57 protein-coding genes and 1 riboswitch (2 of these 58 running past the window's edge) are annotated in these 57,671 nt (G+C 31.2%); of the genes, 32 read left to right on the top strand and 25 right to left on the bottom strand.

The genetic code is table 11. The features are described 5' to 3' along the window. A protein-coding gene (locus FUA26_RS11480) for a DUF6503 family protein (protein ID WP_147136033.1) crosses the window boundary here: on the bottom strand, positions 1–139 show its 5' portion. It extends 665 nt beyond the left edge of the window; the window shows 139 of its 804 coding nt (coding positions 1–139); the start codon lies at positions 137–139; its stop codon lies off the left edge, out of view. 78 nt (positions 140–217) lie between these two features. Here FUA26_RS11480 and FUA26_RS11475 point away from each other — a divergent pair, with 78 nt between their 5' ends. Further along, complete coding sequence (locus FUA26_RS11475; protein WP_147136030.1) at positions 218–1,012, top strand: TrmH family RNA methyltransferase; 795 nt, start codon at positions 218–220, stop codon at positions 1,010–1,012. 57 nt (positions 1,013–1,069) lie between these two features. Here the strand turns inward: FUA26_RS11475 and FUA26_RS11470 are convergent, their stop codons facing one another. Further along, positions 1,070–2,254 (bottom strand): T9SS type A sorting domain-containing protein, encoded by a 1,185-nt coding sequence (locus tag FUA26_RS11470; protein ID WP_147136027.1) that lies wholly within the window; start codon positions 2,252–2,254, stop codon positions 1,070–1,072. A gap of 158 nt (positions 2,255–2,412) precedes the next feature. Between FUA26_RS11470 and FUA26_RS11465 the strand changes: the two genes are divergently transcribed. The 3 genes from FUA26_RS11465 (at position 2,413) to FUA26_RS11455 (ending at position 6,728) form a co-directional block, all read left to right on the top strand. Beyond that, positions 2,413–3,648 carry a M48 family metallopeptidase gene (locus tag FUA26_RS11465; RefSeq protein WP_147136024.1) on the top strand — a complete coding sequence of 412 codons (1,236 nt, stop codon included), beginning with the start codon at positions 2,413–2,415 and terminating at the stop codon, positions 3,646–3,648. Positions 3,649–4,004: 356 nt separating this feature from the next. Continuing rightward, a complete protein-coding gene (locus FUA26_RS11460; protein ID WP_147136021.1) occupies positions 4,005–5,753 on the top strand; it encodes a DEAD/DEAH box helicase in 1,749 nt (582 codons plus the stop codon). 198 nt (positions 5,754–5,951) lie between these two features. Further along, complete coding sequence (locus FUA26_RS11455; protein ID WP_147136018.1) at positions 5,952–6,728, top strand: carboxypeptidase-like regulatory domain-containing protein; 777 nt, start codon at positions 5,952–5,954, stop codon at positions 6,726–6,728. Between the two features lie 7 nt (positions 6,729–6,735). Here FUA26_RS11455 and FUA26_RS11450 read toward each other — a convergent pair whose 3' ends face one another. Together FUA26_RS11450 and FUA26_RS11445 are read right to left on the bottom strand one after the other, a co-directional pair. Further along, entirely contained in the window at positions 6,736–7,266 is a 531-nt protein-coding gene (locus tag FUA26_RS11450; protein ID WP_147136015.1) for an SRPBCC family protein, read from the bottom strand. 39 nt (positions 7,267–7,305) lie between these two features. Further along, positions 7,306–7,962, bottom strand: a complete 657-nt coding sequence (locus tag FUA26_RS11445) for a TrmH family RNA methyltransferase (protein ID WP_147136013.1) — start codon at positions 7,960–7,962, stop codon at positions 7,306–7,308. Positions 7,963–8,033: 71 nt separating this feature from the next. Between FUA26_RS11445 and FUA26_RS11440 the strand changes: the two genes are divergently transcribed. Next, positions 8,034–8,708, top strand: a complete 675-nt coding sequence (locus tag FUA26_RS11440; RefSeq protein WP_147136010.1) for an SIR2 family NAD-dependent protein deacylase — start codon at positions 8,034–8,036, stop codon at positions 8,706–8,708. On the opposite strand, the gene FUA26_RS11435 is transcribed toward FUA26_RS11440, so the two are convergent. From FUA26_RS11435 to FUA26_RS11420, 4 genes are all read right to left on the bottom strand, one after another. Further along, a complete protein-coding gene (locus tag FUA26_RS11435) occupies positions 8,705–9,031 on the bottom strand; it encodes a DMT family transporter (protein WP_147136007.1) in 327 nt (108 codons plus the stop codon). The genes FUA26_RS11440 and FUA26_RS11435 overlap by 4 nt on opposite strands. Beyond that, a complete protein-coding gene (locus FUA26_RS11430; RefSeq protein WP_147136005.1) occupies positions 9,031–9,657 on the bottom strand; it encodes an alpha-ketoglutarate-dependent dioxygenase AlkB family protein in 627 nt (208 codons plus the stop codon). The genes FUA26_RS11435 and FUA26_RS11430 overlap by 1 nt, the downstream gene beginning before the upstream one ends. 4 nt (positions 9,658–9,661) lie before the next feature. Beyond that, positions 9,662–10,894 (bottom strand): glycosyltransferase, encoded by a 1,233-nt coding sequence (locus FUA26_RS11425; protein WP_147136002.1) that lies wholly within the window; start codon positions 10,892–10,894, stop codon positions 9,662–9,664. A gap of 95 nt (positions 10,895–10,989) precedes the next feature. Further along, positions 10,990–11,463 (bottom strand): heme-binding domain-containing protein, encoded by a 474-nt coding sequence (locus tag FUA26_RS11420; RefSeq protein ID WP_147135999.1) that lies wholly within the window; start codon positions 11,461–11,463, stop codon positions 10,990–10,992. Positions 11,464–11,502: 39 nt separating this feature from the next. Here FUA26_RS11420 and FUA26_RS11415 point away from each other — a divergent pair, with 39 nt between their 5' ends. From FUA26_RS11415 to FUA26_RS11405, 3 genes are all read left to right on the top strand, one after another. Further along, positions 11,503–12,060 carry an adenylosuccinate lyase gene (locus FUA26_RS11415; protein WP_147135996.1) on the top strand — a complete coding sequence of 186 codons (558 nt, stop codon included), beginning with the start codon at positions 11,503–11,505 and terminating at the stop codon, positions 12,058–12,060. A gap of 142 nt (positions 12,061–12,202) precedes the next feature. Further along, positions 12,203–13,546, top strand: coding sequence for an adenylosuccinate lyase (gene purB / locus FUA26_RS11410; RefSeq protein ID WP_147135994.1), 1,344 nt, complete (start codon positions 12,203–12,205; stop codon positions 13,544–13,546). A 10-nt stretch (positions 13,547–13,556) separates the two neighbouring features. Then, positions 13,557–13,754, top strand: a complete 198-nt coding sequence (locus tag FUA26_RS11405; protein ID WP_147135991.1) for a hypothetical protein — start codon at positions 13,557–13,559, stop codon at positions 13,752–13,754. Between the two features lie 52 nt (positions 13,755–13,806). Here the strand turns inward: FUA26_RS11405 and FUA26_RS11400 are convergent, their stop codons facing one another. Genes FUA26_RS11400 through FUA26_RS11385 form a run of 4 tightly spaced genes read right to left on the bottom strand, consistent with a single transcriptional unit; the run spans position 13,807 to position 15,956 of the window. Next, the gene (locus FUA26_RS11400; RefSeq protein ID WP_147135988.1) at positions 13,807–14,349 is read right to left on the bottom strand and encodes a DUF4252 domain-containing protein; all 543 of its coding nucleotides are present in this window, start codon (positions 14,347–14,349) and stop codon (positions 13,807–13,809) included. Between the two features lie 19 nt (positions 14,350–14,368). Beyond that, on the bottom strand, positions 14,369–14,962 hold the full coding sequence (locus FUA26_RS11395) for a DUF4252 domain-containing protein (RefSeq protein ID WP_246109129.1): 594 nt from the start codon (positions 14,960–14,962) through the stop codon (positions 14,369–14,371). A gap of 12 nt (positions 14,963–14,974) precedes the next feature. Next, positions 14,975–15,460, bottom strand: a complete 486-nt coding sequence (locus FUA26_RS11390; protein WP_147135986.1) for a hypothetical protein — start codon at positions 15,458–15,460, stop codon at positions 14,975–14,977. Next, positions 15,447–15,956: an RNA polymerase sigma factor gene (locus tag FUA26_RS11385; protein WP_147135983.1), complete on the bottom strand. Its 510-nt coding sequence runs from the start codon at positions 15,954–15,956 to the stop codon at positions 15,447–15,449. Before FUA26_RS11385 ends, FUA26_RS11390 begins: the two co-directional genes overlap by 14 nt. 243 nt (positions 15,957–16,199) lie before the next feature. Here FUA26_RS11385 and FUA26_RS11380 point away from each other — a divergent pair, with 243 nt between their 5' ends. The 3 genes from FUA26_RS11380 to FUA26_RS11370 are packed head-to-tail and all read left to right on the top strand — an operon-like array spanning position 16,200 to position 19,914. Further along, on the top strand, positions 16,200–17,732 hold the full coding sequence (locus FUA26_RS11380) for a S41 family peptidase (RefSeq protein WP_147135981.1): 1,533 nt from the start codon (positions 16,200–16,202) through the stop codon (positions 17,730–17,732). 9 nt (positions 17,733–17,741) lie between these two features. Then, positions 17,742–19,181: a S41 family peptidase gene (locus FUA26_RS11375; protein ID WP_147135977.1), complete on the top strand. Its 1,440-nt coding sequence runs from the start codon at positions 17,742–17,744 to the stop codon at positions 19,179–19,181. Between the two features lie 10 nt (positions 19,182–19,191). After that, positions 19,192–19,914: an adenine nucleotide alpha hydrolase gene (locus FUA26_RS11370; RefSeq protein ID WP_147135974.1), complete on the top strand. Its 723-nt coding sequence runs from the start codon at positions 19,192–19,194 to the stop codon at positions 19,912–19,914. 79 nt (positions 19,915–19,993) lie between these two features. Here the strand turns inward: FUA26_RS11370 and FUA26_RS11365 are convergent, their stop codons facing one another. Both FUA26_RS11365 and FUA26_RS11360 read right to left on the bottom strand, forming a co-directional pair. Beyond that, positions 19,994–20,563, bottom strand: coding sequence for a PAS domain-containing protein (locus FUA26_RS11365; protein WP_147135971.1), 570 nt, complete (start codon positions 20,561–20,563; stop codon positions 19,994–19,996). A 92-nt stretch (positions 20,564–20,655) separates the two neighbouring features. After that, positions 20,656–22,527, bottom strand: a complete 1,872-nt coding sequence (locus FUA26_RS11360; RefSeq protein WP_147135968.1) for a TonB-dependent receptor plug domain-containing protein — start codon at positions 22,525–22,527, stop codon at positions 20,656–20,658. 70 nt (positions 22,528–22,597) lie between these two features. Beyond that, a riboswitch (cobalamin riboswitch) is annotated at positions 22,598–22,816 on the bottom strand. A gap of 174 nt (positions 22,817–22,990) precedes the next feature. Here FUA26_RS11360 and FUA26_RS11355 point away from each other — a divergent pair. The 8 genes from FUA26_RS11355 (at position 22,991) to FUA26_RS11320 (ending at position 31,334) form a co-directional block, all read left to right on the top strand. Then, the gene (locus FUA26_RS11355) at positions 22,991–24,166 is read left to right on the top strand and encodes an ABC transporter substrate-binding protein (protein WP_147135966.1); all 1,176 of its coding nucleotides are present in this window, start codon (positions 22,991–22,993) and stop codon (positions 24,164–24,166) included. Next, a complete protein-coding gene (locus tag FUA26_RS11350) occupies positions 24,167–25,198 on the top strand; it encodes a FecCD family ABC transporter permease (protein WP_147135963.1) in 1,032 nt (343 codons plus the stop codon). A gap of 43 nt (positions 25,199–25,241) precedes the next feature. Beyond that, positions 25,242–26,045 (top strand): ABC transporter ATP-binding protein, encoded by an 804-nt coding sequence (locus FUA26_RS11345; RefSeq protein ID WP_147135957.1) that lies wholly within the window; start codon positions 25,242–25,244, stop codon positions 26,043–26,045. 133 nt (positions 26,046–26,178) lie between these two features. Next, positions 26,179–27,909: a tetratricopeptide repeat protein gene (locus FUA26_RS11340; RefSeq protein ID WP_147135954.1), complete on the top strand. Its 1,731-nt coding sequence runs from the start codon at positions 26,179–26,181 to the stop codon at positions 27,907–27,909. Positions 27,910–27,961: 52 nt separating this feature from the next. Then, entirely contained in the window at positions 27,962–29,344 is a 1,383-nt protein-coding gene (gene rmuC, locus FUA26_RS11335) for a DNA recombination protein RmuC (protein ID WP_147135950.1), read from the top strand. Between the two features lie 117 nt (positions 29,345–29,461). Continuing rightward, entirely contained in the window at positions 29,462–30,094 is a 633-nt protein-coding gene (locus tag FUA26_RS11330) for a transcriptional regulator (protein ID WP_246109128.1), read from the top strand. Further along, entirely contained in the window at positions 30,091–30,795 is a 705-nt protein-coding gene (locus FUA26_RS11325; RefSeq protein WP_147135947.1) for a DUF3307 domain-containing protein, read from the top strand. The genes FUA26_RS11330 and FUA26_RS11325 overlap by 4 nt, the downstream gene beginning before the upstream one ends. Before the next feature lie 2 nt (positions 30,796–30,797). Continuing rightward, positions 30,798–31,334 carry an acyl-CoA thioesterase gene (locus tag FUA26_RS11320; RefSeq protein ID WP_147135945.1) on the top strand — a complete coding sequence of 179 codons (537 nt, stop codon included), beginning with the start codon at positions 30,798–30,800 and terminating at the stop codon, positions 31,332–31,334. Positions 31,335–31,489: 155 nt separating this feature from the next. Here the strand turns inward: FUA26_RS11320 and carB are convergent, their stop codons facing one another. Further along, complete coding sequence (carB, locus tag FUA26_RS11315) at positions 31,490–34,342, bottom strand: carbamoyl-phosphate synthase large subunit (protein ID WP_147135942.1); 2,853 nt, start codon at positions 34,340–34,342, stop codon at positions 31,490–31,492. Between the two features lie 113 nt (positions 34,343–34,455). Then, complete coding sequence (gene rpmH / locus FUA26_RS11310; RefSeq protein ID WP_129761309.1) at positions 34,456–34,617, bottom strand: 50S ribosomal protein L34; 162 nt, start codon at positions 34,615–34,617, stop codon at positions 34,456–34,458. 209 nt (positions 34,618–34,826) lie between these two features. Between rpmH and FUA26_RS11305 the strand changes: the two genes are divergently transcribed. Both FUA26_RS11305 and FUA26_RS11300 read left to right on the top strand, forming a co-directional pair. Continuing rightward, positions 34,827–35,405, top strand: coding sequence for a tetratricopeptide repeat protein (locus FUA26_RS11305; protein WP_147135940.1), 579 nt, complete (start codon positions 34,827–34,829; stop codon positions 35,403–35,405). 162 nt (positions 35,406–35,567) lie between these two features. Continuing rightward, entirely contained in the window at positions 35,568–36,692 is a 1,125-nt protein-coding gene (locus FUA26_RS11300) for a PepSY-associated TM helix domain-containing protein (protein ID WP_147135937.1), read from the top strand. Here FUA26_RS11300 and cls read toward each other — a convergent pair. From cls to FUA26_RS11285, 3 genes are read right to left on the bottom strand one after another with little or no spacing between them, the layout of a single operon-like run. Next, on the bottom strand, positions 36,689–38,143 hold the full coding sequence (gene cls / locus FUA26_RS11295; protein ID WP_147135934.1) for a cardiolipin synthase: 1,455 nt from the start codon (positions 38,141–38,143) through the stop codon (positions 36,689–36,691). The genes FUA26_RS11300 and cls overlap by 4 nt on opposite strands. A 1-nt stretch (position 38,144) precedes the next feature. Beyond that, the gene (locus FUA26_RS11290) at positions 38,145–39,065 is read right to left on the bottom strand and encodes a lytic transglycosylase domain-containing protein (RefSeq protein WP_147136335.1); all 921 of its coding nucleotides are present in this window, start codon (positions 39,063–39,065) and stop codon (positions 38,145–38,147) included. Positions 39,066–39,101: 36 nt separating this feature from the next. Beyond that, a complete protein-coding gene (locus tag FUA26_RS11285) occupies positions 39,102–39,767 on the bottom strand; it encodes an alpha/beta hydrolase (protein WP_147135932.1) in 666 nt (221 codons plus the stop codon). Between the two features lie 122 nt (positions 39,768–39,889). Here FUA26_RS11285 and FUA26_RS11280 point away from each other — a divergent pair, with 122 nt between their 5' ends. Next, the gene (locus FUA26_RS11280; protein WP_147135929.1) at positions 39,890–40,186 is read left to right on the top strand and encodes an N-acetyltransferase; all 297 of its coding nucleotides are present in this window, start codon (positions 39,890–39,892) and stop codon (positions 40,184–40,186) included. A gap of 74 nt (positions 40,187–40,260) precedes the next feature. On the opposite strand, the gene FUA26_RS11275 is transcribed toward FUA26_RS11280, so the two are convergent. Together FUA26_RS11275 and mtaB are read right to left on the bottom strand one after the other, a co-directional pair. Further along, positions 40,261–40,644: a hypothetical protein gene (locus FUA26_RS11275; RefSeq protein ID WP_147135926.1), complete on the bottom strand. Its 384-nt coding sequence runs from the start codon at positions 40,642–40,644 to the stop codon at positions 40,261–40,263. A gap of 109 nt (positions 40,645–40,753) precedes the next feature. Further along, the gene (gene mtaB / locus FUA26_RS11270; RefSeq protein ID WP_186826907.1) at positions 40,754–42,076 is read right to left on the bottom strand and encodes a tRNA (N(6)-L-threonylcarbamoyladenosine(37)-C(2))-methylthiotransferase MtaB; all 1,323 of its coding nucleotides are present in this window, start codon (positions 42,074–42,076) and stop codon (positions 40,754–40,756) included. An 86-nt stretch (positions 42,077–42,162) separates the two neighbouring features. Between mtaB and FUA26_RS11265 the strand changes: the two genes are divergently transcribed. Continuing rightward, entirely contained in the window at positions 42,163–43,800 is a 1,638-nt protein-coding gene (locus FUA26_RS11265; RefSeq protein WP_147135919.1) for an ABC transporter substrate-binding protein, read from the top strand. Here FUA26_RS11265 and FUA26_RS11260 read toward each other — a convergent pair. The 3 genes from FUA26_RS11260 to FUA26_RS11250 form a co-directional block, all read right to left on the bottom strand. Next, a complete protein-coding gene (locus FUA26_RS11260) occupies positions 43,797–44,516 on the bottom strand; it encodes a lysoplasmalogenase family protein (protein ID WP_147135916.1) in 720 nt (239 codons plus the stop codon). The genes FUA26_RS11265 and FUA26_RS11260 overlap by 4 nt on opposite strands. A gap of 121 nt (positions 44,517–44,637) precedes the next feature. Then, positions 44,638–45,813: a GlmU family protein gene (locus FUA26_RS11255; RefSeq protein WP_147135914.1), complete on the bottom strand. Its 1,176-nt coding sequence runs from the start codon at positions 45,811–45,813 to the stop codon at positions 44,638–44,640. 133 nt (positions 45,814–45,946) lie between these two features. Continuing rightward, positions 45,947–46,198 (bottom strand): type B 50S ribosomal protein L31, encoded by a 252-nt coding sequence (locus FUA26_RS11250; protein ID WP_147135912.1) that lies wholly within the window; start codon positions 46,196–46,198, stop codon positions 45,947–45,949. Positions 46,199–46,358: 160 nt separating this feature from the next. On the opposite strand from FUA26_RS11250, the gene FUA26_RS11245 reads away from it, so the two are divergent. From FUA26_RS11245 to FUA26_RS11215, 7 genes are all read left to right on the top strand, one after another. Continuing rightward, a complete protein-coding gene (locus FUA26_RS11245) occupies positions 46,359–46,892 on the top strand; it encodes a DUF4199 domain-containing protein (protein WP_147135909.1) in 534 nt (177 codons plus the stop codon). 43 nt (positions 46,893–46,935) lie between these two features. After that, complete coding sequence (locus tag FUA26_RS11240; protein ID WP_147135907.1) at positions 46,936–47,883, top strand: glycosyltransferase family 2 protein; 948 nt, start codon at positions 46,936–46,938, stop codon at positions 47,881–47,883. Positions 47,884–47,952: 69 nt separating this feature from the next. After that, positions 47,953–49,680 (top strand): phospho-sugar mutase, encoded by a 1,728-nt coding sequence (locus tag FUA26_RS11235; RefSeq protein ID WP_186826906.1) that lies wholly within the window; start codon positions 47,953–47,955, stop codon positions 49,678–49,680. A gap of 3 nt (positions 49,681–49,683) precedes the next feature. After that, positions 49,684–51,519 carry an ABC transporter ATP-binding protein gene (locus tag FUA26_RS11230; RefSeq protein ID WP_147135904.1) on the top strand — a complete coding sequence of 612 codons (1,836 nt, stop codon included), beginning with the start codon at positions 49,684–49,686 and terminating at the stop codon, positions 51,517–51,519. A 290-nt stretch (positions 51,520–51,809) separates the two neighbouring features. Continuing rightward, positions 51,810–52,352, top strand: a complete 543-nt coding sequence (locus FUA26_RS11225) for an RNA polymerase sigma factor (RefSeq protein ID WP_147135901.1) — start codon at positions 51,810–51,812, stop codon at positions 52,350–52,352. Between the two features lie 33 nt (positions 52,353–52,385). After that, positions 52,386–52,874, top strand: a complete 489-nt coding sequence (locus FUA26_RS11220) for a hypothetical protein (protein WP_147135898.1) — start codon at positions 52,386–52,388, stop codon at positions 52,872–52,874. A 10-nt stretch (positions 52,875–52,884) separates the two neighbouring features. Further along, a complete protein-coding gene (locus tag FUA26_RS11215; RefSeq protein WP_147135895.1) occupies positions 52,885–53,325 on the top strand; it encodes a sensor of ECF-type sigma factor in 441 nt (146 codons plus the stop codon). 40 nt (positions 53,326–53,365) lie between these two features. Here FUA26_RS11215 and FUA26_RS11210 read toward each other — a convergent pair whose 3' ends face one another. Further along, positions 53,366–54,412, bottom strand: a complete 1,047-nt coding sequence (locus FUA26_RS11210; protein WP_147135894.1) for a WD40/YVTN/BNR-like repeat-containing protein — start codon at positions 54,410–54,412, stop codon at positions 53,366–53,368. 99 nt (positions 54,413–54,511) lie between these two features. Between FUA26_RS11210 and FUA26_RS11205 the strand changes: the two genes are divergently transcribed. Both FUA26_RS11205 and purL read left to right on the top strand, forming a co-directional pair. After that, positions 54,512–55,723, top strand: coding sequence for an RsmB/NOP family class I SAM-dependent RNA methyltransferase (locus FUA26_RS11205; RefSeq protein ID WP_147136329.1), 1,212 nt, complete (start codon positions 54,512–54,514; stop codon positions 55,721–55,723). Between the two features lie 313 nt (positions 55,724–56,036). Then, positions 56,037–57,671, top strand: partial view of a phosphoribosylformylglycinamidine synthase gene (gene purL, locus FUA26_RS11200; RefSeq protein WP_147135891.1) — the beginning only. The gene runs 2,028 nt beyond the window's last position; the window shows 1,635 of its 3,663 coding nt (coding positions 1–1,635); the start codon lies at positions 56,037–56,039; its stop codon lies off the right edge, out of view.

Below are 57,671 nucleotides of genomic sequence, written 5' to 3'. Positions count from 1 at the left end.
TTACAAGGTTTTCAGGATATGTATTTTCTATTTCTATGGTTTCTTGTTTGGGTGCTGTTTCAGTAACACTAACCTCTTTTTTTTGCTCTTTGCATGATGCAAAAAATACTGCTAAGGCTATTAAAAAAAATTTGTTCATTTTCTTAGTAATTTTATGTTTTGTTAAAATTTTTACGGTGCATAATTACACAAAAAGAACTACTTTAGTCGAGACTTTATGAAAGAAATAACAAGCACACAAAATAGTTTTATTAAAAACCTTATTCAGTTAAAAGAAAAATCTAGAAAACGAAAAAGTTCTGGTACATTTTTAATTGAAGGACAACGTGAAATTACCCTAGCTAAAAAAGGTAATTATACTATTGAAACTATTTTATTTTACCCTGAATTGTTTAACAAAACAGCACTTAATGATTTTACAACTAATGAAACTGAATTAATTGAAATTTCAAAAGAAGTATATCAAAAACTAGCTTATAGAGATACAACCGAAGGTGTTTTAGCCGTTGCAAAATCTAAGAAAAATAAGTTAGAGCATTTAAAATTTAGCACACAAAACCCTTTAATTTTAGTTGCCGAAGCGCCCGAAAAACCAGGGAATATTGGTGCACTTTTAAGAACCGCCGATGCCGCCAATGCTGATGCTGTTATTATAGCTAACCCAAAAACCGATTTGTATAACCCAAACATTATTAGGTCTAGCGTTGGTTGTGTATTTACAAATCAAATAGCAATGGGCACAACCACTGAAATTATTACATTTTTAAAAACAAACAACATCAATATTTTTTGCGCTATTTTACAAGAATCGGTTGCTTATCATACGCAAAATTTCACAAAGCCAACCGCTATAGTTGTTGGTACAGAAGCAACAGGTTTAAGTGAACAATGGCGTGTAAACGCAACGCAAAATATTATTATACCAATGCAAGGTAGTATAGATTCTATGAACGTGTCAGTTGCTGCCGGAATTCTTATTTTTGAAGCTAAAAGGCAACGGAATTTTGAATAAAAAAAAGCACGTATAATTTATTTATACGTGCTTTTTACTTATGTTTATTATATCTATTTATTTCTTAATAAATTTATAAACTCCTTCTTCAATTGAAAGAAAATATAAACCTTGGTTAAGACTCTCTACATTTATACTATTAGAAAATTTTCCTGATTTAACTTCTACTCCCGTTAAGTTAAAAATTCTATAATCTCCACTAGTTGTCAAATCTATTCTATTAGTTACAGGATTTGAAGATGTAATTAAATTTGAAATACTATTTTTTGAAAAATCTTCAGTACTTAAAGATGGGTTTTCTAAAATACCAAAAAACTTTCTTGAAGGTAAACTTGCTGGAGCCCATTCAGGATCTACTGAAGTTGATAATGGATTTAAAAAGTAATACACATTAGTTCTATTTGCAAGTCCCCATGGATTGGCATCATAAAGTTGGCTTGGGATTGCGTTAGAAGGATTTGATGGATCTTTAGACGCTAATAAAACACCATTTATTGAACCTCCTACAGAAAAATTTGAAGGAAAATTATTCATTGTAATAGTTGCTGAAGCTCCTCCTGGAGCTGCTGGCAATATTGATGTATTTGAATATGTTCCAACTGTTATCTCAGCACCTGGTTCATAAGGATTTTTAGCTCCTACTAAGGTGAATTCTATAGCTCCAATTTGCACGGGCTCATCAGACACATAATTTATAGCTATATCAACGCTTGTGTTTTGAACTAAATCTCCTGAAAAATCAAAAGAATATTCATCTAAACTTGCTGGGGCTGATTCTATTACTGAAACAACTCTATTTGATGCTATAGCTCCAGGAAAAGCTGTTCCTCCATAATTAATTTGGGCGTCATAATCTGGTTGGTTACCAAAAGCATTTAAATTATCAAAACTAACAGTATAATTAAAAGTACCATCTCCATTAGCTTGAGAACTATTAACTGTAGCAACCCCAGTAATGTCTATAGTTCCTCCGTTATTAGTAGCAGTAATTGTTCTTCCTCCTCCAACAGCAGTACCTGTGGCATCAGTACCTGTAACCCATCCTGAAAAAAACTGAGAGTTTTCACCATCTGCAATAGGAATATTAACAAAATCTACAATGTATTTTGTAACCATAGCTCCTGTTGCTGCAGGCATTGATGTGTTTCTAGCAACAATATCAGGCACACTAGTAACCGTAATAGTTTGTGAAAACGTTAAACAAGTTACCATTAAACTTAGTAAAAAAGTAATTTTTTTCATATTAAAATATTTTAGTTTGTTATACTATAAAACTAAGTGTAAACTATAATTACCTATGCATCAAATATCTAAATCAATACCTCATATGTTCAAATTCTATGTTTTATTTAAAAATTATTTCTTTTTATTTTAGCCATCAATTCAAATTGAATGTCTAAATGAATTCTAATATTATTTTTTATATTATAATAACCATAATAATAGTCAATTTTATAATTGATAAAATACTTGATGCATTAAATGCAAAACACTTTAATGACGCATTACCGCATGAATTACAAGATGTTTATGATGCCGAGGCTTATAAAAAATCGCAAAATTATAAAGCCACCAAATACAAGTTTGGGTTATTAACCTCTACATTTTCAATTGTTTTAATCTTAGGCTTTTTATTTTTTGATGGTTTTGAATTTGTTGATAACATTGCCAGAAGTTATAGTTCAAACCCAATTACAGTTGCGCTTATTTTTTTTGGTATTATAATGATTGCTAGTGATGTTTTAACCACACCATTTGCATATTACAGCACCTTTGTAATTGAAGAAAAATTTGGATTTAATAAAACCACTAAAAAAACATTTATTTTAGATAAAATAAAAGGCTGGCTAATGAGTGCTATTATAGGTGGTGGTATATTGGCTGTAATTATTTGGTTTTACAATACCACGGGGCAACATTTTTGGTTGTATGCTTGGGCATTGGTTACTTTTTTTACGGTGTTTATGAATATGTTTTACTCTAAACTTATTGTACCGCTTTTTAATAAACAAACTCCTTTAGAAGCTGGTGAATTACGAGATAAAATTTCGGCATATGCTAAAACAGTTGGTTTTAAGCTTGATAAAATTTTTGTAATTGATGGGTCTAAACGTAGCACAAAAGCGAATGCTTATTTTTCGGGTTTTGGTAGTGAAAAGCGCGTAACGCTTTACGATACTTTAATTAATGATTTAGATGATGATGAAATTGTAGCAGTTTTAGCCCACGAAGTTGGACATTACAAAAAGAAACACATTATTTTTAATTTAGTAACTTCTATTTTACTAACTGGTTTAACACTTTACATTTTATCATTATTTATTGCAAACCCGTTACTATCGCAAGCATTGGGTGTTGAAACTGCTAGTTTTCATGTAGGACTTATTGCGTTTATGATGCTCTACGCTCCTATTTCAGAAATTACAGGTTTAATTATGAATGTGTTTTCTAGAAAATTTGAATATCAAGCTGATGATTATGCTAAAAACACATATAAAGGTGAACCACTTATTACTAGCCTAAAAAAACTTTCTAAAAATAGTTTGAGTAATTTAACGCCACACCCAGCGTATGTGTTTATGCATTACTCGCACCCTACACTATTACAACGTATAAAGAATTTGAGAAAACAGTAAAAGTAACGTAACTAAAAACAGCCTTAACAAACCCACGCGTTAACGATTGAACGGTTTGTTTAAAATCCTTTTTGCCTAAGCAAAAAGATTGAGTAGTGAAAGCGTGTTAAAACGCCCAAAAAATTATTAATAATTATAAAACGTGTTATTTACACGGTAATGATAAATAATTACCTATATTTGCCGGCTGAAACATATTTATAACAACGTGTAAATTACATATTTACATTGTTTTAATTAAGGTTTCATTAAAAATGCCTCAGGGAGAGGCTGTGTTACTAGAAGGTTTAGTTTTAAGTATGTCGGTTCACTTCTTTATGTAACACTACAAAGAATAATCGATTACTTATATTAAAATGAGCACATTCCAAGACTTAGGTTTGCAGGATAACCTTTTGCAAGCTATTACAGATTTAGGCTTTGAAACACCAAGTGAGGTGCAAAAAAAAGCCATTCCAATTTTATTAGACGAAGAAACAGATTTAGTTGCCTTAGCCCAAACAGGTACTGGTAAAACAGCTGCTTTTGGCTTTCCTATGTTACAAAAAATTAATGTAGATAGCCGTACTACGCAAGGTTTAATTTTATCGCCCACGCGCGAGCTTTGTTTACAAATTGCTAATGAACTAAAACTTTATGGTAAATATTGCAAAGGCTTAAACGTAACCGCTATTTATGGTGGCGCAAGCATTACAGAACAAGCCAAACAGGTTAAACGTGGCGCGCAAATTATTGTGGCTACTCCTGGTAGAATGAAAGATATGATTAGCCGTAGAATGGTTGATATATCTAAAATTGAATATAGCGTTTTAGATGAAGCTGATGAAATGTTAAACATGGGGTTTTATGAAGATATTACCAGCATTTTATCGCACACACCAAATGATAAAAGCACGTGGTTATTTTCGGCAACAATGCCAAAAGAGGTAGCTACTATTGCTAAAGAGTTTATGTACAACCCAAAAGAAATTACGGTTGGCCATAAAAATGAAGGTAGTAAAAACGTATCACATGAGTATTATTTGGTAAACTCACGAGACCGCTACCAAGCTTTAAAACGTTTAGCCGATGCTAATCCTGATATATTTTCGGTAGTATTTTGTAGAACAAAACGTGATACACAAAAGGTTGCTGAACAACTAATTGAAGATGGTTATAACGCAGGTGCTTTACACGGAGATTTAAGTCAGAATCAGCGTGATTTAGTAATGAAAGCCTTTAGAAACAACCAAATACAAATGCTTGTTGCTACCGATGTTGCTGCACGTGGTATTGATGTTGATGATGTTACACACGTAATAAACTACCAACTACCCGATGAAATTGAAACCTACACACACCGCTCTGGGCGTACAGGACGCGCCGGAAAAACAGGTGTTTCCATGGTTATAATTTCTAAAAGTGAAGTTAGAAAAATTAAAAGTATTGAGCGCATTATAAAAAAGCAATTTGAAAAGAAAAGTATACCTGACGGTTCTGTAATTTGCGAAATTCAGCTTATGGCACTTGCCAATAAAATTCATAATACCGAGGTTAACCACGCCATAGATAAGCACCTTGATAGTATTAATGAATTGTTTGAAGATACAAGTAAAGATGAATTGATTAAAAAATTCTTTTCAGTTGAATTTACACGTTTTTATAACTACTACCAAAAGGCTAGAGATTTAAACGTATCTGATAATGGAAGAGCTGAAAGTACTGGTGGAGATTCTACACGTTATTTTATTAACGTTGGAAGAAAAGATGGCTTTGATTGGATGAGCTTAAAAGACTTTTTAAAAGAAGTTTTAGAGCTTGGAAGAGACGATGTTTTTAAAGTTGAAACTAAAGACAGTTTTTCATTTTTTAATACCGAAAGCGAACACCAACAAAAGATTTTAGACTTTTTTACAGATTACAAATACAACGGACGCTATGTAAATGTTGAAGTTTCTGAAAACAGAAGTCGTGGTAGAAAACGAGATCGTAAAGGCGGTAGCGGCGGTAAAAAACGTAATTTTTCAGGAAATAAAAATAACGATAACAAACGCTCTGGTAAAAAACGTAACAGCTCTAATGGCGGAAACTTTGGTGCATCTCGCCCAAGACGTTCAAGACGATAACTAATAGTTAGTTACTTAAAATAAAAAGCAAAGTGTTTGAATTGTTGTATTTAAACACTTTGCTTTTTTTTATACAACATCATAAAAAATCTACACAATGTAATGGGTTTTGTTAATTTTTAGTCAAAAAACCAAACAAAACCAATTGTTAATGTTTTGTTTAGTACTTTTATGCTAAAATTGTTATATTTTAATTACATGCAAAAATACTTACTCCTTATAATATGCTTACTATTTTCATCAGCAATACTACTTGCCCAAGATGGAAAACGCGCTATTGGGGTAGTTTTAAGTTCATCAAACAATAAACCTTTAGAAAGTGTAAATATTGTTAACCTTAACCAAGTTACGGGTACTATAACCAATAACAAAGGTGAATTTAGTATTGCTGCCCAAGTTAATGACACCTTACACTTTTCGTATTTAGGTTATAAATCTATAAAAGTTAGAGTTACAAACGATTGGTTAAAGTTTGGAAGCTCTGAAATTAAACTTACAGAATTAGCTGAAGCCTTAGAAGAAGTAGTTGTTAACCAATTAAGACTAACTGGTTATTTAGAGGTTGACATTAAACAAGTACCAGAACCTAACAGCAATTACCGTTACCAAATATCTGGTTTACACACAGGGTATGAAGCATCAAGACCAACAGCTATTAATAAAATAATTGGTTCTATTTTTAATCCGGCCGATTTTTTACACCGCATGTTTGGCAAAAAACCAAATGAGTTACGAAAACTAAAAAAGATGAAGCAAGATGATGAAATTAGAAACTTATTAGCTTCAAAATTTGATAGAGAAATGCTTACAGCTTTACTAAAAGTTGAAAAGGTTGATTTAGATGAAATTGTAACCCAATGCAATTACTCAAAAAGCTTTATACAAACAGCTAACGATTTGCAAATACTTGATGCCATAAGCGAATGTTATGAAGAATACAAAGTACTTAGCAGAGGCAGAAATGAACGTTTATAATTTTTTTTTAAGAAGCCTCTAAAATAGTTTTAAGTTCTGTTAGGCCTTCTTCAAAATCTTTTCCAACAGCTTTGTCTATGTTAAAAAACAACATAAAAATACTGAACGGAAATTTATTTTTACCTGAAAAGCCCCATACCACTTTTGTTTTATTATCTGTTAAATATTCAACTTTTAAATAAGCATCAGATTCTGATTTCCATGGCCTAAAAAAGCGCAGTTCAGACTCTACAATATTATCCTTAACAATACGCTTTATTTCCTGTTCACCAGAACCTACATCTTTATTACCATTCCATCTAGAAATAAAACCTACCTCACCATCAACACCTTCAAAATCCTGATCCATATCCGGATCTTTTTTCTTCCATGGAGACCACGCATCTTGGTTTTTTATAAACTTTAAATAATTAAAAACATCTGTTAATGGTTTTTCAATTTCAATACTTCTAAAAACATGATATTTTTTTGGTGCTATTAGCGCTAAAATTGTAAAAATAACAACCAACGCTAATAAAATGTAAAGGAGAATATACATAATTTTTGGTTTTAGTTAGTTTACTAAATTTACAAAAATTTATGATTTATTATAAAAACGCGTTACAATTTCATCATAACTCTTAATGGTTTTGGCTATCCAGTCTAATTTTTTTGCATTTATTTCTTCTTGTGTAAGTTGCCAATTCACATTGGTTTTTCTCAATTTAGTGGTAACGTGTTGCAAAATAATTGCTGCAGAAACCGATATGTTTAAACTCTCTGTAAAACCAAACATTGGTATTTTCAAATAGCAATCGGCAGCATCAATAACCGCTTCTGATAGGCCTTCGGTTTCTCTCCCAAAGAAAAAACACGCTTTTTTAGTTACATCAAAATCATGCAACTCACAATCATTAGCATGAGGTGTTGTTGCAACAATTTGATAGCCTTCTTGTTTTAAATTATCAATGCAACTTTTTACAGAATTATAACGATGCAAATCTACCCACTTTTGTGCGCCCATGGCTATTTCCCTATCAATGCGTTTTGTATTTTGTTCTTCAACAATATGTACTTCTTGTATACCAAAAACATCGCAACTTCTAATTACTGCGCTTGTGTTGTGTAGTTGATAAACATCTTCGGTAGCTACCGTAAAATGCTTGGTGCGTTGCGGTAAAACTTGGTTAAACCTACTACGCCTATTTTCAGTTAAAAAAGTTTCTAAATGTTTTAAAAGTTCTAAATCTATCATAATTCAAAAGTAATAAACTTAATACTATTCATGGCTTTGTTATAGAAAACAGAATACGTATTTTTATAACTATGAAAAAACATTTAGTAGTGCTTACAGGTGCTGGTATTAGTGCAGAAAGTGGTGTGAAAACTTTTAGAGATGCTGGCGGACTTTGGGAAGGGCATGATGTTATGGAAGTGGCATCGCCCCAAGGATATGCCGCTAACCCTGAACTAGTTTTAGATTTTTACAACCAAAGGCGCAGGCAATTATTTGAAGTGAAACCCAATAGTGCCCACAGAGATTTAGCTGCTCTTGAAAACCAATATAAAGTAACCATTATAACCCAAAATGTTGATGATTTACATGAGCGTGGTGGCAGTACAAATGTTGTTCATTTACATGGCGAATTATTAAAAGTAAGAAGCGCTGTTGATGACACCGATGTGCAAGAATGGAAAACCGATTTAGTATTGGGTGACTTGTGCAAAAAAGGTCATCAATTACGGCCGCATATAGTTTGGTTTGGCGAAGATGTACCCATGATAGAGAAAGCTATTGCTATTTGTGAAACCGCCGATATTTTAGTAATAATTGGCACATCAATGCAAGTGTATCCTGCTGCTAGTTTAATACATTATGTTAAAAACAATACACCTATTTATTTTATAGACCCCAACCCTGCAATAAAACAACACAAAAACTTAACCGTAATTGCGGATACAGCTACTAACGGCGTAAAAAAATTACTTACTAAACTTTAATTTGCAACAAATTTTAAACCAACAATTGATATTATTAAGGTAGTTATAAAAAATAAACGCCAAAATGTAGCGGGCTCTTTAAATACAAAAATACCAACTAGTACAGTTCCTACGGCACCAATACCCGTCCAAACAGCATAGGCAGTGCCAATAGGTAATGTTTTTGTAACTTTTACTAATAACATCATGCTAATTGCTAAACACACTAAAAACCCCAAAAACCAATAAGTTGCTTGGATACCTGTTGTTTCTTTTACTTTGCCCAAACAAGCTGCAAATGCTACCTCAAACAAGCCTGCTATTATTAACAAAATCCAGTTCATTAGTTTTGGTTTTTTATAACTCTAAAAGTAAGGTTTATTCTTGAACTAATTTGCTTTTTAGTTTTGGGTATTTTGTGTTTCCAGAAATGCTGTGTGCTACCTTGCATTAATAAAAAACTACCATGTTGTAATGGTATATCAACACGTTTTAAATTGGTTTTAGTTATATGTTTTAGTTGAAAGGTGCGTGTTTCACCAAAAGTAACCGACGCTATTATAGGGTTTTCACCTAGCTCCTTTTCATTATCTTGGTGCCAATTCATGCTATCATTTCCGTTGCGGTAATAGTTTAGTAAACAGGTAGTAAATTTAACGTTTGCAATAGTTTCAATTTTATTTTTAATACAATTTAAATCATGCGTCCATTGGTGCGGATGCATATGAATACCCGAATATGAATAACGTTTATCTTCATCACCATAAAGCGCTGTAAGTCTGGGAATAATAAATTCTTTTCCGTAGAACTTAATTTTATCTTGCTGCCATTTTATGGATGTTTTTAAACTATTAAATAGCAAGTTTGACTCGTTTGCAGAGAAAAAATTATTATACAATACAACATCAGCATCTGGTAGATTGAAGTCTATTTTTTCAGGTAATTGATTAAACAAACTGTTTTGAAACATGTTATTAATTATTTTTAGCTTCAATCCATTTACTCATAAACTTAGTGCTTTGTAATGCATGGTGTTGAAGCATTTGCCCTGTAAAGTTTTCAAATCTGTGTGATTGTAAGTTTTGCAATAAAAAATCAATCTTTTCAATGCAAGTAGTTTGAAAGTGCTTTTTATTGAATCTGTTATTAACTATTTTAAATCCGTTTTGTTGTTTTTCTTTCCAAAGAGCTTCATTTTTATATAGTTCAACCGCTTTTTGGGCAAACTTATCAACTGAATTTTCAATAAAACCATTAGGAGCTAAATTTCCAAACATACCTTCTGCCCCAATATTTGTAGTAACACACGGTGTACCGTTTTGCATAGCATCTACAAGTTTGCCTTTTAAACCAGCGCCAAACTGCAAAGGTGCTAAACACACTCTAGCTTGTTGCATAACGGTATTAACGTTTGGAGCAAAGCCTTTAATTAAAAAACCATTTTTATCATTGTGCAACTGGTTAACTTTTTCACTAGCGTAAGCGCCATAAATATGCATTTTGGCTTTAGGTAACTGCTTTTTTATTAGTGGCCAAATATTTTGCTTTAAATGCAAAACACCATTATAATTGGGCGCATGTAAAAAATTACCAATGGTTATAAAGTGTGCTCTCTCTGCAAATGGCTTTAATTGTGTTATATCATTTTCAGGAATGCGCTTTAATAAAAAAGGTAAGTAGCACAGTAGCGCTTCATCTACCTTAAAATCGGTTTTCAGTATATGCATTTCAACTTCAGAAATCATAATAGTTAAATCGCAACGATAAATGCTTGCTATTTCGCGTTTAGCAATGGCATTAAACAAATATGTTTTGTTAAAAAGTGCTCCTTCTTTAAAGGCTTGGTGCCTTCCTTTACGTAAACAATGTAAATCTTCGGTGTCTAAAATTTTAAGCGCATTAGGGCATTGTTCTGTAACACGCCACCCAAACTGTTCTTCGGTCATAAACCTATCAAACATAACAACTTTAGGGTTTAATTGTTTTACAAAATCATCAAAACTACTGTGGTTTAATTTAATAGAAACTTGAGAAACCCCAATACTTTCCAGGTTAAATGCGTTATTTGTTTTTGCACAAGCACTTGCAAAGGTTATTTTGTAATTAGCTAATTGAAATATTTCAATTAGTTGCAACATTCTACTACCTGCTGCCGAACTTTTGGGCTCGGGCCAAACAAAACCAATAATTAACAAGGTGTTACTCATAAGGCTATATTCACAATATAAAAAATTAAATTCCAAAACCCAAAGCGCTTCTGTACTTGGATTTTGGAATTTTTAGTTTTGAAAATTTTAAAGGTTTACTCTGGTTTTTGTTTCAAATCATATGAAGTACGCACTTGTTTAGCCCACGTAATTAAAGCATTTACTTGTTCTGGCGTTAATTTAGCATCGGCATGCGTCCATGTATATGAATTTAAAGGCATTTTACCTTCTTCAACCTCTTCTATGAGCTCTTCAAATTTATGGTCTTTACGTTTTATTGAATTGCCTTCCCAATTTGATACATTAAAATGTTCTTTACCTTCTTCAATATGATGATTTAACCAATAATTAAGTGGTGTTATACTGTTGTACCATGGGTAGCGGGTAACATTGCTGTGGCAATCAAAACAAGCATTTTTCAAAATTAACTTTACATCTTCTGGCGGATTAGTTTCTGCATAAAACGCATCTATAGACGCTATATCTCCATTGTTTTTTTCCGGCCCTAAAAATTGTGCAATTATTAATAAAACAACAAGTGCTAATAATACCTTTTTTATAATTTTCATTTTTAATACTTTTAGGTTATAAAAATATGAAATTAGATTTTGACAGCCACCGAACTTTATAACGAATTAAATTATGTAAACCACTCGCGCGAAAAACGTAACTACTACGCTAATTTAATGATTAACAACCCCAATTTAATACCAAAACTACTTGATATTTTATTTAAGGTTGATGATAAAATTTCGCCAAGAGCCGCTTGGGTTTTTGAGTTTATGTGCAGTAAAAACATTGATTTTGTGGTACCACATTTAAGCACATTTACACAAAACATAAAGTATGTGCACATTGATGCCGCTGTAAGACCCGTTGCTAAAGTTTGCGAGCTTATTGCTATGGCCTACAAAAACAATCATAAAAAAATAACAAACGCCTTAACCCAAACCCATAAAGAGCTTATAATTGAAACGTGTTTTGATTATTTAATTAATGACGAAAAAGTAGCCCCAAAAGCTTACAGCATGACAACACTTTACATTTTTGGAAAAGAATATGATTGGATTTACCCCGAACTTATTACCATTTTAGAACGCGATTTTACCCTACAAAGTGCTGCCTTTAAAGCGCGTGCAAAACAAGTACTAAAAAAAATTAAATAGTATTATTATTAAAAAATTAAAACGTTAAAACGTTTTAAAAAGTTTAATGCTGTTTTATTTTTTTAGGTTTTGAAATTCATATTTCAACCGCTAATCCATTAAAAAAACTATCTTTGCAACTTGTTAAAAATCAAATTACACTATGTCATTATCTGTATTAAATGCCATTTCACCAATTGATGGTCGTTATAGAAACAAAGCAAACGCTTTAGCACCTTTTTTTTCTGAAGAAGCACTTATTAAATACCGCGTTTTAGTTGAAATTGAATATTTTATTGCCTTATGCGAAATTCCGTTACCGCAATTAAAAAACGTAAACACCGCTGTTTTTAACGATTTAAGAGCCATTTATAAAACATTTTCTGCTGAAGACGCTTTAGCTATAAAAGATATTGAAAGTGTAACAAACCACGATGTTAAAGCTGTTGAGTATTTTATTAAAGAAAAATTTGATGCCTTAGGCTTATCACAATATAAAGAATTTATTCACTTTGGATTAACATCACAAGACATAAACAACACTGCAATACCATTAAGCATTAAAGAAGCTATGAATGCGGTTTATGTACCTGAATATTTTACCATTTTAGATAAGCTTAAAGCCTTAGCCGAAGAATGGCAAGCCGTACCAATGTTAGCACGAACACACGGGCAACCAGCATCACCAACACGCTTAGGTAAAGAAATACAGGTTTTTGTAACCCGCCTAGAAGAACAATTTAACTTATTAAATGATATACCGAGCGCCGCTAAATTTGGTGGAGCTACTGGTAATTTTAATGCACATAACGTTGCTTACCCAGATATAAATTGGAAAACTTTTGGCACTAGTTTTGTACAAGAAAAATTAGGCTTACACCACTCATTTCCTACTACTCAAATTGAGCATTATGACCACATGGCTGCTTTATTTGATTGCCTAAAACGCATTAACACCATTTTAATTGATTTAGATAGAGATGTATGGACGTACGTTTCAATGGATTATTTTAAACAAAAAATTAAAAAAGGTGAAGTTGGTAGTTCTGCAATGCCACACAAAGTAAACCCTATTGATTTTGAAAATAGTGAAGGAAACTTAGGTATTGCCAATGCTATTTTTGAACATTTATCGGCTAAACTACCAATATCTAGATTACAACGTGATTTAACTGATAGTACTGTTTTACGTAATGTTGGTGTTCCTTTTGGGCATACAATTATTGGTTTTAAATCTACATTAAAAGGCTTAAACAAATTGCTTTTAAACGAAGGTAAATTTGCCCAAGACCTTGAAAACAATTGGGCTGTAGTAGCTGAGGCTATTCAAACTATTTTACGAAGAGAAGGCTACCCAAACCCTTATGAAGCTTTAAAAGGTTTAACAAGAACAAATGAAGCTATAAATAAAGACTCTATTTCAAATTTTATTGATACTTTAGAGGTAAACAATACAATAAAAGACGAATTAAAACGTATTACACCAAGTAACTATACGGGAATTTAATATTTAATTTATGCTAAGCGACAAACAATCAATACTACTATGCGGATTTATTGCTGTAGTTTTTTTTGTTGCTGGCATGCTAGATGCGCTTAATAATTTTATTGTTTTAACTTTATTAACCTTAGCATTTTTAGCCATTGTACTTAATTTAATAACCGCAAAATCTTTTGTTAAAAAAGACGATGAACAATTACATAAAAAAGAATAAAAAAAGGTTTACCTAATTTGGTAAACCTTTTTTGTTTTTCAAGCTAGATTACCTACTTGAAAAAATTCATAATATTTTCAATTTGTGCACCATCAAAATCTGCATTTTGTAAACTATTAATTAGCACACCTATTTTTTCAGGATTCATATCATTACCTAAAACACGTACTATACCAAACCCCATATTTTTGTCTGTTGCAAAAACAACCACCTCATCGGCTGCGTCATCTTCACCAATATATTTCACCATTATTTTTCGGCCTTTATCACTCACTTCCATTAGGTCGTTATACTTTTCATGGCTTAAAATACTTTTAACTTTGGTAATTTCTGCAGTATAATTTTCAATATTATCTTTGGAAGCATTAAACCCCAAAAAATTAAGTTTTTGCACAGAATTGTATGCTTCTTGCTGAGCATCTGTAAAACTTGATTTATCAATTTTTAGCATTGATATTGGAAAATCTTGCGATATAAAATTAGCGTTTTCTTGGTTTTCAACGTAATAACGTTGCAGGCTTACACCATCACCACAGCTTATAAATAAAACTGTGGTTAAAATGGTTAAGCATAAATATTTAAAAGTTCGTTGCATGATTGATGATGTGTGCTTGTTATTTTTTATCGTTAAGGTGTTGGCCTCCAGGAATATTCATTTTACTTGTAAGTTTTGATATTTCGTTTAAATTAATATCACCTGTAAGAGACACCACAACAGTTTCAATTTTACGTTCTTTACCGTTAATTTCAATTTTGTCATCCATAACTTTATCTATACCATTAACAAAAATTAAAAGCTCTTTAACGTGGTCTGCATCTTTACCTTCTTTTACATAAAATTTAACTTCGGTGCCATCATCTTTTACTTCCATTAACTCATCTAAAGCGCTTGAGCGTGATTTTACCCATTTTGAAATATCACCAGATATAACTTTATTATCTGTTACTATGGTTTTAAAGCTTGTTATACTTTTAACCATATCAATGTAAGCTTTGGCTTCTGGGTCTTCAACATCAATACCCATTTTTGCTATCATTTGAAACATTTTTGGTTTTATTGATACGTATGTTACATCGGCATTATCACTATATTTATCAAAAATATTGCTTTGTGCTACGGCTGTTAATGGCAACAACATTATGGCCATTATTGCTATTATTACTCTATTTTTCATTGCTATTGTTCTTAAATTTATTGTTGATTTCATTTTTCTAATATTTTACTTTTTAAAAATAATATTGGTTGTGTTCTCTACTTCGTTTAAGTAACCAAGAGTTGCTGCGCCTTTTTCAAACGTATTTAAATAATTTACACTTTGTGTACCTTTATTAAAATGGTTTGAAATCATTGCTAATTGCTTTGATACTTCGTTTAGAGCTTGTTCGGGTTCGCAATAAGTACCTAACTCATTACAATCATTTGTATTTAATACATTTGAATTTAAATAAAACCCTAGCATAAGAACCGCCACTGCTGCAACAGAAATCCATTTATAATTAAATGTTTTTTTAGTTTTTAATGGAACGTTTTTAGTAAACTGCTCTTGCTTATTTAACAAAAAATAGTTGAACATGGGTTTATACATTTCTAAATGTGGTGCTACAGTTTCTTGCGAAAAATAGTGTTTTAACTGTGCTTCTTCATTTAACGTGGTTTCACCGTTCTCGTACTTTTCTATTAATTTTTCTATATTATTTAATACCATAATTATGTGTATTAGTTAATTTTTCTCTTATTGTTTTTCTGGCTCTAGATAAGGCAACACGTACTGCAGTGTTATTCATATCTAGTATTTTTGCTATTTCATCAAAATCGTATTCTTCAATATCTCTTAATTGAATAATCATACGTTGTTGTTCTGGTAAATCTTCAATAATTTTGGCTACCCAATTTACACTATCATTTAGTTCAACTTGTTTTTGTAATGATGTGTTTCCATCTTCATAATTACTATGCACAATTTTTAAATTTTGTGCTTGTTTAGATTTCAACTTATCAAAACAAAAGTTTTTTGTCATGGTCATTGAAAAGGCTTCAACATTTTTGTACTCTTGCATTTTGGTTTTATTATTCCAAAGTTTTAATAGTACTTCTTGTGTGGCATCTTCTGCCTCTTCTGTAGATACTAGTAAGCGTTTTGCTAAACGAAATACTTTATCTTTAAAAGGCATTACAATATTTAAAAACTCGGTTTGAGTCATTACTATGTTGGTTTGGTTTGTTAGCTTTTTTTGCTATTTGTATTTACGACGAGTCATTTACTTTTTTGTTACACAGCTTTTATTTTTTTTCAAAAAAAGGTAATTTTAAATACCCCTGAACTAGAGTTTAAAACCATTAAAAACTTATTATTTTTAGTTGTATTGCAGGCTTTTATTTTTAGTTATACAATTTTGTGTGTAATTTTAAGTTTTTAAATACTACTAAAAGTAGAAAATTGTACTATGAAAAACATACATTATAAAGTTTACTATTTTATTATTTTTTTAAGTTTCTCATTACTTTTTGTTAATTGTAGCAAAAATGATGATGATAATAACAATCAGGAAATTCCAGAAACTCCTGAAACTCCTGAACCAATAACTCTTAATAACCAAGTACATGATTTTGTTTGGAGCGGCCTAAATGAAATTTATCTTTGGCAACAAGATGTGCCCAACTTAGCAAGCAGTAAAAAAAATAATCAAGATGATTATTTTACTTTTTTAAACAGTTACAACGCCCCTGAAGACCTTTTTGACGACATGCTTTACCAACCAGGTATTGTAGATAAATTTAGTTTCTTGGTTAATGATTATATTGCGCTAGAAAATTCATTCCAAGGTATATCTCTATCTAATGGTTTAGATTTTAGACTTGTAAGATTTTCTGGTTCTGATAATATTTTTGGTTACGTAAGGTATGTTGCTAATAATTCTGATGCCTCTAGTAAAAACATAAAAAGAGGCGATTTGTTTTTAGAAGTAAATAACCAACAACTTACCATTAACAACTATAGAAATTTATTATTTGGAGATAATAACACTTACACATTAAATCTAGCTGAAATTTCTAATAATTCTGTAACATTAACAGGTGAAACTGTAGAGCTCACAAAATCTGAATTTACTGAAAACCCCATTTTAATTAATAAAGTACTAGAAATAAATGGTAGTAAAATAGGCTATTTAATGTACAATAGCTTTATAGCTAATTTTGACAACCAATTAAACGATGCTATAACAAGTTTAAAAAACCAAGGCATTACAGACTTAGTTTTAGATTTAAGATACAACCCTGGTGGCAGAGTAAGTTCAGCCATTATTTTATCAAGTATGATAACGGGGCAATTCCATCAACAAGTTTTTTCTAAAGAAATATGGAATAATAAATACCAAGCATACTTTGAAGCTAATACCCCAGAAAGTTTAGTTAATAGATTTACAAATACACTTTTAGACAATACACCTATTACATCTTTAAACCTAAACAAAGTATACATATTAACAACAGAAGCTTCAGCCTCAGCCAGCGAGCTAGTTATTAATGGTTTATCTCCTTATATAGATGTAGTCCAAATTGGTACAGCTACTACTGGTAAATACACGGCATCTGTAACTTTATATGATTCAGAAGATTTTTCAAAAGACAATGTTAATCCAAATCATACTTATGCGCTACAACCTTTAGTATTAAAATCTGCTAATGCTGATGGTATTACAGACTACAACAATGGCCTTCAACCTGATTATACAATTACATACACCACCAGTAATGGTGAAGCACAAGGAGAAGACATTGCTAACTTGGGTGTTTTAGGTAATGAAAACGAACCTTTTTTAGCTAAGGCCATAGAATTAATTACAGGAACCACAACTAAATTAACCAAAAAATCTAAAGATCAATTATTAATGCCTATTAAGCATGTTAAAAACTCAAAAGACTTTGCACCATTGGGAAATGAAATGTACATTGATGGTTTAAATTTAATTAAGTAATACTAGTAAATGACTTTTAATAAACTTACATTTTTAATACTACTATTAACTCTATTCACAAGCTGCTTTGAAGATAATGATGATACAACAGTTAGCGCAAGCCAAATAAACGATTTTGTTTACAAAGGCATGCACAGGTTTTATTTGTACAAGGATAATGTTACAGATTTAGATAACAATAGATTTTCAAGCAATGCTGAATATGCCAACTACTTAAACAGTTTTGATGCACCTGAAACCTTATTTGAAAATTTAATTTTCGATAGGCAAAACGTAGACAAGTTTAGTTGGATTGTTGATGACTACTTTGAGTTAGAACGCCAGTTTCAAGGCATTAGAGGCACAAATGGTATGGAATTCAGATTGTTTTTTCAGCCTAATAGCAACTCACAATTATACGGCGTTGTTAGATTAGTTTTACCTAATAGTGATGCCGATAATAAAGGCTTAAAACGTGGTGATATTTTTAATGCTGTTAATGGAGAAGCTCTTTTTTATAACTCTGAAACAGATAATAATTTAAATCTATTTAACCCTGAAACCTATACCCTAAATTTGGCTAATTACAATAATAATGGTACAACCAATACTACCGATGACACCATTGAAAGCAGTAACGAAACTATTACGCTTACTAAGGATGAATATGTTGAAAACCCAATTTATACCACCAACATTTTTGAAGTAAATGGGCAAAACGTTGGATATTTAATGTTTAATGGGTTTACATCAGATTACGAAAACGAACTAAATAACGTTTTTGGTAATTTTAAAACCAACAACATACAACATTTGGTGGTAGATTTACGCTATAACCCTGGCGGAAATGTTTTAATTGAAACCTATTTAGCCAGTTTAATAACTGGACAATTTACAGGACAATTATTTACAAAACTTATTTACAACAGTAATTTTACCGATACCAATTTTAATTTCACAAATGAAATAAATAACGGCAACGCTTTAAATAGCTTAGGTTTAAATCAAGTATATGTTTTAACTACAAGTACATCAGCTTCAGCCAGTGAAGGTTTAATTAACGGATTAAACCCGTACATTGATGTTGTACAAATAGGCACAAATACCACCGGAAAAACACAAGCCTCTAGAACCATTTACGATTCTCCTAATAATGATTACAAACGCGAAGGCGCTAACCCCAACCACACTTACGCAATGCAACCCCTAATTGCTGATGGTGTAAATAAAGACGGTATTAAAGTACCGCCAACAGGTTTAACACCCGATATTGAGTTTGAAGAAAACAACTTAAATTATGGTATTATTGGTGATAAAAACGAACCCTTTTTAGCATTTGCATTAGCCCAAATTGAAGGTTCTACAACTAAAATAAACACACTTAAAAAACAATCTGAAAGTTTTAATTTTAAACTTGTAAAAGATAGCAATGATTTTTCGCCACGTGAAGGCGGTATGATTGCCGAATAAATTTTTTTTCTTGAAAAAATACAAAACCTATTTTAACTGGAGTACTGGTAAAGATTCTGCTTTGGCGCTTTATTACTTGTTGAAAGATGAAAACTTTACAGTTGATGAATTAATTACAACCGTAAATAGCCATTACAACCGGGTTTCTATGCACGGGCTTAGAAATGAGTTACTAAAAGCGCAAACAAATGCTATTGGTATAAAAGCCAGCTGTATTGAATTGCCCGAAATGCCTGATATGGAAACCTACGAAACAGTAATAAACCAAACCGTTTTAAGACTAAAAACGGAAGGGTTTACCCATAGTGCTTTTGGTGATATTTTTTTAGAAGATTTACGCACTTACCGTGAAGACCAATTAGCAAAACAAGGCTTTAAAGCTATTTTTCCTATTTGGAAACACAACACTAAAGAACTACTTAAAAACTTTTTAAGCTTAGGCTTTAAAACCATTGTGGTATGTGCAAACTCTAAATTTTTTAATGAAGATTTTGTGGGTACAATTATAGATAATGACTTTATAAACAATCTTCCGGAAGGAGTTGATGCTTGTGGAGAAAATGGCGAATTCCATACCTTTTGTTTTGACGGACCAATTTTTAAACAACCTGTAAATTTTACTGTAGGCGAGAAAGTATATCGTGAATATAAAAATCCCAATACCAATAATTCTATTTGTAACAGTGATGCCAACACATATGGTGTTTGGTATTGCGATTTATTACCAAAATAAAAATGCCACCCAAAAAGGTGGCATGCTACGTTTAGCTTTATCTCTCACTTAAAACTAAACCATAGAAGTACTTTTGTAATTAACTCACTTGCTGTTCTAGGGCAATAAAATGTGTTTTACTAGTGTAATTAAACAACGGAAAAATTTTCACTTCGCAATTATACTTAGTCCCATTTTTTTTATAGTTTATCACTTGAGTTTTAAAAGGAATGTTTTGTTTTAAATTATTTTTAATTTGTGTTTTTGTGTTAACATTAGTTTCTGGCCCTTGCAAAAACCGAGGTGTTTTGTTTAATGCTTCAACCTTAGCATAACCGGTCATTTTTGTAAAACCTTTGTTTACCCAAACAATATTTTGATGTAAATCTGTAACTACTAAAGCTTCAAAATTGGCATTATTAAAAATAGTATCTATATTGTTTTTCCAATGTAGTTTTTTTGCTAATGTTTTAATACAATTAATATCGCGTTGGCGTTCGGCTTTTTCAAATAAACTCAGTCTAGCTTCTTTAATAACATCCCAACTTTGTAATGGCATTCTACCCTTATTATCGGGCTCTAAAGTATTAACAACAGTTTTGTAATCGGCATTATTTAAAGCAGATAAATATACATCTAAAGCCATCATTTTATTTAAACTGTATTTCATTTTAAAAGTTTATTTATAACTATTTAATAAATAAAAACACCACATAATAGCAAACAATATGTGGTGCTTTAAATAAACAACCTTACCTCTCACTATAAGGTTATGTTTAAACCAAGGTTTACGTTTCGTCCTCTTGTTGTGTAATCTAAAATTTCAAAATAATCTTCGTTGAAAATATTCGTTACGTTTACAAAAAGTTTCACTTTATTTTTAACTAATTTTTGGCTGAAATACACATCAATTAGTGAAAACGGATCTAAATCTACATTTGAAAATGTTCCAAAATCTGTATCTGTACGTGTTCCTACATATTGATAATTAATTGATGCAAATGTTTTTTCATTAAAACTATACCCTAAACCTGCATTTGCTTTATGTTTTGGCACTCTTAAACGCACACCATCTTTAAGTTCAGTAAATGTATAATTTGCATTAAAATTTAAATTTTCAATAAGCTTTACATTTGCTTCAACCTCAAACCCATGTACAGTAGCATCTGTACTTGCATTTTCATAGGCACTTGTATAAATTATGGTGTTTTCTTCTTTTCTGTTAAAATATAAAGCGCTAAGCAGTAATCCTTTTTTAGTGTTATACTCTAAACCACCTTCAATAGTAGCATTTTCTTCAGGCTCTAAATCTGGGTTTGCACCAAAAAAGCCAAATAGCTGCGATAAGTTTGGTGCTATAAATGATGTTGCATAAGAACCAAAAACTTTAGCATAACCTTCGTTTACATTTATTTTATAAGATGGATTTATGTTATAAACAAAGTGTGAACCATACTCACTGTGGTTGTTTAACCTTCCTCCAAGGTTTAAATTAAATCCGTAATCTGAAACATAAACAACATTTAAGTAAGGATCATGAGTTGTATAATCTTTTTCATCAGCAAATATTGTTTGAAATTTACCGTAATTAAAGCCAACTATAGTGTAAAACTTATCATTAAAATTGTACTTATTAAAAGCATCAACCACATAACTTTCAGCTTCAAAAGCAGCACTAAATTCTGAAATAGTTTCTCTATCAATTTTAGTGTAAGCTGCATTTATGTTAAAACTACCGTTATTATATGTAAACTTAGGTGCTAAACCTACTCTTGTTTGTTCAGATTTATAGGCATCATTAGTATCTGCAAAGGTGTATGTTGGCGCCGGAAAACCATCAATATCTGTTTTAAAATTATCATGTGTAGCATACGCCTTAATTTCAAAACTATCAGAAAATTGATACCCTAGTTTAACATTCATATTATATCTTGAAAAAGGATCTTTTTCTGCATTTTCAGAATTTGCTGCCGATAAACCATCAACATAACTATTACCAAAACCAGCAACATAGCTAAATTTATTGGCTGTACCATTAACACTTACATTGTTAGTGAAATTTGCTGCATTAAATTTTTGATTATCTTGATTTTGGTTAGTACCAACTACAGTTAAAAAGCTACCAGAAATTGTGTTTTTTGAAGCTTTTTTAGTGGTTATATTTATAACAGCTGTGGCTGCAGCATTACCGTACAGTGTACTGGCAGCACCTTTTATTATTTCAATAGATTCAATGGTGTTTAAATCTAAATATCTTAAATCAAAATCGTTAGCAACACCAGATGGGTCATTAACCTGCACACCATCTATTAGCACTAAAACTTGGCGGTTATTACCACCTCGTACAAACGTACTTATGTTTTGTCCGGCCACACTACGGCTACCGTTAACCTCAATACCACTTTTAGTATTAATAAGTTGTGCTACGGTTTTACCTTGGTTTTTTTCAATCTCTGCTCTAGAAATTTTAATAACAGTTTTACCAGAGTTTTCACGTTTTAACGCAAATCTAGAATCTGTTACAACCACTTCATCTAATTGTTCAACAACTGCTGAGTCTTCATTTTGTTGTGCAAAGCCAACCCATGATATGCCTAAGCATAACAATGCAAAAACATGTGTTTTTTTGTTCATTTTAATAACTAATTAATCGAGAATCGCATGGATCATCATACGCAAACTTTTATCCCGAAAGTTTAACTTATTTCTTTTTTTGAAATTGGCAGGTCTCCTGACTTGTTTACTATTATTTATACCTTCCCAGTAAAAACCAGTGGTATTGCAGTAAATAACATCCTCATTTAAGGCGCTAGAAGTATCTAGCATAAACTTTACAGTTGCGGGAACAGTTCTGGATTTTCACCAGATTCCCTTTTAATCTACTCAGCAGAAACTGAGCAAAACCAAATTTCGGCACAAAAATACTTTTAAAAATTGTTTTAATTACATTAAAACCTACTTTTTCTTATTCATTTTGTAAATAAGAAATATAAAACCAATAAGAAAATGAACAATAATTACACCGGCTACTACATATATTGTTAAATTTGAACCATCTCTCATGATTATATTTTTTTCAAAATTAGAAATATTTCATATGAAAAAACGTGATAAAAATCACATTAAAACATTAAGAACAAGCCTAATAACACTAATTGTTTTTACTTTATTGTGTTGTAAAAATGAGCCTAAACAACAATTAAAAGAAACATTAACAGGTACAAAACTGCAATTAAAATACGCCTCAGGGTTTTCTTGCAAAAATTATGGTTCTTATAAAGTTTTACAAATAACCAAATCTTGGCCAAATGCATCAAAAACTTATAAATACATTATAATAAGTAAAGAAAATGCTGCAAAAACCAGTTTTTTAAAAGATGAATATGATGGTATAATACTAACACCAATTGAAAAACTAGTAGCTACATCTACCACGCACATACCTGCTTTAGAACTTTTGAATGTTGAAAATTCACTTGTTGGATTTCCGCAAACAAATTTTATTTCTTCGGAAAAAATACGTCATAGAATTGATGAAGGTTTTGTTAAAGACATTGGTAAAAACGAAAGTATTAATACCGAAATTCTTTTAGAACTCAACCCTAACTTGATAATTAGTTTTGGTATTGAAGGCGGTAACAAAACTATTGAAGCTATAAAAAAAACTGGAATTCCTGTGATTTATAATGGTGATTGGGCTGAAAATTCGCCACTAGCTAAAGCTGAATGGATTAAGTTTTTTGGCGTATTATTTAACAAAGTAGCCAAAGCCGATTCTATTTTTAACACCATTGAAACCAATTACATAGAAGCTAAAAACATAGCCGCTAAAGCTGAAACCAAACCTACAATTTTAAGCGGTGCTATGCATAGTGATATTTGGTATTTGCCCAATGGCACAAGTACCGAAGCTCAACTTTTAAAAGATGCCAATGTAAATTATTTATGGGCAAACACCACAGGATCTGGTAGTTTAAAACTTAATTTTGAGGCCGTTTTTAATAAAGCACAACAAGCCGATATTTGGTTAAACCCATCAAATTATACCAGTTTGCAAAACCTTGAAAACGGAAGTTTGCACCATACTAAGTTTAAAGCCTTTCAAAATAAAAGTATTTATACAGTAGCTAACACAACAGGAGCTACTGGTGGTGTTTTATATTATGAACTTGGCTTTACAAGACCAGACTGGGTTTTAAAAGATATTATTAAAATTTGCCATCCTGAATTATTAACAAATTACACACCACATTTTTTAAAAAAACTACCATAATTGCCAAACAAGAAAAAACATAACATAGTATTTGTAGCACTTATTTTAGTGTTATGCATTTGTTTTTTTACTAACATTAGTTTTGGGTCTGTAGCCATTCCTTTTAAATCTATTTTTAATAGTTTAATTGGTAATACATTAGAAAACACAGCTTGGAATCATATTATATTACAATACAGGCTCCCAAAAGCAGTAACAGCAATAATTGTTGGGTCTGGTTTAGGTATTTCGGGCTTATTAATGCAAACACTATTTAGAAATCCGTTAGCAGGCCCGTTTGTTTTAGGTATTAGTTCTGGTGCTAGCTTAGGTGTTGCCCTTGTTATATTAGGCTCTAGTGTTTTTGGTGGTTTTTTCGCTATACTTTTTGCTTCAAAATGGGGCATAGTTTTAGCCGCCAGTTTGGGTAGTTTTTTAGTACTTTTAGCCGTTACACTTGTATCTATTAAAGTTAGAGATACTATGGCCATACTTATAATTGGCCTTATGTTTTCTAGTATAACTTCGGCTATTGTTAGTGTGCTTTCTTATTTTGGTTCTGCAGAACAATTACAGCAATATATTTTTTGGGGCTTTGGTAGTTTGGGCAATTTATCATGGCAAGAAATTGTTATTTTAAGTATAATTTATCTGTTAGGTTTACTAATTAGCATAACTACCATAAAATCTTTAAACAGTTTATTATTAGGCGAAAATTATGCTAAAAGCTTAGGTGTTAACATAAAAAAAAGTAGGTTATTGTTAATTACAGCCACCAGTTTACTTGCAGGAACAATAACCGCATTTGCAGGCCCAATTGCGTTTATTGGTTTAGCAATTCCGCATATAACCAGACAAATTTTTAACACCACTAACCACAAAACTTTAGTACCAGCTGTATTTTTAATTGGTGCCATTGTTATGCTAGTTTGCGATAGCATTTCGCAACTACCAAACACACAATTTACATTGCCTATAAATGCTATTACATCATTAGTTGGAGCTCCTGTAGTTATTTGGCTTTTGGTAAAAAAACGAAACATGCTATTTTAGCACTAATTATAGAAACTAATATACATAACACTGTACATTTAGTATGTTAACACAAGAAGCGCATAACGTTGTTTTAAAAACTAAAAACCTATCTATTGGTTATTCTTCAAAAAAAGAGGAAATTGTAGTGGCTTCAAACATTAATATTGCACTTAAAAAAGGCGAACTTATTGGTTTAATTGGCACTAATGGCATTGGCAAATCTACCTTTTTGCGTACACTAACTAAAGTACAACCTCCCATTAGCGGCCATGTTTTTATAAATAATAAATCTTTAAACACCTACTCTGGCTTAAACTTAGCCAAAACACTAAGTTTAGTGTTAACAGAGCCATTAGCCTCAAAAAATTTCACCGTTTTTGAGTTGGTTGCTTTAGGTAGACAACCTTACACTAATTGGATTGGTAATTTAACAGCTACCGATATTAACGCTGTAAACAATGCGCTTACCGAAATTAATATTGAACACCTAAAGCATAAAAAGTGTTTTGAACTTAGCGATGGGCAGTTACAAAAAGTATTAATTGCCCGCGCATTAGCACAAGATACAGATATTATTATTCTAGATGAGCCAACCACACATTTAGATATGTACCACAAAGCACGTACATTAAAACTGTTAAAAGAACTGGCTAAAAACACTAATAAAACCATACTATTTTCGTCGCACGAAATAGATTTAGCCATTCAATTATGCGATGAAATGATTGTTATGACAAAAAATGATGTTGTTATAAACACACCTTGTAACCTCATTTCTAGTGGTATTTTTAACGCTCTTTTTCCTGAAGATTTAATTGCTTTTGATGAAACATCGGGTAGTTTCAAAATAAATAAAAATATTTAAACAATTTTTACTACCTTACAAAATATTTATAATCAAACAGTTAAACACTCAACCTTCCTTCTTATTAATAGCTTTAATATTAATTATTGGTTATAAGTATTAATAACTCACTATTTATTTAAAGCTTAAAAAAATGAAATCTAAACTTCTTATAATAGCTAGTAGTATCTTAATTTTAGTTATTGTGTATTTTGAACTAAACAACTTAATAAACCCTCACAATACCAAAACGGCAAAATTAGTTACCAGTTCTATTTCGTGTACACCAGCCAAATTCTTGTTAAAAAATCAAGATAGTACCAAACAAATATCACCTTTATTTAATAACTTAGGGAAGCTTCATTTTCCTGTTACAACAAAAAACAAAAGAGCCCAAGCTTTTTTTAATCAAGGTTTAAAACTGGCTTACGCATTTAACCATGCCGAATCTCACAGATCATTCATGGAAGCTGCTAGGTTAGACCCAAACATGGCTATGGCCTATTGGGGACAAGCTTTTGCTTTAGGCCCAAATATTAATGATCCGCAACCAGCTAACGAACGAAAAATACAAATTAATAAAGCTATAGCTAAAGCAACAACACTCTTACCTAAAACTAACTTATTAGAAAAAGCACTAATAAATGCTCTAACTAAAAGGTACAGTAAAGATTTAGCTACAGATATTGTAGCGTTAAATAAAAATTATATGTATGCCATGGAAACCGTTGCCAATTCGTTTCCAAACAATGCAAATGTTCTCATTTTATATGCTGCATCTGTAATGAATACCGTACCATGGAATTACTGGGATAAAAATGGCAAGCCTTCACCTAACATAAATAAAGCAAAAATAGCTTTAGAAAAAGCTATTGCCTTAAAGCCTGAAAATCCTGGAGCTCATCATTATTATATTCATTTAGTAGAACTACCATTTCCAGACATGGGTATAAAAAGTGCCGATAAATTAGCCTCTTTAATGCCTGGAGCCGGCCATATAGTTCATATGCCCTCTCATATTTACATTAGAGTAGGAAGATACAAAGACGCAGTAATTGTAAATAAAAAGGCCATTGAAGCAGATGAAGATTACATATCGCAATGTTTTTCTCAAGGATTATACCCTTTAGCATATTATCCGCATAATATTCACTTCCTGTGGTCTTCTTCTAGTTTACTTGGTGATAGCAAATTAGCTATTACTGCCGCTAAAAAAACAGCAGAAAAAGTACCTGTGGGTGAATATTTAGAAATGCCATTTTTACAAGACTTTGCCTCTACACCCCTATTAGCATATTTAAGATTTGGCAAATGGAATGATATTTTAACATTTCCAACTCCCAAAGAAGAAATAAAACACTTAAATCTTATAAGACACTATGCCAGAGGTATAGCATTTATAAAAAAAGAAAATCTAGAAAAAGCAAAAATTGAATTATCAGCTATTGAAACCTTAAAAAACGATCCAGAGTTAGACACATTGTTTGCTGTGCCTAATAATAAATCTTCAGATCTGGCTGCCATTGCTTTTCATATTGTTGCTGGCGAATTAGCCGCCGCAAAAAACAACTATAACGAGGCTATTAAAAATTATAAAAGCGCTGTTATTATAGAAGATAATTTAGTCTACACAGAGCCCGCTCCATGGCATATACCAACTCGTCAATATTTAGGAAATGCGCTTATAAAAACTAAAAATTATGAAGCTGCAGAAATTATTTATAATGAAGATCTTGATATTAATAGACAAAATGGTTGGTCTTTAATAGGGCTTTATAACTGCCTAAATGCTCAAAAAAAATACCAAGAAGCAAAAAAAATAAAGCTAGAATTTAACGAAGCTTGGAAACATGCAGATATAGAAATAAATAGTTCTGTTTTTTAAACATGACTTTCAAGTTAAAAAATTATCTTTGATTTTAAACTTAATTTTTTAAATGAACGACAGCCTAATTCTTATCATTTCAATACTCGTTTCTGCCAGTATTGGCGGTTATATTGGTTTAACTATTGCCAAATTAAAAAGTAAAACCGAAAAAAGCACGCTAGAAGAACGCAACAATAATTTACAGCAACAAATTACTGAGCTTAAAACCTTTCATAATACTGAAAACGAAAAACAAAACACCCTTTTTAACCGTCAAATAAACGAGTTAAAAGAAACTGTTTCAAAAATTGAAAATGAGCGTGAAACTATTAGAAGGGAAAAAGAGTTTTTAAATGCTGAACTAACCAGAAAAAACACTGAGTTTGAAAATCTTCAGCATAAAAATAACGAACAAAAAGAAGAGGTTGAAAAACTACAAGAAAAGTTTACCAAAGAGTTTGAAAACTTAGCCAATAAAATACTTGATGAAAAATCGAGCAAATTCACCGAGCAGAATAAAGAAAACATCAAGAATATTTTAAATCCGTTACAAGAGAAAATAAAAACCTTTGAAGAAAAAGTTGATTTAACCCAAAAGGAAAGCATTAGCATGCATTCGGCTTTAAAAGAGCAACTGCTTGGTTTAAAAGACTTAAATCAGCAAATGACCAAAGAAGCTACCAACCTAACGCGTGCCCTAAAAGGCGATAGCAAAATGCAAGGTAATTGGGGCGAATTGGTTTTAGAACGCGTGCTAGAAAAATCGGGGTTAGAAAAAGATAGAGAGTATTTTGTACAACAAAGTTTTACCAGAGACAATAACTCGCGCGTTATGCCCGATGTGGTTTTACATTTACCAGACGGCAAAAAAATGATTATTGATAGTAAAGTATCTTTAACCGATTACGAGCGTTTAGTAAATGCCGACGACGATGAAAAATTACCATTTTTAAAGGCGCATGTAAATTCTGTAAAACGCCATGTAGATCAACTTTCAGAAAAAAATTATCAAGATTTATATGATATTGAATCGCCCGATTTTGTATTAATGTTTATTCCTATAGAGCCTGCATTTGCCGTTGTTGTAAACGAAGACAATACCATATACAATAAAGCATTTGAAAAAAATATTGTTATTGTAACACCGTCTACCCTTTTAGCTACGTTACGTACCATTGATAGCATGTGGACAAACGAAAAACAACAACAAAATGCCTTAGAAATTGCAAGACAAGCCGGTGCACTTTACGATAAGTTTGAAGGTTTAGTAAAAGATTTAACCGGTGTTGGCAAAAAAATTGACGCTGCTAAAACCGATTATTCTGCGGCTATGAATAAATTGGTTGAAGGTAGAGGAAACTTGATAACCAGCGTAGAAAAACTAAAGAAAATGGGAGCTAAAGCAAAAAAATCACTACCTGAAGCCATTATTAAACGCGCTGATGAAGAGTAATGTGTCTTTAATATATTTTAATATCATATAAAATTGTAATACATTTGAATATTCCCTTAAAATGGAATATTTTTAATTATTCCTTAAATATGGAATATTTTTAATTATTCCTTAAACATGGAATTAAAACAACTGTTGTTTATGACAAGTGTAATTACAGGTGATATTATAAAATCTAGAGGCACAAATCCTGATATTTGGATGGGCATTTTAAAAGAAGCATTGCTTAAATTAAATCCAGATAAAACATATTGGGATATTTATCGTGGTGATAGTTTTCAAATTGAAATTCCTAAAATTGAAGACAGCTTTCTGGCTGCTATTTACATAAAAGCCTGTGTAAAAACCTTAAAAAACCTTGATGTTAGAATTGCAATTGGTATAGGCAAAAAAACATTTAACGGCAAAATAGTAACAGAATCTAATGGCGAAGCTTTTATTTTTTCGGGTGAAACTTTAGAACTCCTTAAAAAAGAGAAACAAAATCTTCTTATTAAAACTAATAACAAAACTTTAAATGCAGAGTTAAATTTATATTTTAAATTGGCTTTAACCACTATGGATAATTGGACTTCAAATTCTGCCGAAATAGTAAAACTTTCTATTGAAAACCCTAACGCTTTACAAAAAGAACTAGCCGAAAAAATAGGTACCAAACAAGATGCAATAAGTAAACGCCAAAAAAGAGCTGCTTTAGATAATATTTTAGAACTAAACCAAATGTTTAAACAAAAAATTGCTACGCTATGATGCTTTTAGTAAAACTAATTTTAGCACACCTTATTGCCGATTTTTTTATGCAACCAACAACATGGGTTGCAGAAAAAGAACAAAAAAAACTAAAATCTGGTAAGCTTTACTTACATGTTTTAATTCACATTATAGTTACAGCAATACTATTATGGAATATTAATTTATGGCATATACTAATTTTAGTTGGGGTATCGCATTTTATAATTGATGCATTAAAACTCATACTTCAAAATGAAAAAAACAAACGCATTTTATTTTTTATAGATCAATTTTGCCATATAATAGTAATTGTTTTTGCATACTTAATAGCTACAAAAAAAGCTATAAATACCGCTATTATTTTTAATGAAACAAACCTTTTACTTTTAACCTGTTTGTTATTTTTAACAATTCCGGCATCAGTAATTATGAAAACTATTTTTTTAAAGTGGAATATTTCAGAACTTTTTAAAAGTGATGATTCTTTAGAAGATGCTGGTAAATATATTGGTATTTTAGAACGCTTGTTGGTGTTTATTTTTATAATATCAAACCATTGGGAAGCTGTTGGCTTTTTAATTACTGCCAAATCTGTATTTAGATTTAAAGATTTAAGAGACTCAAAAGACAGACAGTTAACTGAATACGTTTTAATTGGCACACTAATAAGCTTTGGCATAGCCATAATAACAGGAATACTATATAATTTAATAGCTTAAACATGTTTAAACACCCAAAAGAATCGCAAGTTACTATTACAGAGCTTATGCTACCATCGCACTCTAATTTTAGTGGAAAAATTCACGGTGGTCATATTTTAAATTTAATGGACCAAATTGCCTTTGCTTGTGCATCAAAACATTCAAGACATTATTGTGTTACAGCATCAGTAAATAGAGTAGATTTTTTAAATCCTATTGAAGTAGGCGAACTAGTAACCCTAAAAGCATCAGTAAATTACACCGGAAGAACATCAATGGTTGTGGGTTTAAGGGTTGAAGCAGAAAATATTCAAACAGGCGTAGTAAAGCATTGTAATTCATCATATTTTACAATGGTAGCAAAAGATGACAACGGAAAAAATGCCAAAGTACCAGGACTTATTATTGATAGTGTAGAAAGCGTAAGACGTTTTGCCCGAAGCATTGCCAGACAAGAACAGGCTAAAAAGAGAAGCTCAAAATTTAAAGCTTCAGAGTTTGAACTTGATGATTATTTAGATATTTTAAAATCGCAAAATGCAAAAGTTACACTTTAAAAAAGTGTAAAAACGTTAACTTACAAAAACTAAAATATAACTTTTAGCTTGCTATTTCAAGCCCGTTTTTTAGTAACTAAGAAATCATTTTTCAATAAACAAAAAGCCGCTAAAATTAAAATTTAGCGGCTTTTTGTAATTAAATGGTTTTATTATTACTTACTTAAGTACATTTTTCGTCTTGAGTACAAATCATAAAACGCATCGTCTTTTAAGCTATCAATAAACAATATACTTTCGCCTGTACTTTTCATTTCAGGGCCTAATGTTTTATCTACATTAGGGAATTTATTAAACGAGAATACTGGTTGTTTTATAGCGTAACCTTCTAACTGTGGGTTAAACGTAAAGTCTTTTACTTTCTTATCGCCTAACATAATTTTAGTAGCATAATTTACGTAAGGTTCACCATATGCTTTTGCAATAAACGGTACCGTTCTTGATGCTCTTGGGTTAGCTTCAATAATGTAAACCACATCATCTTTAACAGCAAACTGAATGTTGATTAAGCCAACAGTATTTAGTGCTAAAGCTATTTTTTTAGTGTGATCTTTTATTTGTTGCATTACAAATTCACCTAAGTTAAACGGTGGCAACGTAGAGTTACTATCACCTGAGTGAATTCCACAAGGCTCAATATGCTCCATGATACCAATTATGTAAACATCTTCACCATCACAAATAGCATCAGCTTCAGCTTCAATAGCTCCTTCTAAATAATGATCTAACAATAGTTTGTTATTAGGAATACTTTGCAATAAGCTTACAACGTGTTTTTCTAATTCTTTTTCGTTAATAACTATTTTCATGCCTTGACCACCTAATACATACGATGGCCTTACAAGAATTGGAAAATCTAGTTCTTTTGCTACAGCTAAAGCTTCATCGGCAGTTTCAGCAGTATCAAATTTAGGGTAAGGAATATTGTTTTCCTTTAGCAATGTTGAAAAGCTTCCTCTGTCTTCAGCTAAATCTAAAGACTCAAAACTAGTACCAATAATTTTAACGCCGTATCTATCAAGTTTTTCGGCAAGTTTTAAGGCCGTTTGCCCACCTAATTGCACAATAACACCTTCTGGTTTTTCATGCTTAATTATGTCATAAATATGCTCCCAAAAAACAGGTTCAAAATATAACTTATCGGCTGTATCAAAATCTGTAGAAACTGTTTCAGGATTACAGTTAATCATTATAGTTTCATAACCACATTCAGCAGCTGCTAAAACCCCATGTACACAACAATAATCAAATTCAATACCTTGCCCAATACGGTTTGGTCCTGAGCCTAAAACTATTATTTTCTTTTTATCAGTTACAACACTTTCGTTATGCGAAAAACGCTCGCCATTGGCTGTTTGCATATCACTTTCAAATGTAGAATAGTAATATGGTGTTTTGGCTTCAAACTCAGCGGCACACGTATCAACAAGTTTATAAACTCTGTTTATATTTAGTGCTTCTCTTTTGCTATAAACTTCGCTTTCTAAACATCCAAGCATATGTGCTATTTGCCTATCGCCGTAACCTTTTTGCTTTGCTTCTAATAAAAGTGGTTTTTCAATGGTATTAATATTGAAGGTTGAAATTTCTTTTTCTAAGAAATACAACTCTTCATATTGTTTTAAGAACCACATATCAATTCTGGTAATTTCGTGAATTCTACTTAACGGAATACCCATTTTGATGGCATCATAAATTATGAAAACTCGATCCCAAGAAGCGTGTGTTAATTTTTCAATTATTTGTTCGTAATTGGTATTTTCTTTACCATCGGCACCTAAACCATTACGTTTAATTTCTAAAGATTGTGTTGCTTTGTGAAGCGCTTCTTGGAAAGAACGCCCAATGCCCATTACCTCTCCAACAGCTTTCATTTGTAGGCCTAAAGTACGGTCTGATCCTTCAAACTTATCAAAATTCCAACGTGGTATTTTTACAATTACATAATCTAGAGTAGGCTCAAATAAAGCCGATGTAGATTTTGTAATTTGATTACTCAATTCATCTAAACTATACCCTAACGCCAATTTAGCCGCAATTTTAGCAATTGGATATCCGGTTGCTTTACTTGCTAAGGCAGATGAGCGTGAAACACGTGGGTTAATTTCAATAGCAATAATATCTTCGTTTTCATCTGGAGAAACTGCAAATTGTACGTTACAACCACCTGCAAAATCGCCAATACTACGCATCATGTGTATGGCCATATCACGCATTTTTTGGTACGTTCTATCACTTAAAGTCATTGCAGGCGCTACTGTAATAGAATCTCCTGTATGAATTCCCATTGGGTCCATGTTTTCAATAGAACAAATAATAACTACATTACCATTTGAATCTCTTAACAACTCAAGCTCGTACTCTTTCCAGCCTAATAAGGCTTTATCAATCATTACTTCGTGAATAGGCGAAATTTCTAAACCGTTACGTAGTAATTTATCAAAATCTTTTTCTTCATACACAATTGCAGCACCGGCGCCACCTAAAGTGAATGATGAACGGATACATAAAGGAAACCCAAACTCTTGCGCTATTTCTTTACCTTTTAAGAACGATGTTGCTGTGGCTTGTGGCGCCATTGGAACTCCAATTTTACCCATAAGCTCTCTAAACTGTTCTCTGTCTTCCGTTATATTAATGGCATCAATATTAACGCCTATTAATTCTACCCCAAAGTCTTCCCAAATACCTTTTTCATCGGCTTCAATTGCAAGGTTTAATGCTGTTTGCCCGCCCATAGTTGGCAAAACGGCATCAATTTGAGGGTGTTCTTTTAGAATCTTAATTATAGATTTGGTGTTAAGCGGCAATAAATACACATGATCAGCCATTGAAGGATCTGTCATTATTGTTGCTGGGTTTGAATTAATTAAGATGGTTTCAATACCGTCTTCTCTTAAAGATCTTAATGCCTGTGAACCAGAATAATCAAACTCACACGCTTGCCCAATAATGATGGGACCCGAACCAATAATTAGTATAGATTTTAAATTTGGATTTTTTGGCATTTTTATAAAGTATTCTTGTTAAAATAAGTTAGTTACAAAATTAGTAATTAGAAAACATAAAAAAAGGCGTTACACTTAAGCAACACCTTTAATTTATAAACAATTGTTAATCATTATTTTTTATGTCTAGACTCAGATGAAACAGACAATTTCTTTCTACCCTTAGCTCTTCTACGGGCAAGTACTTTTCTACCATTAGCAGTAGCCATTCTTTCTCTGAAACCGTGTTTGTTTCTTCTCTTTCTTTTTGATGGTTGAAACGTTCTTTTACTCATTGTCTTATATCTTTAAATATCTGAAATGTAAATTTTAAACTATGGTTTTTACCTGTCCGCAAAACCGAGTGCAAATATACAACAGTTTTTTATTTCACAAACTTATTTTAATAATATTTTTTATAGAAAATTTTAGTTTCTTTGCATTTTAAAACAAAACCCTAGTAAATATGGGCAAATATACCCATAATTAAATATTTAAAATAAACATGTACAACAAAATTATAAAGCTAATTATAGCAGCAGGAATTATAGCATACGCCATTTATCAATTTATTGAAGGTTACATTGGTAACGGTATAGCACTTATTTTACTATCGGGTATTTTTATTTTCTTATACTTTAAAAACGAATTTATATTATTATCATTTTTAAGATTGCGCAAACAAGATTTTGATGGTGCAAAAAAATGGCTTGATAAAATTAAAAACCCAGAAGCTGCCCTAGTAAAAAAACAGCAAGGTTATTACAATTATTTACATGGTTTAATGACCATGCAGGACAACATGAACGAGTCTGAAAAATATTTTAAAAAAGCGGTATCTTTAGGTTTATCAATGAAACATGATTTAGCCATGGCTAAATTAAACCTAGCTGGTATTGCTTTTTCTAAACGCAGAAAACAAGAAGCGCAAAAGCTACTAAGTGAAGCTCAAACACTTGACAAACACGGTATGTTAACCGATCAAATTAAAATGATGAAACAAAATATGAAACGTGCCGTTGGACCCAGCCAACACTATGGTGCTGGCGGATCTTTAAGATCACAAAAAAGACGTAGCAGATAACAACATACTACATATTTAATAAAAAGGTAAAGCATTTAGCTTTACCTTTTTTTTGGTATAAACTTAAAATTAAAACATATTATTTATAATTAGTCTAAATAAATTTTGTGGATTTATTTTTTAAATTTAGATTTGCCAACGAATTAAAGCACGTTAATAATCATGAAAAAAAACACCTATACTTTTAGAAAACTAATAAACGATATACACCTTTGGTTAGGTATTGGTAGTGGTATTATTATATTTTTAGTTTGCTTTAGCGGTACTATTTTAGCTTTTGAACATGAAATAAAAGATATCTTTTCAAGTGAAACTAAAATTAACGAAACCGAAAACAAAAAAAGTGTTACAGATTTAATTGACATTGTAAAAAATAGTAATAAAGGTTTTGTAACGGGCTTAAGTATTCCCAATAGTACAGATAAAGCTTATACATTTTCTGTAAAAAAAAGCATGAAGGAAAGGCGCGGTAGCTCAGTACTAGTAAACCCCTACTCTGGCGCATTACAAACTGTTGAAAAAACAAGCGCAGACGCCTTTTTATTTAGTATGTTTAAGCTACACCGCTGGCTACTATTAGACTCTAAAATAGGAAGACCAATTGTAGGCATTGCAACAATTATATTTTTAATATTATCAATTACAGGCATCATTTTATGGTTTCCAAGGAAATTAAAATGGAAAAATTTAAAACCTGGTTTAAAAATTAAAACAGATGCTAATTGGAAACGCATTAACCATGATTTGCATAATACATTAGGTTTTTATGCATGTATTTTTATTGTTATTATGGGAATTACTGGTTTATGTTGGTCTTTTGAAGGTTACCGTAACGGTTTAGGTAATTTAATAGGCACTAAAATTTTTAATAGATCTACTCCAAAAATTAAGCCTAGTAACACACAAAAAGACAGCATTTCAGTTGATGAAGTTATAAAAATTGCTAACAAAACACTAAACTACAACGGTACCCTTAGCGTAACGCTACCCAACAAAAAAAACAATTATTATTCTTTTAGAAAAACGAATACCAACAATTGGTCTCCAGTAACAACTGATAAGGTTTACATAGACACATCTGGACAGCTACTAGCTGTTGATATTTTTAACAACAAGCCTTTAAATGTTAAAATAGCTGCATTGATTAAACCTATTCATACTGGTGAAATTTTTGGAACAACCTCTAAAATTCTATATTTTATTGCTTGCTTAATAGGCACAAGTTTACCTATTACTGGTACAATTATTTGGATTAATAAACTTAAGAAAAAAAAGAAGCGTAATTAAATTAAAGGCGACCACAGCCTGCAATATGATTCTTTTAATTTTTCAAATTTTGAGCGGTTTAAATGTGTTTGGTAATCTACGGGATTGCTTTGTTTTAAATCTTCTAAAAAATGACTTTTTAAAACTTTGCTTTTATCAACATTATAAATAAGCGAATTTATTTCAAAATTAATATTGAAGCTTCTGTAATCCATATTTGAAGTACCAACCATGGCAAAAATATCATCAATAACAATTGTTTTTGCATGAACAAACCCTTTGTGATATTTATACACTTTTACATTAGCTTTTAAAAGTGCTTCTAAAAATGAGTTTGATGCATGTTTAACCACCCATGAATCTGATTTTTCAGGAATAATTAAACGCACATCAACACCACTTTTAGCCGCTATTTGTATGGCAGCAATCATTTCGTCATTAGGCACAAAATAGGGTGTTGTAATATATACATATTGTTTAGCTGTAATTATTGCAGTAATTGCTAACTCCATAATATTTGCCCAATCAGTATCAGGGCCGCTACCAGCTATTTGTAATGCTATTTTTGTTTGTAATGCTTTTATTTCAGGAAAAAAGGGTTTGTAGTGTGTTATAATTTCATTTGAAACAAATTTCCAAGTTGATAAAAAATGAATTTGTAATGATTTTACAGCATCACCAAAAATTCTTAAATGTGTATCACGCCAATAGCCAGTTCCGTTATCATTTATATATTCATCGCCTACATTAATACCACCAACATAGCCTATATTACCATCAATAACAGCTATTTTTCTGTGGTTTCGGTAGTTCATTTTACCAGTTAATGCAGAAAATAATACAGGCATAAAAGGATGATGATAAACGCCAGCATTTGTTAGTTTTTGCTTCATTTGCTTTGAAATTTTGCTTCCTACATCATCATAACTTAACCTAACTGTTATGCCTGCTTTAGCTTTTTCACACAATAAATTTAGTAACTTGGTGCCTATGGTATCATCTTTAATTATATAATACTCTAGATGGATATGATCTTTTGCTTGATTAATATCAGCTAATAATTTTTCAAATTTATCATTACCATTTATTATAATTTCAATATCATTATTTAAGGTTAAAAGTTCATTTTCATTGCTATGCAACAACTTAACTAATTTTACTTTTTCATCTAAATAATTTTCTATTTTATTAAATTGATTTTGGCTTAACTCTAATTCTTTATTTACTGTTTTTATTACATTTTTATTTACTATACCTTTTTTACTAAATATTTTGTTTTTACGGTATTCTTGCCCAAATAAATAATAAACAATAAGACCCAAAAAAGGAAAAAACACTAAAACTACAATGTAGGATAGTGTTTTTGTTGGGTTTAAATTTTTAAGTATTACAGTAATTACAGCTGATGCCGCAACTAAATAATTAAATATAATTAGAATACTCCACCAGTTGTGTTTTATGTATTCTAACATATTATTGGTAGTAACCTTCTTTTGGAATATCTATATGATAAAGCTTTCTAGATTTATTATTTAAATGCTTTTCGCGAAGCCAAGGGTTATGCAACTTTAAAATTTTATAGTTTATGCCAAACTTTTCGGCAAACTTTGAAAAATCTGTTACAGCTGTATCAACTTCTACTTTATAGGTTGGAATGTTGGTATATAAATCTTTTTCTCTAAAATTGAAACCGTATTTACCAGGATTAGATAAAATTTCTTTTAAAGCTACAATTCTAAACAAGTATCGGCCTGTTTCTTCACCAAGTAATAAATCGTAATAATCTGTTACATTTTGCTCTTTTAACCTGCGAGAAACACCTGCAGTACCTGCATTATAGGCAGCAGCAGCAAGCGTCCATGAACCTAAATTTTCTTTAGCTCTAATTAAATATTTACAAGCTACTTCGGTTGCTTTTTCTAAATGATATCGTTCATCAACGTTGGTATTAACTTCAAGGCCGTTTTCTCTACCTGTGGTTTTCATTATTTGCCATACACCTCTTGCACCAGCAGGCGAAACGGCGTTAGTTAGCCCACTTTCAATAACTGCTAAATATTTAAAATCATCTGGCACGCCATGTTTAGCTAAAATAGGCTCAATTATTGGAAAGTATTTTTTGGCACGTTTAAACATTAATAATCCGTTAGATTGCCAATAGGTATTAACTAGAAGCTCTCTATCCATGCGCTCTAAAATATCTGGATTACTAAGTGGCATTGCTTCACCTGCAAAATTTAAATTTTCAGGCACTTGTAATGCGTAAACATTATAATCGTTAATTAATTTTTTTTCAAAATTTTCATCGGTAGGTGCGTCTTGTAGGGCATTAATAAATATAAAACATAAACTTAACAATCCTACACACGCTAAAATGCGTTCTGCTGTCTTCATCATTTAAAAGTTTTGCTTAAAATTACTAAAAAAGCATTAATCTTTTAAAATAATATTTGGTAAATGTGTATTAAACCAACGGTATTTATTTATAATCATAATATGCGTACCATTTTGTATTGTTATACAATGATTTACATTTTTTATAGGAAAAACAGCATCATTATTACCATGAATATGAATGATATTTTTTAGTGGTTTTTCTTGAGACCAACTAACCATTTCTTTTATGGCCCAATCTAAATACGTATAATCACTTACAGATAAGTATTTTTTATAAAGTTTTAAACGTTTGGTAAAACCTTTACCAAAGGCGTATTTTTCTAAAACATCAATTTTACTAGCTAAATGTGTAGGCAATAGTTTATAAACTCCTGTAGTTTTTGCTAATTGCATGTGTATGGGTATTTCTTGCCTGCATTTAACACTAGATATTATTATTACTTTTTTAGCTTTAATATGTTTACTCATTTCTTGCACCAGTACACCACCAAAAGATACACCAATTAAAACAGGCTGTTTGTGTACAATTTTTTTTGTCATTCGTGAGGCGTAACTAACTAAAGATTCGTTGGTTAAGGGAATTTCCCATTCTAAATAATGTAATTTAAACGTATCTTGGGGCAAATCTATATACTCAAAAATTAATGGACTAGCGGCCATACCTGGCATTAAGTACACATGTATTAACTCTTGACTCATAGGCGATTAACTTTGTTTTATCTTTATTATGTGGTTTTTTTTTAGTACTTTTGCATTGCAAAGTAAACGTAGTAAATCGTTTACATACTTTATTCCTCGCTTAAATTAAAAAAAATATACAAATGGTTGATGCTGCTGAACTAATAGACAATGATTTTTTACGCCAATTTGAATTAAAAGTTGATGACAAATTAGCTAAAATTGAATATTCTTTACAAGAGCGTAAAATATTTTTAACAAAACTTATTATTCCTGAAACAATTACCGATGACAATTTTAAAAAAGAATTTTTAGAAGCTGTTTTTGAGTTAATCCAGGAAAGAAACTTAAGTCTTGTACCAACAAGCCCTGAAATTGCAAAATTTGTAAGAAGTAACAGAAAGTACAAACGTATGTTACCTGTTGGTGTACGAATTTAAGTTTTAAATTAAGAATTTATTAAAACCGCTATATTAAAGAACTGTTTTTTTAATATTAGCGGATTTTTTTTTAGCTATTTATCACCCTCTAACAAGGTATAGTCATTTGAAATTTTATTTAAAACAAAACTGTTTTGGTTATTTGCTTCCAATTGACCTTGTGCGTTTAATTTATAAGTTTCAGTTTCACCACTGGCAAGCTCAATTTCAATAATACCGTTATTATTTTTCCAACTTTTATTCCCTTGAAAATTAGAAATAATATGCCCTTGGGCATCTTCAATTGTATTAATTTTTGCAGATAGCCCACCTTTACCAAAAATTAAATTTAAAGTATGCGTACTTTGGTTTATAAGTGATATATTTTGCCAAGTACCATAAATAGATGTGTTTTCATCTACAGTGTCTTTAGAGCAAGACACCATTAAAACAAAGCCAATTAGTATTATTTTAGGCAAACATTTCATCTTTTTTTTGAAACTTAACATTATTATCTCAAATGTAGCATGAAGTATTTAATGTATACAAACAAATCGGGTTAAGCGTAAAAAATTAAGTTGAAAATATTTACGCTAAAACTTTGGTAAAATTAAAACGTACTAAACCATCTTCATCAATTTCGGTTAATTCAACTTGGTGTAAAGTATTTACCAAAGCAGGATTCCATGGTGTTTTCACTTTCACATAGTTTTCTGTAAATCCGTGAATATATCCTTCTTTATTTTCGCTTTCAAAAAGCACTGTTCTGTTAGTACCTATTTGACTTTCATAAAATGCTCTGCGTTTTTTAACCGATAAACCACGCAACATTTTACTACGCTTACTGCGTATGTTATTTGGCACAACGCCATCCATAGTAGCAGCTTCAGTATTATCACGTTCAGAATAGGTAAACACGTGTAAGTATGAAATATCTAATGCATTTAAAAAATTATATGTCTCTAAAAAATGGTCATCTGTTTCACCCGGAAAACCTACAATAACATCTACACCAATACAGGCATGGGGCATAACTTCTTTTATTTTTGCAACCCTATCTACATATAATTCGCGCATGTACCTTCGCTTCATTTTTTTTAATATGTGATTACTTCCGCTTTGTAATGGTACATGAAAATGCGGAACAAATGCTCTGGACTTTGCAACTAAATCAATAGTTTCATTTTTTAACAAATTAGGTTCAATTGATGATATGCGTAAACGTTCAATACCTTCAACTTCATCAAGTTTAGTTACTAAATCTAAAAAAGTGTGTTCGTGTTTTTTATTACCAAATTCACCTTTACCATAATCGCCAATATTTACACCTGTTAGCACAATTTCTTTAATATTTTTAGCAGAAATTTCTCGTGCATTTTTAAGTACATTTTCCATAGTATCACTTCGTGAAATACCACGTGCTAACGGAATTGTACAATAGGTACACTTATAATCGCATCCATCTTGCACTTTTAAAAAAGCACGTGTTCTATCGCCTATAGAATATGAACCAACGTAAAAATCGGCTTCTTCAATTTCACATGAATGTACTTCGCCAAAATCGTTTTTACTCAAATCATTTAAGTAATCTGTAATTTTAAATTTTTCAGTAGCACCAAGTACCAAATCTACTCCATTAACATCGGCTAGCGCTTGTGGTTTTAACTGTGCATAACAACCAACAGCTGCTATAAACGCCTTATCATTAGCTTTTTGAGCTTGTTTTACAATGGTTTTAAAACGTTTATCAGCATTTTCGGTAACAGAACACGTATTAATTACATAAATATCTGCTTTTTCAGAAAAATCTACCCTTTCAAAACCTTCATTATTAAAACTTCTAGCAATGGTTGATGTTTCAGAAAAATTAAGCTTACAGCCTAAGGTATAAAATGCAACTTTTTTGTTCATTATATTTGTGCCCTTAACTTGTGTTAGGTTTTATTTAAAATTATCTTTACAATTAAAAGACTGCAAATTTACAACTAATAAGTTATATGATAAAACCTATAACAAATCAATTAACAAACTATTTTTCAATTAGTTGTATTATTATTTTTTTATTTTCTTGTGCTAACAACAAAAAAACAAATAAAGATCACCTTGTTTTTAGGTACAATGAATATGCTAATATTAATACTTTAGATCCTGCTTTTTCTAGAACGCTGCAAGATAACTCTATAAATAACCAACTATATAATGGCTTGGTTCAGTTAGATGATGAACTTAATATAAAACCCTGTATAGCAAAAAGCTGGACAGTATCTAATGATGCTAAAACCTACACATTTAACTTAAGAACTGATGTTTATTTTCATAAACACATGCTGTTTGGCAAAGATTCTACCAGAACCGTAAAAGCGTTAGATTTTGAGTACAGCTTAAACCGTTTAAGAGATGAAAAAATAGCAGCTCCCGGCAGTTGGGTTTTAAATAAAGTAGAAAATTTTAAAGCCATAAACGACACCATTTTTCAAATACAATTAAAACAACCTTTTCCTGCATTTATTGGTTTACTTACCATGAAATACTGCTCTGTAGTACCTAAAGAAATTGTAGAACATTATGGCACAAATTTTAGAGCAAACCCTATTGGCACGGGCCCTTTTAAATTTAAACGCTGGGAAGAAAACATAAAATTAGTATTACGAAAGAACAATTTATATTTTGAAACCGATAGTATTGGAAATAAATTACCATACTTAGAAGCTGTTGCACTTACGTTTTTACCTGATAAGCAAAGTGAATTTTTACAATTTGCACAAGGTAATATTGATTTTGTTTCGGGTTTAGATGCATCATATAAAGACGAACTTTTAACCAGCAATGGCACTTTAAGAAAGAAATACGAAACAACGGTAAACATGATTCGTGGCCCGTATTTAAACACCGAATATTTAGGGTTTTATTTAGATTCTGAAACTCCAGAAATTCAATCTAAACACATTAGAAAAGCCATCAATTATGGTTTTGACCGCAAAAAAATGATGCTTTATTTAAATAACGGCGTGGGCAATCCTGCAAATGGTGGTTTTATTCCTTTGGGTTTAGTAGGCCACAGTAAACTATCAGGCTACGCATACAAACCTAAAAAAGCTAAACAATTAATTACGCAATTTAAAAAAGAAACAGGAATTGAAAATCCTGAAATTACATTAGTAACAACAAGCAATTATTTAAGTTTTTGCGAATTTATTCAACGTGAACTTGAAAAAGCTGGTTTAACAATTAATGTTGATGTAATGCCTGAAGCCGCATTACGTAGTGCCCGCTCAAACGGAAAAGTAGATATGTTTAGAAGCTCATGGATTGCCGATTATTTAGATGCTGAAAACTATTTATCTATTTTTTACAGTAAAAATTTTGCTCCAAACGGCTCAAACTATTTTCACTTTAAAAACAAAACTGTTGATAGCTTATACAACAAAGCCTTTACCATTAATAACATAAACGAACGTAAACAACTTTACACAACCATAGACTCTATTGCCATGGATAACGCTATTATGGTACCGCTTTATTATGACGAAGTAATACGCTTTACAAGAAAAAACGTTGAAGGCTTGGGCATAAACCCAATTAATATGATTGATTTACGTTTTGTGAAAAAACAAAAAAATAAAAACAGTAATTAAAATTTACTTTCAAAAAGCGTTTTTGAGTACTTCCTCTTACCTTCTTCTACCAAACCTATAACAATAAACAACTGTGATACACCATAAAAAAACATCATAGCTAAAGTACCAAAAGGAATATTTAGTGTTGAAAAGGACATTAAAGACACTATACTATCAGAAATAATTGAAGCAATCACACCATAAAGCACCCACAAATAACTAGCTTTATTAACTGCATTTTTTCTTAATAACGTGAATAAAAACACGTTTAAACCTACAAACAAATAAGTTAAGGCCAAATAAAACCAATGATCTTTAAAGTTATTATACATTAAAGAGAATACAAAAACCATGTAAACAAATAGCACAGACAGGTAAGGCAATACTTTAGATAATTTAAAATCTGTGTTTGTAATTAATCTAAAAATGTAAAATATTTTAGCAATTATAAAACATATTACCGCAGCATCATACAAATAAGGTGTTTTGTAAAATAGCATTAAAATATCTCCAATCCAAAATAACGCTAAAGCTGTTATAACATATATAAAATGGCGTTTTTTTTGATATTTTGTATTAGCAAAACAATAAAAAACTAAAGTAAGTATTAAAACAGATTTAGTAAACACCCTTAATAATGAGGTTTCTTCAATAGATTTAATAACAATATCTATTATAAGAACAATAAAAAATATAAAAAAAACATTTTTTTTATACGTAAAGAGAGACAACATTAATTAGTTTTTAATAGCTAACTAAATTAAATAATTAACACAAAAAAATTAATATTATTTTAAAACAATTCGTTTAACTGCATATAAATGAGGGCATCATAAACGTAAAAATTAACACAAACTAATTTCTACGGAACTTTTTAGTTTCTTCAAAAACATGTTCTAATATTTGTTTATCTTGGTCTGTAAAGTCTATTTTTCGTCTTTCCATAACAACTTTTGCAACCTCAAAAGCCTTTTTAGTTAAATACGTTGTAAACCCGCTACTACCTCCCCAACTAAAGCTTGGCACAAAGTTTCTAGGAAAACCACTACCAAAAATATTAGCACTTACACCAACTACAGTGCCTGTATTAAACATAGTGTTAATACCACATTTACTGTGGTCTCCCATCATTAAACCACAAAACTGTAATCCGGTTTTTGCAAACCCTTCAGTTTTATAATCCCACAGTCTAACCTCAGCATAATTATTTTTTAGGTTTGAGTTATTAGTATCTGCACCTAAATTACACCATTCTCCTAGAACAGAATTTCCTAAAAAACCGTCATGCCCCTTGTTTGAATATCCAAAAATAACTGAATTATTAACTTCACCGCCTACTTTACTATGTGGCCCAACAGTAGTTGCACCGTAAATTTTGGTGGCCAATTTTAGCGTAGCACTTTCACACAAGGCTAATGGGCCTCTAACTACCGTACCCTCCATTATTTCGGCATTTTTACCAATATAAATTGGTCCAGAACTAGCGTTTAAGGTTACAAAATTTAATTTTGCACCTTTTTCAATAAAAATATTTTCTGTATTTAATGTGTTAACTGTTGCAGGAATTGGCTGCGATTTTCTGTTTTTTGTTATAAGATTAAAATCTTCTTGAATAGCATCGGCATTTTTTGAAAAAATATCCCAAGTATTTTCAATTTTCAAGCAATCATCTTCAAACTCAATGGCCTCAAATGTGTTAAAATCTATATTATCTTGTGCTTCTTTTGTATAAAACGCTATAACGTCTTCATCTTTAAAAATGGCCTGATTGTTTTGTAAGTTTAGCACCATTTCAACCAATTCTAAATTTGGTAAAAAAGAGGCGTTAATCATAATATTTTCATCCATTTCTACCATTGGATATTTATCAGACAAATAATCTTCAGTAACCGTTGTTGTAGTGGTATTTAAAAAGGTTTCCCATTTTTCTCTAATAGTTAAAATTCCAACTCTAATATCGGCTACAGGGCGCGTGTAAGTAAATGGTAGTAAATTATTTCTAAAAGGCCCATCAAAAAGAATATAGTTCATTTTTTGTTTGAAGTTTACTGTTTAAAGCTTTTGCTTAAACTTAGTTTTATAATATCAAATGTAATTTAAAAGTAGAAAACAAAAAAGCCTTTCTTGTTCAGAAAGGCTCACAAATATTATTATATCGTTAAGTTTATTTTTTAAACTTAGCGTATTTAGTTTTGAATTTATCAATACGTCCTGCTGTATCTACTAATTTAGATTTACCAGTGTAGTATGGGTGCGATGTTCTTGAAATTTCCATTTTTATTAGTGGATACTCAACACCATCAACCTCTAGAGTTTCATTTGTATCAGCAGTAGATTTTGTTAAAAAAACATCATCATTAGACATATCTTTAAACGCTACTATTCTATAATTTTCTGGATGTATACCTTTTTTCATCGCTTTAAACTTTTAAAGTCCTTAATTTTTCGAGGTGCAAATTTAAGCATTTTTTATAATTGCGCAATATTTTTGTAAACTTTATTTAAACTTTTTTTGTAACTAATTACTACTTTTACATACTAACGCTTAAAACCAACATTAAAATTACTAAAATATAATGGAAAAATCATTCAAATCTGTAGCAGTAAACTTTGGGCTTTATTTAGGCATTATTTTAACAGCACTTACTTGTGGTGCCTATTTAATTAACGTAGAGCTGTTTTTAAACACATTATTTGGCGTATCATTTTACTTAGTTGCCATTGCTTTAGCCATAATAGCTATTGTTAACGCTAAAAAACTATTACATGGCTTTATTAGTTTTAAAGACGCTTTTACTACCTATTTTATTACAACTTTAATAGGTTTTGGCATTGTTACTTTGGTATCATTTATACTATTTAATTTTGTTGATGTTGAAGCGGCTGCTTTATTAAAAGAAAAATCACTTGAAAAAATAGCTTTGGTATACAAAAGCATGAATTTTGCGCCTGAAAAAATTGCTGAAATGGTTGAGAAAATAGAATCAGACAACATGTTTTCTTTAAAAAATTCAATGATATCATTATTTGTAAACTACCTATTACCTTTAAGCATTATAGGTTTACTTGTTGCTGCGGTTATGAAAAAAAATAATCCAGAGGCCAGATAATTTCACTATTTTTGAGGCTATCTTAAGTTTTCAAATTTTTTAAATGAATATATCTGTAGTTATACCACTACTTAACGAACAAGAATCTTTAAACGAATTACATGATTGGATTGTACAAGTTATGCAATCCAATCATTTTTCATATGAAATCATTTTTATTGATGATGGTAGCACAGACAATTCTTGGCAAGTAATTAAACGTTTATCAATAGAAAACCCTTATGTTAAAGCTATTCGATTTTTAAAAAACTTCGGAAAATCGCAAGCGTTACACGCTGGTTTTGAAAAAAGCCAAGGTGATGTTGTTATTACCATGGATGCCGATTTACAAGATAGCCCAGACGAAATACCAGAACTTTACAACATGATTGTTAATGACGGTTACGATCTAGTATCTGGCTGGAAAAAGAAACGTTTCGACTCTATTTTAGCAAAAAATCTACCATCAAAACTATTTAATTGGGCTGCCAGAAAAACATCAGGAGTAAAACTAAACGATTTTAACTGTGGCCTTAAAGCCTACAAACAAACCGTTGTTAAAAATATTGATGTTAATGGCGAAATGCATCGTTACATTCCCGTATTATCAAAAAATGCAGGTTTTGCTAACATTGGCGAAAAAATAGTAATTCACCAAGCTAGAAAATATGGCGAAACCAAATTTGGAATGAATCGCTTTATAAATGGTTTTTTAGATTTAATTACCATTTGGTTTATTTCTAGGTTTGGCAAACAACCCATGCATTTATTTGGTGCCCTTGGTGTTATTATGTTTATAATTGGTCTAGGTTTTTCAATGTATTTAGGTATTGATAAATTGTTTTTAAACCCAACCGGCCGTTTAATAACAGATCGTCCTCAATTTTACATTGCCCTTTCAACCATGATAATTGGTACACAATTTTTTGTTGCTGGCTTTTTAGGCGAAATTGTATTACGCTCAACACAAGACAAAAAACGCTACTTAATAAAAGATAAATTAAATTTATAACAACCTCATATTTATGGGGTATTTTTTAATCATTTAACTATTTTTGTACCATAAAAATTTATTCACGCCATGATTCATATTGAACCAAAAATTTTAGACAGAATAAACGCTTGGTTAACACCAACTTTTGATGAAGATACACAACAATTCATAAAAGATAGTATTGCCAACAACCCTAAAGATATTCAAGAAAGCTTTTACAAAGATTTAGAATTTGGTACCGGAGGCATGCGTGGTGTTATGGGCATTGGTACAAACAGAATAAACAAATACACACTAGGTAAAAGCACACAAGGTTTAAGCAACTACTTAAAAGAAGCTTTTCCTAATGAAAACATAAAAACTGTTATTGCCTATGATTGTAGAAATAACAGTAAAACATTAGCAAAAGTTGTTGCCGATGTTTTTTCTGCAAACGGTATTGAAGTATTTTTATTTGAAGATTTACGCCCTACACCAGAGCTTTCATTTACAGTAAAACACCTAAACTGCCATTGTGGTATTGTTTTAACAGCATCGCACAACCCGCCAGAATACAACGGATACAAAGTATATTGGCAAGATGGTGGCCAATTAGTACCTCCGCAAGATGGCGCTGTAATAAACGAAATAAACGCTTTAAATTATGCCGACATTAAGTTTGAAGCCAATGAAAACCTAATAAACTACATAGGTAAAGATATTGATGATGTTTTTATTGATGCTTCAGTAAAAAACGGTAGTTTAAACCTAACACAACAAGCAAAAGACAATTTAACTATTGTTTTCACATCACTTCACGGTACATCAATTACAGCTGTTCCTGAAACTTTAAAACGTGCCGGTTATAAAAATGTACATATTGTTGAGGAACAAAGAGAACCTAACGGAAACTTTCCTACAGTAAAATCACCAAACCCTGAAGAACCTGCAGCTTTAAAAATGGCTTTAGAATTAGCTGATAAAGTAAATGCAGATATTGTAATTGGTACAGACCCTGATTGTGACAGGCTTGGTGTAGCCGTTAGAAACACTGATAATGAATTAGTGCTTTTAAACGGAAACCAAACCATGGTAATGATGACCGATTTTCTTTTGAAACTATGGAAAAACGAAAACAAAATTAAAGGTAAAGAATTTATTGCAACCACCATTGTATCTACCCCAATGCTTTCAACCATAGCTAAAAGCTATAACGTTGAAAACAAAATTGTTTTAACAGGTTTTAAATGGATTGCTAAACTTATAAAAGACTTCCCTGAATTAGATTTTATTGGAGGAGGCGAAGAAAGTTTTGGCTTTATGGTTGGTGATTTTGTACGTGATAAAGACGCCGTAACCTCTACCCTTTTGGCTGTAGAAATTGCTGCACATGCAAAAGCAAACGGTAGTTCATTTTTTCAAGATCTAATTAAACTATACCTAGAACACGGTTTTTACAAAGAAAAACTAGTATCATTAACAAAAAAAGGTATTGAAGGCGCTGAAGAAATTAAACAAATGATGGTTGATGCCAGAAACAACCCTTTAAAAGAAATTAACGGTGAAAAAGTTGTACTTATTGAAGATTACCAAACATCAAAAGCAAAACACATACTTACCGGAAAAGAAACTAATATTGACGTACCAAAATCTAATGTATTAATTTACTACACTGAAAACGGTACACAAATAGCTTTAAGACCTAGTGGCACAGAGCCTAAAATTAAATTTTATATAAGTGTTAATACAGGTCTTAACAATCTGTCTAATTTTAAAGAAACAGAAGAATCTTTAGAAAATAAAATTGATGCTATTCTTAAAGCCATGAATTTATAATACATGGATTACATAAAGAAACTATCACGCTTTATAATTCCATATAAAAGATACGCGTTTTTAAATATCTTTTTTAACATCTTATATGCGTTATTTGGCACACTATCATTCGTGTCATTAATGCCAATGCTAAAAGTATTATTAAAAACGGCTAAACCTATTTCTGAAAAACCATTAAAATCTAACTACAATGGAATATTAGAATATGGTAATTATCTTGAAGATTCATTAAACTTTTTCATAACTCAAAAAATAGAATCAGACGGACAGTACAGCGTGTTAATATTAATGATTTTTGTTGTTTTATCAACATTTTTACTCAAAAATGCAGCTGGGTATTTTTCTAATTTTTTCTTAGCTTACTTACGTAACGGAATATTAAAAGACATAAGAAATAAACTTTATGAAAAAACTTTAGATTTACCTGTCTCTTATTTTTCTGAAAAACGCAAAGGTGATATCATAGCTAGAATTTCTACTGATGTTAACGAAATACAAAATTCTTTATTAGCCATTTTAGAATTATTGGTTAGAGAACCGTTAACTATTGTATTTACAATAATTGTAATGTTTACTATAAGTTTAAAACTTACAATTTTTGTATTTATTTTTATTCCTATTTCTGGCTTAATCATATCTTGGGTTGGAAAAAGTTTAAAAAAACACTCTAAACGTGTGCAAGAAGAAAATGGTGCTTTTTTATCAGTTCTAGATGAAACCCTAAACGGTCTTAAAATTATAAAAGGCTTTAATGCTGAATCAAGGTTTTTTAATACATTTAAAAATTCAACATCAAGATTGTACAAATTTTCAAATGATTTAGCTCACCGACAAAACTTAGCATCACCAACTTCTGAATTTTTAGGTATTGTAGTTATTGCCATAATTCTACTTTATGGTGGCCGTATGGTGCTAGTAGAAAACTCACTCACACCCGATCAGTTTATAACTTACATGGCATTAGCTTATAATATTCTAACACCTGCTAAAGCAATTAGTAAAGCTAGTTATAAAGTAAAATCTGGTAACGCATCTGCAGACAGAGTCTTAGACATATTAAAAACCGAGTCAAATTTAAAAGATTCTTCTAATGCAATTAAAAAAGATACTTTTGAAAGCACAGTGGCATTCAAAAATATATCCTTTAAATACGAAGATGATTATGTTTTAAAAAACTTTTCATTATCTATTGAAAAAGGCAAAACTGTTGCTTTAGTTGGGCAATCTGGCAGTGGAAAAAGTACCATTGCAAATTTGGTTACTAGGTTTTATGATGTTAATGAAGGCAGCATAAATATTGATGGTGTTAACATTAAAGATATGCCTAAAAAATCATTACGCAGTTTAATTGGTTTAGTAACACAAGAATCTATTCTTTTTAATGATACCATTAAAAACAACCTTTTAATAGGCAAAAAAACCGCAACAGATACTGAAATTATTGACGCCTTAAAAGTTGCAAACGCTTGGGAATTTGTTAGTGAATTACCTAATGGTATTGAAACCAACATTGGCGACTCTGGCAACAAACTTTCTGGCGGACAAAAACAACGTTTAAGTATTGCGCGTGCTGTTCTTAAAAGCCCACCTATAATGGTTTTAGACGAAGCAACATCTGCCCTAGATACCGAAAGCGAGCGTTTAGTACAAGTAGCTTTAGAAAACATGATGAAAAACAGAACATCAATTGTAATAGCACACAGGCTTTCTACCATCCAAAATGCCGACGAGATTATTGTACTTAAAAAAGGTGAAATTGTTGAACAAGGTAAACATGACGAACTCATTGAAAAAAATGGCACCTACAAAAACCTTGTTGAAATGCAAAGTTTAGCATAAACACAAAACACATAAAAAGCAAAAAGGATAGATATTTGGGGCATCTATCCTTTTTTTTGTTAGTTGATAGATTTGGGGCATCTATCAACATAAGTAGGTTCTTGTACAAACATATTACAAAAAGTCTTATTCTACAAGAAAAAAATGCTTTTAATCGACTTTAAACGTATTTCATCGGTAAAAATATTTTTAAAACACTAATTACCAAACACTTAACTTTTTATTGAAAATTTAGTATTAACCCATTAAACTTTTTTAAATTTATATAGTCTTATAACTAAACTTTGCTGGTGATAAACGAAGAAGAATTAATACAACAACTAAAATCTAACACACACAAAGAACAAGCCTTTAAAGCACTGGTAACGCTTTATAAAGAGCGGTTATATTGGCACATTAGAAACATTGTAAAGCTACATGATGATGCAGATGATGCACTACAAAACACCTTTATAAAAATTTATAAAAACATACATAATTTTAAAGGAGACAGCAAACTATACTCTTGGATGTATAGAATAGCAACCAATGAATCTATAACTTTGCTAAACAAAAAAGCAAAACAACATCAAATTACTAGCGAAGAAATTCAGCAATTAGCTATAAATAATTTAACATCCGACGTGTATTTTGAAGGTGATAGTATTCAATTAAAATTACAAAACGCTATTGCTACATTGCCAGAAAAACAACAAATGGTGTTTAATATGAAATATTTTCAAGATTTAAAATATAAAGAAATAGCCGAAATTTTAGAAACTAGTGAAGGTGCCCTAAAAGCATCATACCACATAGCCGTAAAAAAAATAGAAAGCTATTTAACTAACAATTAAACCTTTAAAAAAAATAACAGTCTTAGTATTAAGATGAAAAAAGATAAATTACATACTATTAACTCCGGTTTTAAAACACCTAAAAACTACTTCAATAATTTTGATGATAACTTAATTAACAACATCAAACTTAAAGCGCAAGTAGAAAACACAGGGTTTAAAACACCTAATGATTATTTTAATAAGCTAGAACATGAAATAATTAACAAAGTTTCAGCTTCAAAAAAACAAACAAAAGTTATTAATTTGTTTACCAAAAAACAATTGGTATACATATCTGCCATAGCTGCTACCATTGTTTTATTGTTCACTTTAAATATTAAAACTACTGAAACCACTGATTTAGATTATAAAACTGTTGAAAACTATATTATTGAAGAAGATATAAGCTCTTACGAAATAGCCGCTTTATTAGATGAAACCGATTTAAGCGAAACGCATTTTATAGAATATAACACTATTGAAGAAGATGCTGTTGAAGATTACATTTTAAATAATTTAAATGTTGAAGATTTATATTAAAAAAGCTACTATGAAAAAACACATAATAACCCTATTAATTTGTTTAATAACGCTAACAATAAACGCACAACATAACCGCGAAAAAATACAATCATTAAAAGTAGCGTTTATTACAGAGCAGTTAGATTTAACTAAAAAAGAAGCACAAAAATTCTGGCCTGTGTATAATGAGTTCGACAAAAAAAGTGCTACCATTAAATACCACGAAATGCGCACGCTTAGGCAAGAAATAAAGGATAATGTAAGCACGCTTACCAATGAAAAAGCTTTAGACCTTATGACTAAAATAGAAAGTATTGAGTCTAGGTTATGCGCACTTAGAATAAATTTTTCTGAAAAAATAAAAACTATTTTACCACCTAAAAAAGTTATAAAACTTAAAGTGGCCGAAGAAGATTTTAAACGAAAAATGCTAGACCGCTACAGAAAACATAGAGGCGGAGAACGCTAAACAAAAAAAGAGACGTTTAACAACAAGCGTCTCTTTTTTTTTATTCAACAAACCTAAGCCTGCAAATTCTGCCATTACCAGCAGCGTATGCAACAGTATCATTTAAAAACCTAATGGTATAAAATCCTTCATCACTTAAATGTTTCCAGGTAGTTCCGCCATCATTACTAAAATCAATACCTTTAAAACCTACTGCAACTAATGCCCTTGCATTACTATTGGGCACATATTGCACACAACTTCTGTAACCCGGACTTTGATTTTGAGCTACTAATTCCCAAATTTTTCCGCCATCAATAGTTCGTATTTTATTAGCTGAACTATCATTAGGTTTTGTATAATCTCCACCAATAGCAAAACCTTGTAATTCATCATAAAAATTAATAGAGTAAATACCTTCAGTATCTTTGGCTTTTACAATTGGTGTATTAAAAACACGCCATGTATTTCCTTTATCGGGTGAAAAATACACACGTCCGGTAGTGGTTGCTACCCAAGTTTTATTTTCAACAATAGCAATATTGGTATTACTAGCAGCAAAAGCGCCTTCGTTTTTTAAAGCTTCGGGTAAATTTTCACAAGCTATTTTATGCCAAGTAGTACCGCCATCTCTGGTAATAATTATACTTAAACAACCATCAATTTGGTCGCCAATAGCAATACCTTCATTTTTATTCCAAAACGCCATGGCATCATAAAACACTTGTTCATGCATTTCTTTATAAACCAATTCCATTTTACCAGAATTTCCAGTTTTAAACAACAATGCCGGATTTGCAACACTCAACATAAAAAAATCAACATTATTATTGGCTACTGCTCTAAATTCTAAATTTAAACTATCATAATTAAGTTTTGAAATAAGCCATTTACCAGTTTTAGCATCATACAAGCCATAGGTATTTTTATTAGCCGCAAATGATAAGCTATTTTTATCTAAAACATCAATAGCTCTTATACTTAACAACGAATCTTTTAATATAGTTTCAATAGTAATCTTATTAAAAACTATTGGGTTTTCAGTCTGTTTTTTAACACACGAGGCCAAGGTTAAAACCAAAACTAAACTGGTAAAAAAATGTTTCATTGATTATTTTTTTTTGAAAGATAACTTATTATGCTAAATATTAAAAACATTGGCTAAATGTTTACAATTAGTGTAACTTTGCAGCCTTATTTATATACAATGCGATTACACCGAAATTTATGTTTTGCCGTTATTGATGGCTTACACCAAATATTTAATGAAGATGAATATGCCGATAAGGTTATACAAACGCTACTAAAAAGAGATAAGCGTTGGGGCAGCAGAGACCGCGCTTTTGTTGCCGAAACCACTTATGATATTGTTAGATGGAAACGCTTGTATGCTGAAATTGCTGAAGTTAAAGAACCTTTTAACCGTGATAACCTTTGGCGTTTATTTGCTGTTTGGGCAACACTAAAAGGTATTAAATTACCCGATTGGAAATATTTTACAAATACACCAACACGAAAAATTAAAGGTAAATTTGATGAATTATCTAAAATTAGAAAGTTTAGAGAATCTATTCCTGATTGGATTGATGAAATTGGCTCTAAAGAACTTGGTGAAGATACTTGGACAAAAGAACTTGCCATACAAAATAAACAAGCCGATGTTATTTTACGCACCAATATTTTAAAAACTACCAAAGAGCAATTACAAAATATATTGTTTGATGAAGGTATTGAAACCGAATTTATTAAAGGCTACCCATTAGCTTTAAAACTTAAAGAGCGTGCTAACGTTTTTGTAACCAATGCTTTTAAAGATGGATTATTTGAAGTACAAGACGCTTCATCACAATTAGTAGCTGAAATGCTTGATGTTAAACCTGGTATTAAAGTAGTTGACACCTGCGCTGGTGCTGGTGGCAAAACATTACACATGGCTTCTTTAATGGAAAATAAAGGGCAAATTATTGCCATGGATATTTATGAAAGTAAGCTAAAAAAATTAAAAGTAAGAGCCAGACGTAACGGTGTACATAATATTGACTTAAAGGTTATTGAATCTACAAAACCTATTAAAAAACTATACAATAAAGCCGACCGCGTTCTAATTGACGCGCCTTGTTCTGGTTTAGGTGTTTTACGCAGAAACCCAGATGCTAAATGGAAATTAGAACCTCAATTTTTAGATCAAATTAGAAGTATTCAACAAGATATTTTACAACAATACTCTAAAATGGTTAAATCTGGCGGAAAACTAGTATATGCTACTTGCTCTGTATTACCCTCGGAAAATGAAAATCAAATTAATGCCTTTTTAGAATCGGAAGCTGGTAAAGCTTTCACTTTTGTTGAAGATAAAAAAGTATTGGCACACAAATCTGGCTATGATGGTTTTTACATGGCTTTGCTAGAAAAGCACTAAACAAATTACAAAAAAATGCCACTTATAAAAGTGGTATTTTTTTTACTAATGCTTACTTTTCAGGAGCATCTCTATCCCAAATTAATGCTTTTAAAAATAACAACAAAAGCTAACAAACCATAACAAAACCTTGTACTAATTAGGGCTCAAATTATAGTAAATTTAAAAGTATTTTGTTTGCTAAGGCATCAACTTTAAATTGCTTGTTAAAAAACTGTTAATATCACTTTACCGTTTCCTTTAAAAAATCATCATCAAATAGCTAAAAAAATGTATTTTTGCCTTTTTAAAACGCAATCGTAATACACTACAAATGATTCATTTCTTCGGAAACCAAAACAGTAAGGTTTTTGCTGTTCAAGCAACAAAAGAATTTACACCAGAAACTATTTCAAAATTAACATGGTTATTTGGCAACCAGCCTAAAATAGAGCAAGCATCAATTGATGCTTTTTTTGTTGGCCCACGTGCAGCCATGATAACACCTTGGAGTACAAACGCTGTTGAAATAACCCAAAACATGGGTATTGAGGGCATTATTCGCATTGAAGAATTCACTGCCGTTACTGAAGATTTTAAAGGCTATGACCCGATGATTTCAGAAAAATTCAAAGGGTTAAACCAAGAGTCATTCACCATAAATATTGAACCAGAACCCATTTTAAACATTGACGATATTGCCGCTTATAATGTACAAGAAGGCTTATCATTAAGTGATGAAGAAGTGGCGTATTTAGAAGGTGTTGCAAAAAAAATTGGCAGACCATTAACTGATTCTGAAGTTTTTGGATTTTCGCAAGTAAACAGTGAGCACTGTCGTCACAAAATATTTAACGGAACATTTGTAATTGACGGTGAAGAAAAACCAACATCGTTATTTAAATTAATTAGAAAAACATCAGAAGCAAATCCTAATGATATTGTTTCGGCATATAAAGATAACGTGGCTTTTATAAAAGGCCCAAAAGTGGAACAATTTGCACCAAAACGTGCCGATATTCCAGATTTTTACACAACCAAAGATTTTGATTCGGTAATTTCAATAAAAGCCGAAACGCACAACTTCCCTACTACGGTTGAGCCTTTTAACGGTGCTGCAACAGGTTCGGGTGGTGAAATTCGCGACCGTTTAGCTGGCGGAAAAGGATCTATTCCTTTAGCCGGAACTGCGGTTTACATGACGTCTTACTCACGTTTAGAAGAAAATCGCCCTTGGGAACAAGCAGTTAAAGAGCGTAATTGGCTATACCAAACCCCAATGGATATTTTAATTAAAGCCAGTAATGGTGCTTCAGATTTTGGTAACAAATTCGGGCAGCCACTTATTACAGGTTCGGTATTAACGTTTGAACATGAAGAGGAAGCACGCAAACTTGGATTTGATAAAGTGATTATGCTTGCAGGTGGCATTGGTTATGGTAAAGCTGACCAAGCCTTGAAAGATACGCCTAAGAAAGACGACAAAGTGGTTATTCTTGGTGGTGAAAACTACCGTATTGGTATGGGCGGCGCAGCAGTTTCCAGTGCCGACACAGGTGAGTTTGAATCGGGTATTGAGCTTAATGCCGTACAACGTTCTAATCCAGAAATGCAAAAACGTGCTGCAAATGCGGTTCGTGGTATGGTAGAAAGTGATGAAAACTTTATCGTTTCTATTCATGATCATGGTGCTGGCGGTCATTTAAACTGTTTAAGCGAATTGGTTGAAGAAACTGGCGGACATATAGATTTAGACAAATTACCAGTTGGAGACCCAACACTTTCTGATAAAGAAATTATTGGTAACGAGTCACAAGAGCGTATGGGACTTGTAATTGCTGAAAAGCATTTGGAAACCTTACAAAAAATTGCCGATAGAGAACGTTCGCCAATGTACACAGTTGGTAATGTTACCGGCGATCATAGATTTACATTCGAGTCTAAAACCAAAGGCAACAAACCTATGGAT

Source organism: Seonamhaeicola algicola, from assembly GCF_007997385.1.
In the GTDB taxonomy this organism is placed as follows: Bacteria; Bacteroidota; Bacteroidia; order Flavobacteriales; family Flavobacteriaceae; genus Seonamhaeicola; species Seonamhaeicola algicola.
The sequence above is the reverse complement of the archived record's forward strand: the minus strand, read 5'-3'. Positions and strand labels throughout refer to the sequence as shown.

Bases quoted from the DNA above. Each gene is read 5' to 3' on its own strand.
- FUA26_RS11305 (WP_147135940.1), top strand. From the start codon at position 34,827: ATGTACAACAAAATTATAAAGCTAATTATAGCAGCAGGAATTATAGCA.
- FUA26_RS11230 (WP_147135904.1), top strand. From the start codon at position 49,684: ATGGATTACATAAAGAAACTATCACGCTTTATAATTCCATATAAAAGA.
- FUA26_RS11380 (WP_147135981.1), top strand. From the start codon at position 16,200: ATGAAAAACATACATTATAAAGTTTACTATTTTATTATTTTTTTAAGT.
- FUA26_RS11425 (WP_147136002.1), bottom strand. From the start codon at position 10,894: ATGAGTAACACCTTGTTAATTATTGGTTTTGTTTGGCCCGAGCCCAAA.
- FUA26_RS11235 (WP_186826906.1), top strand. From the start codon at position 47,953: ATGATTCATATTGAACCAAAAATTTTAGACAGAATAAACGCTTGGTTA.
- FUA26_RS11220 (WP_147135898.1), top strand. From the start codon at position 52,386: ATGAAAAAAGATAAATTACATACTATTAACTCCGGTTTTAAAACACCT.
- FUA26_RS11365 (WP_147135971.1), bottom strand. From the start codon at position 20,563: ATGAAATACAGTTTAAATAAAATGATGGCTTTAGATGTATATTTATCT.
- FUA26_RS11300 (WP_147135937.1), top strand. From the start codon at position 35,568: ATGAAAAAAAACACCTATACTTTTAGAAAACTAATAAACGATATACAC.
- carB (WP_147135942.1), bottom strand. From the start codon at position 34,342: ATGCCAAAAAATCCAAATTTAAAATCTATACTAATTATTGGTTCGGGT.
- FUA26_RS11265 (WP_147135919.1), top strand. From the start codon at position 42,163: ATGATAAAACCTATAACAAATCAATTAACAAACTATTTTTCAATTAGT.
- FUA26_RS11205 (WP_147136329.1), top strand. From the start codon at position 54,512: ATGCGATTACACCGAAATTTATGTTTTGCCGTTATTGATGGCTTACAC.
- FUA26_RS11400 (WP_147135988.1), bottom strand. From the start codon at position 14,349: ATGCAACGAACTTTTAAATATTTATGCTTAACCATTTTAACCACAGTT.
- FUA26_RS11285 (WP_147135932.1), bottom strand. From the start codon at position 39,767: ATGAGTCAAGAGTTAATACATGTGTACTTAATGCCAGGTATGGCCGCT.
- FUA26_RS11250 (WP_147135912.1), bottom strand. From the start codon at position 46,198: ATGAAAAAAGGTATACATCCAGAAAATTATAGAATAGTAGCGTTTAAA.
- FUA26_RS11470 (WP_147136027.1), bottom strand. From the start codon at position 2,254: ATGAAAAAAATTACTTTTTTACTAAGTTTAATGGTAACTTGTTTAACG.
- cls (WP_147135934.1), bottom strand. From the start codon at position 38,143: ATGTTAGAATACATAAAACACAACTGGTGGAGTATTCTAATTATATTT.
- FUA26_RS11460 (WP_147136021.1), top strand. From the start codon at position 4,005: ATGAGCACATTCCAAGACTTAGGTTTGCAGGATAACCTTTTGCAAGCT.
- FUA26_RS11435 (WP_147136007.1), bottom strand. From the start codon at position 9,031: ATGAACTGGATTTTGTTAATAATAGCAGGCTTGTTTGAGGTAGCATTT.
- rpmH (WP_129761309.1), bottom strand. From the start codon at position 34,617: ATGAGTAAAAGAACGTTTCAACCATCAAAAAGAAAGAGAAGAAACAAA.
- FUA26_RS11330 (WP_246109128.1), top strand. From the start codon at position 29,462: ATGGAATTAAAACAACTGTTGTTTATGACAAGTGTAATTACAGGTGAT.
- FUA26_RS11320 (WP_147135945.1), top strand. From the start codon at position 30,798: ATGTTTAAACACCCAAAAGAATCGCAAGTTACTATTACAGAGCTTATG.
- FUA26_RS11465 (WP_147136024.1), top strand. From the start codon at position 2,413: ATGAATTCTAATATTATTTTTTATATTATAATAACCATAATAATAGTC.
- mtaB (WP_186826907.1), bottom strand. From the start codon at position 42,076: ATGAACAAAAAAGTTGCATTTTATACCTTAGGCTGTAAGCTTAATTTT.
- FUA26_RS11430 (WP_147136005.1), bottom strand. From the start codon at position 9,657: ATGTTTCAAAACAGTTTGTTTAATCAATTACCTGAAAAAATAGACTTC.
- FUA26_RS11420 (WP_147135999.1), bottom strand. From the start codon at position 11,463: ATGAAAATTATAAAAAAGGTATTATTAGCACTTGTTGTTTTATTAATA.
- FUA26_RS11405 (WP_147135991.1), top strand. From the start codon at position 13,557: ATGCTAAGCGACAAACAATCAATACTACTATGCGGATTTATTGCTGTA.
- FUA26_RS11450 (WP_147136015.1), bottom strand. From the start codon at position 7,266: ATGTATATTCTCCTTTACATTTTATTAGCGTTGGTTGTTATTTTTACA.
- FUA26_RS11445 (WP_147136013.1), bottom strand. From the start codon at position 7,962: ATGATAGATTTAGAACTTTTAAAACATTTAGAAACTTTTTTAACTGAA.
- FUA26_RS11345 (WP_147135957.1), top strand. From the start codon at position 25,242: ATGTTAACACAAGAAGCGCATAACGTTGTTTTAAAAACTAAAAACCTA.
- FUA26_RS11440 (WP_147136010.1), top strand. From the start codon at position 8,034: ATGAAAAAACATTTAGTAGTGCTTACAGGTGCTGGTATTAGTGCAGAA.
- FUA26_RS11245 (WP_147135909.1), top strand. From the start codon at position 46,359: ATGGAAAAATCATTCAAATCTGTAGCAGTAAACTTTGGGCTTTATTTA.
- FUA26_RS11385 (WP_147135983.1), bottom strand. From the start codon at position 15,956: ATGACTCAAACCGAGTTTTTAAATATTGTAATGCCTTTTAAAGATAAA.
- FUA26_RS11355 (WP_147135966.1), top strand. From the start codon at position 22,991: ATGAAAAAACGTGATAAAAATCACATTAAAACATTAAGAACAAGCCTA.
- FUA26_RS11215 (WP_147135895.1), top strand. From the start codon at position 52,885: ATGAAAAAACACATAATAACCCTATTAATTTGTTTAATAACGCTAACA.
- FUA26_RS11475 (WP_147136030.1), top strand. From the start codon at position 218: ATGAAAGAAATAACAAGCACACAAAATAGTTTTATTAAAAACCTTATT.
- FUA26_RS11360 (WP_147135968.1), bottom strand. From the start codon at position 22,527: ATGAACAAAAAAACACATGTTTTTGCATTGTTATGCTTAGGCATATCA.
- FUA26_RS11375 (WP_147135977.1), top strand. From the start codon at position 17,742: ATGACTTTTAATAAACTTACATTTTTAATACTACTATTAACTCTATTC.
- FUA26_RS11210 (WP_147135894.1), bottom strand. From the start codon at position 54,412: ATGAAACATTTTTTTACCAGTTTAGTTTTGGTTTTAACCTTGGCCTCG.
- FUA26_RS11240 (WP_147135907.1), top strand. From the start codon at position 46,936: ATGAATATATCTGTAGTTATACCACTACTTAACGAACAAGAATCTTTA.
- FUA26_RS11255 (WP_147135914.1), bottom strand. From the start codon at position 45,813: ATGAACTATATTCTTTTTGATGGGCCTTTTAGAAATAATTTACTACCA.
- FUA26_RS11390 (WP_147135986.1), bottom strand. From the start codon at position 15,460: ATGGTATTAAATAATATAGAAAAATTAATAGAAAAGTACGAGAACGGT.
- FUA26_RS11455 (WP_147136018.1), top strand. From the start codon at position 5,952: ATGCAAAAATACTTACTCCTTATAATATGCTTACTATTTTCATCAGCA.
- FUA26_RS11290 (WP_147136335.1), bottom strand. From the start codon at position 39,065: ATGAAGACAGCAGAACGCATTTTAGCGTGTGTAGGATTGTTAAGTTTA.
- FUA26_RS11280 (WP_147135929.1), top strand. From the start codon at position 39,890: ATGGTTGATGCTGCTGAACTAATAGACAATGATTTTTTACGCCAATTT.
- FUA26_RS11395 (WP_246109129.1), bottom strand. From the start codon at position 14,962: ATGAAATCAACAATAAATTTAAGAACAATAGCAATGAAAAATAGAGTA.
- rmuC (WP_147135950.1), top strand. From the start codon at position 27,962: ATGAACGACAGCCTAATTCTTATCATTTCAATACTCGTTTCTGCCAGT.
- purB (WP_147135994.1), top strand. From the start codon at position 12,203: ATGTCATTATCTGTATTAAATGCCATTTCACCAATTGATGGTCGTTAT.
- FUA26_RS11340 (WP_147135954.1), top strand. From the start codon at position 26,179: ATGAAATCTAAACTTCTTATAATAGCTAGTAGTATCTTAATTTTAGTT.
- FUA26_RS11325 (WP_147135947.1), top strand. From the start codon at position 30,091: ATGATGCTTTTAGTAAAACTAATTTTAGCACACCTTATTGCCGATTTT.
- FUA26_RS11260 (WP_147135916.1), bottom strand. From the start codon at position 44,516: ATGTTGTCTCTCTTTACGTATAAAAAAAATGTTTTTTTTATATTTTTT.